Origin of the sequence: Eubacterium sp. AF19-12LB, from assembly GCF_003479125.1 — a bacterium.
GTDB lineage: Bacteria > Bacillota > Clostridia > Lachnospirales > Lachnospiraceae > Eubacterium_U > Eubacterium_U album.
On record NZ_QUGP01000013.1, the window covers coordinates 1 to 47,556 of the forward strand.

General features: G+C 32.5%; 43 protein-coding genes, 2 tRNA genes and 1 riboswitch. Of the genes, 42 read left to right on the plus strand and 3 right to left on the minus strand.

Features of this window, described 5'->3' with window-relative positions:
• The first annotated feature begins 96 nt into the window (after nucleotides 1-96).
• From DWX29_RS11145 to DWX29_RS11210, 17 genes are all read left to right on the plus strand, one after another.
• Complete coding sequence (locus DWX29_RS11145; protein WP_158574540.1) at nucleotides 97-546, plus strand: DUF3592 domain-containing protein; 450 nt, start codon at nucleotides 97-99, stop codon at nucleotides 544-546.
• Nucleotides 547-846: 300 nt separating this feature from the next.
• Entirely contained in the window at nucleotides 847-1,275 is a 429-nt protein-coding gene (gene rplM, locus DWX29_RS11150; protein ID WP_118565868.1) for a 50S ribosomal protein L13, read from the plus strand.
• Nucleotides 1,276-1,298: 23 nt separating this feature from the next.
• The gene (gene rpsI, locus DWX29_RS11155) at nucleotides 1,299-1,694 is read left to right on the plus strand and encodes a 30S ribosomal protein S9 (protein ID WP_022088247.1); all 396 of its coding nucleotides are present in this window, start codon (nucleotides 1,299-1,301) and stop codon (nucleotides 1,692-1,694) included.
• A 144-nt stretch (nucleotides 1,695-1,838) separates the two neighbouring features.
• A complete protein-coding gene (locus DWX29_RS12710; protein WP_158574541.1) occupies nucleotides 1,839-2,012 on the plus strand; it encodes a hypothetical protein in 174 nt (57 codons plus the stop codon).
• An 83-nt stretch (nucleotides 2,013-2,095) separates the two neighbouring features.
• Nucleotides 2,096-2,248 (plus strand): hypothetical protein, encoded by a 153-nt coding sequence (locus DWX29_RS12980; protein WP_243053262.1) that lies wholly within the window; start codon nucleotides 2,096-2,098, stop codon nucleotides 2,246-2,248.
• A gap of 30 nt (nucleotides 2,249-2,278) precedes the next feature.
• Nucleotides 2,279-3,538, plus strand: a complete 1,260-nt coding sequence (locus DWX29_RS11160) for an AAA family ATPase (protein ID WP_243053263.1) — start codon at nucleotides 2,279-2,281, stop codon at nucleotides 3,536-3,538.
• Between the two features lie 817 nt (nucleotides 3,539-4,355).
• The gene (locus tag DWX29_RS11165; RefSeq protein ID WP_243053264.1) at nucleotides 4,356-4,979 is read left to right on the plus strand and encodes a phage minor capsid protein; all 624 of its coding nucleotides are present in this window, start codon (nucleotides 4,356-4,358) and stop codon (nucleotides 4,977-4,979) included.
• Between the two features lie 12 nt (nucleotides 4,980-4,991).
• Nucleotides 4,992-5,477 (plus strand): hypothetical protein, encoded by a 486-nt coding sequence (locus DWX29_RS11170; protein ID WP_118565869.1) that lies wholly within the window; start codon nucleotides 4,992-4,994, stop codon nucleotides 5,475-5,477.
• Nucleotides 5,446-5,685 (plus strand): hypothetical protein, encoded by a 240-nt coding sequence (locus DWX29_RS11175; protein WP_118565870.1) that lies wholly within the window; start codon nucleotides 5,446-5,448, stop codon nucleotides 5,683-5,685. Before DWX29_RS11170 ends, DWX29_RS11175 begins: the two co-directional genes overlap by 32 nt.
• Nucleotides 5,686-5,911: 226 nt before the next feature.
• Entirely contained in the window at nucleotides 5,912-6,049 is a 138-nt protein-coding gene (locus DWX29_RS12715; protein WP_158574542.1) for a hypothetical protein, read from the plus strand.
• A 522-nt stretch (nucleotides 6,050-6,571) separates the two neighbouring features.
• Nucleotides 6,572-6,811, plus strand: coding sequence for a hypothetical protein (locus DWX29_RS11180; protein WP_117910399.1), 240 nt, complete (start codon nucleotides 6,572-6,574; stop codon nucleotides 6,809-6,811).
• 300 nt (nucleotides 6,812-7,111) lie between these two features.
• Nucleotides 7,112-7,630: a sigma-70 family RNA polymerase sigma factor gene (locus tag DWX29_RS11185; protein WP_117910398.1), complete on the plus strand. Its 519-nt coding sequence runs from the start codon at nucleotides 7,112-7,114 to the stop codon at nucleotides 7,628-7,630.
• Entirely contained in the window at nucleotides 7,627-8,178 is a 552-nt protein-coding gene (locus tag DWX29_RS11190) for a hypothetical protein (protein ID WP_118565871.1), read from the plus strand. Before DWX29_RS11185 ends, DWX29_RS11190 begins: the two co-directional genes overlap by 4 nt.
• Complete coding sequence (locus tag DWX29_RS11195) at nucleotides 8,159-8,776, plus strand: hypothetical protein (RefSeq protein ID WP_118565872.1); 618 nt, start codon at nucleotides 8,159-8,161, stop codon at nucleotides 8,774-8,776. The genes DWX29_RS11190 and DWX29_RS11195 overlap by 20 nt, the downstream gene beginning before the upstream one ends.
• A 13-nt stretch (nucleotides 8,777-8,789) precedes the next feature.
• Complete coding sequence (locus DWX29_RS11200; RefSeq protein ID WP_022088241.1) at nucleotides 8,790-9,089, plus strand: hypothetical protein; 300 nt, start codon at nucleotides 8,790-8,792, stop codon at nucleotides 9,087-9,089.
• Nucleotides 9,090-9,429: 340 nt separating this feature from the next.
• Nucleotides 9,430-10,419, plus strand: a complete 990-nt coding sequence (locus DWX29_RS11205) for a 2-hydroxyacid dehydrogenase (RefSeq protein ID WP_118565873.1) — start codon at nucleotides 9,430-9,432, stop codon at nucleotides 10,417-10,419.
• 154 nt (nucleotides 10,420-10,573) lie between these two features.
• Nucleotides 10,574-10,822, plus strand: coding sequence for a glycoside hydrolase family 30 beta sandwich domain-containing protein (locus DWX29_RS11210; protein WP_022088068.1), 249 nt, complete (start codon nucleotides 10,574-10,576; stop codon nucleotides 10,820-10,822).
• Between the two features lie 85 nt (nucleotides 10,823-10,907).
• Here the strand turns inward: DWX29_RS11210 and trxA are convergent, their stop codons facing one another.
• Nucleotides 10,908-11,213: a thioredoxin gene (trxA, locus tag DWX29_RS11215; protein ID WP_118565874.1), complete on the minus strand. Its 306-nt coding sequence runs from the start codon at nucleotides 11,211-11,213 to the stop codon at nucleotides 10,908-10,910.
• A 166-nt stretch (nucleotides 11,214-11,379) separates the two neighbouring features.
• On the minus strand, nucleotides 11,380-12,903 hold the full coding sequence (locus tag DWX29_RS11220; RefSeq protein WP_022088070.1) for a 4Fe-4S dicluster domain-containing protein: 1,524 nt from the start codon (nucleotides 12,901-12,903) through the stop codon (nucleotides 11,380-11,382).
• A gap of 379 nt (nucleotides 12,904-13,282) precedes the next feature.
• Here DWX29_RS11220 and DWX29_RS11225 point away from each other — a divergent pair, with 379 nt between their 5' ends.
• The 8 genes from DWX29_RS11225 (at nucleotide 13,283) to DWX29_RS11260 (ending at nucleotide 25,627) form a co-directional block, all read left to right on the plus strand.
• The gene (locus DWX29_RS11225; RefSeq protein WP_117910392.1) at nucleotides 13,283-14,647 is read left to right on the plus strand and encodes an MATE family efflux transporter; all 1,365 of its coding nucleotides are present in this window, start codon (nucleotides 13,283-13,285) and stop codon (nucleotides 14,645-14,647) included.
• 1 nt (nucleotide 14,648) lies between these two features.
• The gene (locus DWX29_RS11230) at nucleotides 14,649-14,957 is read left to right on the plus strand and encodes a GIY-YIG nuclease family protein (RefSeq protein ID WP_022088072.1); all 309 of its coding nucleotides are present in this window, start codon (nucleotides 14,649-14,651) and stop codon (nucleotides 14,955-14,957) included.
• 146 nt (nucleotides 14,958-15,103) lie between these two features.
• Nucleotides 15,104-15,574 carry a MarR family transcriptional regulator gene (locus DWX29_RS11235; RefSeq protein WP_118565875.1) on the plus strand — a complete coding sequence of 157 codons (471 nt, stop codon included), beginning with the start codon at nucleotides 15,104-15,106 and terminating at the stop codon, nucleotides 15,572-15,574.
• A gap of 1 nt (nucleotide 15,575) precedes the next feature.
• Nucleotides 15,576-17,840, plus strand: coding sequence for an ABC transporter ATP-binding protein (locus DWX29_RS11240; RefSeq protein WP_118565876.1), 2,265 nt, complete (start codon nucleotides 15,576-15,578; stop codon nucleotides 17,838-17,840).
• On the plus strand, nucleotides 17,833-19,698 hold the full coding sequence (locus tag DWX29_RS11245) for an ABC transporter ATP-binding protein (RefSeq protein ID WP_118565877.1): 1,866 nt from the start codon (nucleotides 17,833-17,835) through the stop codon (nucleotides 19,696-19,698). The genes DWX29_RS11240 and DWX29_RS11245 overlap by 8 nt, the downstream gene beginning before the upstream one ends.
• A gap of 244 nt (nucleotides 19,699-19,942) precedes the next feature.
• Nucleotides 19,943-22,846, plus strand: a complete 2,904-nt coding sequence (locus DWX29_RS11250) for a glycosyl hydrolase family 28-related protein (RefSeq protein WP_118565878.1) — start codon at nucleotides 19,943-19,945, stop codon at nucleotides 22,844-22,846.
• Nucleotides 22,839-24,704: a coagulation factor 5/8 type domain-containing protein gene (locus tag DWX29_RS11255; RefSeq protein WP_118565879.1), complete on the plus strand. Its 1,866-nt coding sequence runs from the start codon at nucleotides 22,839-22,841 to the stop codon at nucleotides 24,702-24,704. The genes DWX29_RS11250 and DWX29_RS11255 overlap by 8 nt, the downstream gene beginning before the upstream one ends.
• 119 nt (nucleotides 24,705-24,823) lie before the next feature.
• Entirely contained in the window at nucleotides 24,824-25,627 is an 804-nt protein-coding gene (locus DWX29_RS11260; RefSeq protein ID WP_022088078.1) for an aldo/keto reductase, read from the plus strand.
• A 362-nt stretch (nucleotides 25,628-25,989) separates the two neighbouring features.
• Here the strand turns inward: DWX29_RS11260 and DWX29_RS11265 are convergent, their stop codons facing one another.
• Nucleotides 25,990-26,718 carry an SDR family NAD(P)-dependent oxidoreductase gene (locus DWX29_RS11265; protein WP_117910387.1) on the minus strand — a complete coding sequence of 243 codons (729 nt, stop codon included), beginning with the start codon at nucleotides 26,716-26,718 and terminating at the stop codon, nucleotides 25,990-25,992.
• 515 nt (nucleotides 26,719-27,233) lie between these two features.
• On the opposite strand from DWX29_RS11265, the gene DWX29_RS11270 reads away from it, so the two are divergent.
• The 17 genes from DWX29_RS11270 to DWX29_RS11350 all read left to right on the plus strand — a co-directional run bounded on the left by DWX29_RS11270 (nucleotide 27,234) and on the right by DWX29_RS11350 (nucleotide 47,417).
• On the plus strand, nucleotides 27,234-28,619 hold the full coding sequence (locus tag DWX29_RS11270; protein WP_118565880.1) for an SH3 domain-containing C40 family peptidase: 1,386 nt from the start codon (nucleotides 27,234-27,236) through the stop codon (nucleotides 28,617-28,619).
• 645 nt (nucleotides 28,620-29,264) lie between these two features.
• Entirely contained in the window at nucleotides 29,265-29,801 is a 537-nt protein-coding gene (gene raiA, locus DWX29_RS11275; RefSeq protein ID WP_022089650.1) for a ribosome-associated translation inhibitor RaiA, read from the plus strand.
• Nucleotides 29,802-30,362: 561 nt separating this feature from the next.
• Nucleotides 30,363-34,274, plus strand: coding sequence for a glycosyl hydrolase family 18 protein (locus DWX29_RS11280; RefSeq protein ID WP_158574543.1), 3,912 nt, complete (start codon nucleotides 30,363-30,365; stop codon nucleotides 34,272-34,274).
• 144 nt (nucleotides 34,275-34,418) lie between these two features.
• A complete protein-coding gene (secA, locus tag DWX29_RS11285; protein WP_118565882.1) occupies nucleotides 34,419-36,989 on the plus strand; it encodes a preprotein translocase subunit SecA in 2,571 nt (856 codons plus the stop codon).
• Between the two features lie 193 nt (nucleotides 36,990-37,182).
• Nucleotides 37,183-38,295 carry a peptide chain release factor 2 gene (gene prfB / locus DWX29_RS11290; RefSeq protein WP_022089647.1) on the plus strand — a complete coding sequence of 371 codons (1,113 nt, stop codon included), beginning with the start codon at nucleotides 37,183-37,185 and terminating at the stop codon, nucleotides 38,293-38,295.
• 125 nt (nucleotides 38,296-38,420) lie between these two features.
• Nucleotides 38,421-39,626: a homoserine dehydrogenase gene (locus DWX29_RS11295; protein ID WP_022089646.1), complete on the plus strand. Its 1,206-nt coding sequence runs from the start codon at nucleotides 38,421-38,423 to the stop codon at nucleotides 39,624-39,626.
• A gap of 136 nt (nucleotides 39,627-39,762) precedes the next feature.
• Nucleotides 39,763-41,091, plus strand: coding sequence for an aspartate kinase (locus DWX29_RS11300; protein WP_118565883.1), 1,329 nt, complete (start codon nucleotides 39,763-39,765; stop codon nucleotides 41,089-41,091).
• A gap of 59 nt (nucleotides 41,092-41,150) precedes the next feature.
• Nucleotides 41,151-41,281, plus strand: a riboswitch (FMN riboswitch).
• 110 nt (nucleotides 41,282-41,391) lie between these two features.
• Nucleotides 41,392-41,988: an ECF transporter S component gene (locus DWX29_RS11305; RefSeq protein WP_022089644.1), complete on the plus strand. Its 597-nt coding sequence runs from the start codon at nucleotides 41,392-41,394 to the stop codon at nucleotides 41,986-41,988.
• Between the two features lie 198 nt (nucleotides 41,989-42,186).
• Entirely contained in the window at nucleotides 42,187-42,606 is a 420-nt protein-coding gene (tsaE, locus tag DWX29_RS11310) for a tRNA (adenosine(37)-N6)-threonylcarbamoyltransferase complex ATPase subunit type 1 TsaE (protein WP_117910382.1), read from the plus strand.
• A gap of 2 nt (nucleotides 42,607-42,608) precedes the next feature.
• Nucleotides 42,609-43,322: a tRNA (adenosine(37)-N6)-threonylcarbamoyltransferase complex dimerization subunit type 1 TsaB gene (tsaB, locus tag DWX29_RS11315; protein ID WP_118565884.1), complete on the plus strand. Its 714-nt coding sequence runs from the start codon at nucleotides 42,609-42,611 to the stop codon at nucleotides 43,320-43,322.
• Nucleotides 43,323-43,369: 47 nt separating this feature from the next.
• Nucleotides 43,370-43,807, plus strand: a complete 438-nt coding sequence (gene rimI, locus DWX29_RS11320; RefSeq protein WP_022089641.1) for a ribosomal protein S18-alanine N-acetyltransferase — start codon at nucleotides 43,370-43,372, stop codon at nucleotides 43,805-43,807.
• Between the two features lie 94 nt (nucleotides 43,808-43,901).
• Nucleotides 43,902-44,168 (plus strand): hypothetical protein, encoded by a 267-nt coding sequence (locus DWX29_RS11325; protein ID WP_022089640.1) that lies wholly within the window; start codon nucleotides 43,902-43,904, stop codon nucleotides 44,166-44,168.
• 112 nt (nucleotides 44,169-44,280) lie between these two features.
• Nucleotides 44,281-45,192: a ribonuclease Z gene (locus DWX29_RS11330; RefSeq protein WP_118565885.1), complete on the plus strand. Its 912-nt coding sequence runs from the start codon at nucleotides 44,281-44,283 to the stop codon at nucleotides 45,190-45,192.
• 12 nt (nucleotides 45,193-45,204) lie between these two features.
• Nucleotides 45,205-46,224 (plus strand): tRNA (adenosine(37)-N6)-threonylcarbamoyltransferase complex transferase subunit TsaD, encoded by a 1,020-nt coding sequence (gene tsaD, locus DWX29_RS11335; RefSeq protein ID WP_347497707.1) that lies wholly within the window; start codon nucleotides 45,205-45,207, stop codon nucleotides 46,222-46,224.
• Nucleotides 46,225-46,358: 134 nt separating this feature from the next.
• Nucleotides 46,359-47,045: a 2-C-methyl-D-erythritol 4-phosphate cytidylyltransferase gene (gene ispD / locus DWX29_RS11340; RefSeq protein WP_022089637.1), complete on the plus strand. Its 687-nt coding sequence runs from the start codon at nucleotides 46,359-46,361 to the stop codon at nucleotides 47,043-47,045.
• Between the two features lie 162 nt (nucleotides 47,046-47,207).
• Nucleotides 47,208-47,293, plus strand: a tRNA-Ser gene (locus DWX29_RS11345).
• A gap of 35 nt (nucleotides 47,294-47,328) precedes the next feature.
• Nucleotides 47,329-47,417: transfer RNA gene (locus tag DWX29_RS11350), tRNA-Ser, on the plus strand.
• The last annotated feature ends 139 nt before the right edge of the window (nucleotides 47,418-47,556 follow it).

Sequence of the window (47,556 nt, forward strand, 5' to 3'; positions counted from 1 at the left end):
TACCGGTTCGATTCCGGTCGCCGGCATAGACAAGCAACTTAGGTTGCTTGTTTTTTTATATAGAAAATTAAAGTAAAGAAATGTATGGGTGGTTATATGAATAATAAATGGTTAAGTATAATTCTCTTTTCCGGGATATTTAGTTTAATAGGTTTTATATTTTTTCTAATAGGGCTATTAATGTTTAGGCACATAAATAAAAAAGAAAAAAGATGTATTTTAAAAACATATGGTATTGTAAAGGACGTTGTTAAACATAAAAGTTATAATAGTGATAGTGTTAAAGGTTCAGGTTATTATCCTGTATTTGAATATCATGTAGGTGATGTTACAATTACAAAAGAATCAGCTTATGGTAGTGGTAAACCAAGATATAAAAAAGGGCAGAACGTGGAAATATATTATAATCCACAAAAATGTAGTGAATATTATATAAAAGATGATAAGTTACCCCATATTTTAGCAAAAGTGTTTACCATAGTCGGAGCATTTTTAATAGGTATTGCTTTAGTATCTGCAGTTTTAATATTTATACTTTACAAGTAAATTATTTAATGTGCCATAGAAAGATGATATAAAACATAAGGTTATATGAATTAAATTAAGATATTAAAAATTAGGTTGGCACGCAGATAAATTAGTAAAAATGATTCATAGAGTACGCAGATAAATAGCAGATAAATACATAGATAAATTAAAAAATGTGTTGACAGTAAAATATTGTTACGCTATACTATTTTAGTATGGCGTGTAATGCGTAGGTTTAATGCTCAGCCATTAGCCCCGGTGAAGCATTTAACATATATTTATTTAATAAGAATGAAGAATATTTCAGGAGGTAAACCAATGAAAACATATATGGCAAGTCCATCAACAATTGAAAGAAAATGGTATGTAGTTGATGCTACAGGATATACATTAGGTCGTTTATCATCAGAAATCGCTAAAGTATTAAGAGGTAAGAACAAACCACAGTTCACACCACACATTGATACTGGTGATTATGTAATAGTTATAAATGCAGAAAAGATTGCAGTAACAGGTAAGAAATTAGAACAGAAGATGTACTACCATCATTCAGATTATCTAGGAGGAATGAAGGAAGTTATTCTTAAGGAAAAATTAGAAAAGAAACCTGAAACAGTTATTGAACTCGCAGTTAAAGGCATGCTTCCAAAGGGACCTTTAGGAAGAGAAATGTACAAAAAACTTTATGTTTACGCTGGAAATGAGCATCCACATGCAGCTCAGAAGCCAGAAGTATTAACATTTTAGTGACTGAAAGGAGGAAATAAACAATGGCAGTAGAAAAGTATTATGGAACAGGTAGAAGAAAGAGCAGTGTTGCTAGAGTATATTTAATGCCTGGTAAAGGAAATATCACAATCAACAAGAGAAGTATCGATGAATACTTCGGTTTAGATACATTAAAAGTTATCGTACGTCAGCCATTAAACGCTATTGATGCTTTAGATAAGTTTGACGTAATCGTAAGTGTACACGGTGGTGGATACACAGGACAGGCTGGTGCCATCAGACACGGTATCTCAAGAGCTTTATTAGAAGTTGATTCAGATGCTTACAGACCAATTCTTAAGAAAGCTGGATTCTTAACAAGAGATCCAAGAATGAAAGAAAGAAAGAAACCAGGTCTCAAAGCAGCTCGTAGAGCACCACAGTTCTCAAAGAGATAGTCAATTTTACAATCAAGAACGCCTCAGGGCGTTTCAGAAAAGTATATTACACCTCAGGACTTTGTCCTGGGGTGTTTTTTATGATAACTGTGGTATTATATAAAATATAATGTTAAAAGAGATTATTTGATAGTAGTGATTTAAATGAAAGATTATGCAATGCTTACTAATTATGGAAAGTATACAATTTTTGAATTTAATAACCAAAGAATTTGTTTTATCACTTCTGACAAATTGGAAAGATATACGAAAGTAGTTGAGTGGGATAACGGATATCTGGTTGTGATGGCAAAGTACAGAGTATACCGGTATATATAACGATTAGAAAGAACTTTACCTGTGCATAATAAGAAAATGAAGAAATAGACTAAAATCTAATAGTTAAGAAAACGAAGGGGGATATGGGTAAAAAATGCGAGAAAATTAATGGGGATTTGACCATAATTTTGGTTTACATGAATGGGGATTTGCGTTATACTTGTGGTGGAAAGGTGGATTTATGCATGGATAAACCAGTTTTTAAAAGAAAAATATACGATGAAATATATGAGTAGAAAGAGAACAGAAGCGATAAATACGCACTCTTGATAAAGGGGGCAAGACGAGTCGGTAAATCAACTATTGCAGAGGAATTTGCAAAAAAAGAGTTTAAATCATATATTCTCATTGACTTTGCTCATACAAGTAAGGCAATTATTGATCTATTTGATGACACGTATGATCTGGATTTTTTCTTTTTGCAATTGCAGCAGTTAATGGGAATCAGGTTATATGAGAAAGAGTCGGTAATTATTTTTGATGAAGTTCAGTTATTTCCAAAGGCTAGGCAGGCAATTAAATATCTCGTTGCGGATGGAAGATATAAGTATATTGAAACAGGCTCTTTATTATCAATAAAAAAGAATACAAAGGATATTTTGATTCCAAGCGAAGAACATAAAATATCTATGTTTCCTATGGATTTTGAGGAGTTCTTATGGGCAATAGGAGATGAGGTATCAGCGGAAACAATAAGGCATCTTATAAAGAACAAAAAGCCTGCTGGGAATGCAATGCATAGAAATCTGATGCGGATATTCAGATTGTATATGCTTGTTGGTGGAATGCCACAGGCCATAGAAACGTATATAGAGAAAAATAATTTGCAATTGGTTGATGAAACTAAAAGAGAAATTGTAGACTTATATGAAGAAGATTTTGTAAAGATAGATGGAACCGGTCTTGCTGGAGATATTTATGATGCCATACCTGCTAATCTTAGTGGTAATGCATCAAGATATATTCTGTCAAGTGCAAGAGAGGGGGTTCGCTCTGAGAAGGTAAGAGAGCTGATTCCTGATATGCTCAGTTCGTACACTGTAAATATTGCATATCATGCTAATAATCCTGATGTGGGAATGGCATTGGAAAAGGATGCAGGACGATATAAATTGTTTAATTCTGATGTCGGTCTATTTATAACTTTGGCATTTAAGGATAAAAAATATACGGAGAATATTATTTATAATAAGTTACTTTCGGATAAACTGGATGTAAATTTAGGATATGTCTATGAAAATGTTGTGGCACAGATGTTAATAGCAAAAGGTAATAATTTATTTTATTACACGATGGAAAGTAAAACTTCAAATCATTTGTATGAGATTGATTTTTTAACTTCGGTTAAAGATAAGATATGTCCATTAGAGGTGAAATCCGGCAATTATAGAACACATAAATCACTTGATGTATTTTGCAACAAGTTTAGTAATCGTATATGCAACAAATATGTTGTCCATACAAAGGATTACAAATGGGAAAACGGAATTTATTATATCCCGGTGTATATGGTACCGTTTTTATAAAGAGTTTTATTTTTTGTAGAAACGTATTAATTTCTATTTGTCTTACTGAAACAATACAGAAAAAAGTATATACTCATCAAGTAGCAAATGGTTAAAGCCGTAGAGTAATAAGCAGTTCTGGAAATGTGTGTGTAGTGTTACGCATACAACAGATATATAACACTATCAGACACAAACTCCCAATTTACGGGCTTTTCGTGCTCTCAAAGAGATAATCAATTTTACAATCAAGAATGCCTCAAGGCGTTTCAGAAAAGTATATTACACCTCAGGACTTTTGTTCTGGGGTGTTTTTTATGGCTCGTTGTAAAGCTTTTTGGGTGATAAAAAAATTATAATTCTAATAAATAAAGAACGATTTTTATTCAATAGTGACATAATATTATAGCTTATTTATAGCATCAAGCATTTGTTCAATAACAATGTTAGTATATACCTATTCAGGAATATTTTCCTGCGTGTCCCAAAATCTTCTGTATAATACATTCAGTTGCTTCTACTCTAGTTTGAAGTAAAACATATGTGCGCCTAGTATCGTGTGGCTTATGTGTCATGGAAAGATTAGTGGTTAATGATTTTCAGTATGCATCATAATACTTTATGTACAGAAAGTGATTACCTTATGGAGTATTGAGAAGATATTAGTAATTATTTTTACTATGTCAATATTCAATGCATGACATTTGAAAATGAACTTATATATTCAATGATGCGTAACTTGCCATATCACAGAGCAGAAGAAACGAAGAATGGATTAAATTGGACTTTATGGTAGGCAGAACAACTTAAGGCATTACTTAATGAGATAAATGTCGGTATGCGACGTGCTGAAACAGCAATGCTTAGAATGGCAAATGACCAATACAGAAAAGTCATATTCAATTCGCAGGTTTATTATAACTCTGGAGCAGGTACATATGAAAAAGCAGTGGATATGGCTACAAAGGACTTTTTAAGCCGTGGCATTAATTGTATACAGTATAAAAATGGTGCCAGAGTAAATATTGCTTCGTATGCCGGAATGGCTTTAAGAACAGCGAATACCAGAGCATATTGTCAGGGCGAAGGCGCTAAACGTCAGGAATGGGGCATAACAACAGTTATAGTAAATAAACGTGGGTTACCTTGTCCTAAGTGTGGAAGATGGACCGGAAAGATACTCATAGATGATGTATGGAGTGGCGGCAAGGCAAGTGATGGCCCATATCCGTTAATGTCTCAGGCAATGGCAGGCGGTTTGTATCATCCAAACTGCAAGGATGGACATAGTACGTATTTCCCGGGTATCTCTGAAAAGCCTGAAAAGGTAACCAAAAAGGAAATGAAGCAGGCGGTTGTTGCAGAACAGCAGGAAAACAGAAGAAATTTAATTCAGAGAAATATTGATAAGTTTGATAGGCTATCTAATTATTCGTTGGATGAAGAAAATCAAAAAATATAGATTGATTATAGATTGAAATTCAACAAGTGGGACAATGTAGTTGTAGAAACAGAAGGAAATGATATAATAAGGTCAGTAGCAGTGAGTGGCGCCAGAAAACCAGATGGAAAAGTGACCAGAGAACATGCAAAAAAATATTATGATTTGGTTAGAAGTATGTCAGCTGATGTTTCTAAAATTGCGAATACAATTGGTTATTCAGAGGAGCAAATTCAAGAAATTAAGAATTTTATGTTTATGGATAAACATGATTTAGGTGGAACAGATTTAGAATATTTTGAACCAGATTATATGACGGAAGAATCATGGAAGCGATTGATACAAGGAAATCCGCAAAGTCATGATTTGACATTAATTAAATATGAAATTATGGAAAAAGAACTTATGAAGGAAGGGTATTCTCAAAGAGAGGCGCGTAATATAACTTCTAAAACATATAATTATAGTGATGAGGCTAGTAAATTTTATGATAAAATTAAGGAATATAAAAAAGAATAATAATGTGCTAGAGTGTGATATTTTTCCCGAAGATTGCAAAGAGAAAGGACACTTAATTATTGAAATTAACTCGGAGAAGGTAGTAACATGTGAATTACCTGAAGGATATGAATGGTGCACGAATCATATTGCTCATGCAAAATATAAACTTTTGGAAATGGCAAAAGATGGTTTTATTCCTAAAGAAAAATTAATAATGTGGTATTAAGTACTATATGATTGTTAGGAGAATGAAGCAAGAAATTTAGTAGATAGAAAATTGATGAATTAAATTATTTAGATAATATAAACAATGTTAAGTTGAAAGAAAAATTAAGTCAATATGCTTATGATGGATATATTAGAGGTAATTATTCAGAGGTAATAGCAGAGAGTTTTTCTTCAAACGAGTCAATATATAATGAAATTAGGTTGTTTTTTGAGGGTATATAACAATGATGAGATATAGAACAGAAAGAGAAGAAGAATTGTTTAAGAAAATGGAAAATGAAAATTTAACTCCAGAGGAAAAAGAGGTTATAAAAAAGGAGTTAAATGAAATTGATGAGAGAGAAAGAGGTATTTTTGCATAGATGCCACCCAGTCGAAAGATTAGGTGGTATTTTTTATAATTAAATTTAATTTAGATCATAATTATGGGGTTACCTCACATCTACAAGCAAGTAGGTGCTTTTTATATGCCCAAAACGTGATGGCTTAAAATTCTCGGAATATGCTGACGAGCTAAAATGGAAAGGATAAAGAAGATGAAGAAAACAACATTAATACCAATGAACATTCAGTTTTTTACAGAAAATGCAGTCCCAATATGTAATGGATTTAATAGTATTTAATATCAGATAGCATTGTAGAGAAAGAGATGTATTGCAGAATGTATATAAATTAAGTTAGTTGGAAATATCAGATGTAGCAACAAGGTTCAAGGCTAGGACAATAAAAGCAGGAAATTTATTTAGTGGAATTCAGTATGAGATAGGGAAAATACTGGAGAAATTGTTGCAAAATGGTAACTCCTTAGATTTGAAATAAATATAAAAAAGAGTTAAAATTGCTGCCAGCGTATTATTTCAAAATAGGATAAAGGAGATGTTAACGTGTTAAACAAATTAAATGAAATAATAAAGAGTGAGAATTATTTTACAAGAATTACAATTTACATATTAGGATTATTTATTATGACATTGGGAATTTCAATGTCTGTCAAATCGGATTTAGGTGTGTCACCGGTCAGTTCAATTCCGTATACAATTACATGTATAACAGGTTTGGAAATGGGGAAGGCTACAATTCTTTTTCATATTGGATTGGTTGTAATGCAGGCGTCAATTAATTGAACGATAATATTAATAACTTACAATTTAATATTTTTAATAGTATAAAGTTATTTATAAAAAGATGTCTGAGAACAAGGAAGTATATCATCATTACTAAGCAATCAGTTAAAATGGTATATATCAAATACCAGACATTTTTTGTTTGCAGATTTTAATATTTGTAAAATAATTTAACCCATTCAACTCAAAATAAAATTTCAACTAAAGTTTATTTAAATAAAAATAAAAAAATTGAATACTTTTGTTTTGCTAAATCGTTATATATTATAGAGGGGTAAATAAGGAAAGGAGTGCTAAATTTTGGAAGAGATATATCAAAATAGTTATTTTGAAGATTTATTAACTAAATATGAGAAATTGGTTTTTTCAATATGCTATCGAATGACGAATAATTATTTTGATGCTCAGGATTTAACACAGGAAACTTTTATTTCTGTTTACAAAGTTATGGAATCCTTTGATGAGAAAAATGAAAAAGCATACATTACAAGGGTAGCTACAAATAAGTGTCTGGACCATTTGAAAAGAGCTGAGAGAAGAACAATGCCAAGTGAGGATGAAGAACTTGAAAGAGGAAGCCCACCGGTTGATTCAGCAGAGAAGCAAGTTATGGAAATAGTTGTTATGGAACAATTAGAAAAATGCTGTAATAGACTTAAAGAACCATACAAAACCGTTGCCTATGAATATTTTTATAAAGGGAAAACGGCTAAGGAAATAGCAGAACATATAAATGCTAATGTACATACGGTGCAAACTCAGATAAGGAGAGTAAGAAAGGTTCTTAGAACACAATGGGATAAGGAGGAACTGCGATGAATCATTTAAAAGATGAAGAAATAATTTCATATTATAATCACAAATTAGAACAAAATGAAGAAATCAATTTGTTAAATCACGTGTCACAGTGCTTGGTATGTGCAGAAAAATTTGCAAATCTTTTTCCTGTTGAGGAGTTAATTTCACCAACTGATAATTTAAAATATGAAATAAAAGAAAAAATAAATGATGAAAAAAATCAGAAAATTATAAAAACAAACGGTGAAATACATAAGACAAAAGCAAATATTATTCCGTTAAACAAATATAAAAATAGGAAAACAGAACTTATTTTGTATAGCTCAAAGGTTGTTGCTGCTGCAGGGATTGCTGTACTTATGGTGTTTAATATGGATTCAATTAAGCCAAATTTAGTCGGAACTAAAATAGAAACAATGAAACAGTTAAATAACAAATTTTCGATATCGAGAATGTTACAGCAGTCTACGGAAAAGATAGGAGCCGGAATGAAAAATATATCCGGAGGAATAGCCGAAAATTTAGAATTTGATAAAGGAGTGTATAAAGATGAAAAAGCAAAGAAGTAAATTTTGGAATTTTTGCCTGGCATGTATACCTGGTGCAGGGCAGATGTATTTAGGATTTTTTAAACAGGGAATTAGTTTAATGTCCATATTTATGGGATGCTGTGCTATTATTTCTTTGATTGGAGTTGATGCAATTGCATTTGCACTTCCTGTTATATGGTTTTATGCTTTTTTTGATGCATTAAATAAAAATTCATTGTCAGCGGATGAGTTTTCAAAATTAGAGGATGATTGGTTAATAATCAAGAACACGGATGAACTTAAATTTAATGTTAAAAAAGTAAGAATTATAGCAGCAGTGATATTAATACTTATAGGAATAAATTCCTTGTATAATGGTGCGATTAGTTTTTGCTATCAGTTAGGAATAGATTTAGATAATACTGTATTTGGATTAATTAGATATGCGTTACCTAAATTAGTATTTTCAGTGTTAATAATTGGAGCTGGAATTTATTTAATTAAAGGAAAAAGAAAATCAATATACGAAGAAAATGTAAGTATAGATAATACAAAGTTAGATGGCGATTCAGAAATTATTGAAGATAATTTTATTGAAAATGAAAAAGAAGCAAATGATGAAATATTAAGCGATTAAGGGGGAATAAGAAATGAAGGAAAGAAGAGTAGGTACATTTACATTTGGAATAAGCCTGATACTTTTTGGTGTGTTATTTTTAATTAAAACAATATTTAAAAGTTTTAATTATGCATTTATTTTTCATATGTGGCCAATTATGCTGATTATGTTAGGAGGAGAAATTATATATTATACTTTAAGATTTAATGACAAACATTTCAAGTATGATATTGGTGGAATGTTTATGATATGTTTTCTTATCCTATTTGCGATGGGGATGGCAGGTGTGGAATTTTTGATGGACAATTATCCTCAATATATTCAGTTGTAATGTGTAATATTATTTGAGGCTAATAGGTTAAATATAAAGAAGTGTTTTAGTATAAGATATTTTAAATGTATTGTAAAAGGTAAATAAAAGTAAATTTTAAATATAACCGGTCGGGGATGCAAACGACCGGCTATATTTAGTTATTTTGCTAATAAGCAAATAATTAATTTTCAGATTAATTTACAAATTAATTGTCAGGTTTAATAGCTGGTAAAGTTTAAGTAAGTCTTTTGTTGTAGCATAAGTAATTTGGATGCTTGTCTTTTTAGTGTTGTATATTATGAAAAAAAATGAAAATACTAGATAATAAAATCAATTAAGAAGGAGACATGAGATAATTATGAGAATATTATTTTATGATACAAAAAAATATGATAGGGATTCATTTGAAAAAGTTACGGAAAAATATCCAGAAATAGAAATTGAATATACAGATACAGATATAAATTCAAAAACTGCAAATTTAGCAAAAGGGTACAAGGCAATCTGTGCATTTGTAAGTTCGGATGTAGGAAAAGAAACAATAGATTGTCTAAGTAAAAACGGCGTTGAACTTGTTTTATTAAGATGTGCGGGATTTAATAATGTAGATTTAGAAGAAGCAAAAAAGAAAAATATAACAGTTATGAGAGTCCCGGGATATTCACCTGAAGCAGTTGCGGAACATGCAATGGCTTTGGCTTTAGCTTCGAGCAGAAGAATTCATAAAAGTTATATAAAGGTTAGAGAAAATAATTTTAGTCTTACAGGACTTACAGGAACAAATTTGCATGGAAAGATAGCAGGAATAATAGGAACAGGAAAAATAGGAGCAACGATGTGCAGAATATGCAGAGGATTTGGAATGGAAGTTATTGCATATGATTTGTATAAAAATCCCGAATTAGATTTTGTAGAATATGTGGAATTAGATAAGTTATTAAATGACAGCGACTTAATTTCATTGCACTGTCCACTTACAGAAGAGTCTTATCATATGATAAATAAAAGTAGTATAGCAAAAATGAAGGATGGAGTTATTCTTGTAAACACATCAAGAGGAGCCTTAATTAAAACAGAAGATTTAATACATGGAATTAGAGACAAAAAGTTTTTCAGTGTAGGATTAGATGTATATGAAGAAGAAACAAATAATGTATTTGAAAACAGAGAAGATGATATTTTAGAAACTTCTATTACTGCAAGACTATTATCTTTTCCAAATGTTATAGTTACCTCGCATCAGGGATTTTTGACTAATGAAGCTTTAGAATCGATAAGTATTACTACATTTGAAAATGCAATGTCATATTTGAATGGCAATTTAATAGAAAATAATGTAGTTATGTAATTAATGTTATTTTTCTTTTTATCCAATATCGCATAATTTAATAGAAACGATATATTTATGTAAGTGACGTGGATTAGATGAACAGGGTGGTCCAAATCATGTCGGAAATTATTGTGATGCACCGTATTTATACGATACAAAAGATGACAAATTAATGGAAAGAAATACTCTTTCATATATTAATCATTTTAGTCATTACATAAAACCGGGAGCTAAAAGAGTAGCGTTTAGCAGATATTCAGACGATGTAGATGTTACATCATTTGAAAACCCTAATGGAGACATTGTAGTAGTCGTGTTAAATAAAACAAATGAAAGCAGACCTGCCGGTATTAGAGTTAATGACACGGTAGCACAATTAAATATGCCACCAATGTCAATTATGACAGGAGTAATTAATTAGAATATCCAATAAAGACCCTCGATAGTTAGAAAAAATCTAACAATTGAGGGTCAAATTAATTTTGTATTTTAGAAAATTTGTGTAATTAAGCCAGCAATGACAATAATTCTGCTTTTGAAACCAGACCAATGCTTTTATTTGTTATTTCACCATTTTTAAATACTATTACTGTTGGAATAGAAGCTATTTTGTATTTAACTCCTAAGCCGGGTTGCTCGTCAACATTTACCTTTCCAACAACTATATCATTTCGTTCTTCAGCAATCTGTTTAATTACAGGTGAGAGCGTCTTACATGGACCACACCAGTCAGCCCAAAAATCTACAAGTACAGTTTTGTCACTGTTTAATACTAATTCATCAAAGTTTTCAGTTGTAATTTCTAATTCCATATTAAAGCCTCCTTTATCTAAAGTTTGCATAATGATGATAGAAAGATAATTAGATGTGTTATCTGTTTTAGCCTTTCATCATATAATGATTATACACATTTTTGTTAAAATTATTAGTATATAAAATAAAAATTGTATTAAGATAATATATAAAATAACATGATAATTATTTATCAGCATCTTCTTCAGTAATTAATTTCAAATAATCAACATAATATGTTTCAGAAGAATTTTTTAATTGTGAGTTAGCCATTTCCTGCTTTAATTTTATTTCAGCTCTTTTAGCATCACTTAAAACTCCGGCACCGCCTACACAACCACCGGGACATGCCATTCCTTCTAATAAATATCCATTGTATTTTCCTGCTTTTGCTAAAGTAAGCATTTTTTTACACTCTGCAAGTCCTTGTGCACTGACAACATTGACTTCTTTATCAGGATCAATTTTCTTAATAACATTTTTTACAGCATTAGCAACACCGCCACTAGCAGCAAATCCTTTACCATCAGCAGAAGATGTCTGGAGTTCCTCTTCAACTTCTAATTCAGAAAATTCAATTGATTTAGCATCAAATATTCCCATAAGTTCTTCAAATGTAAGAACAAAATCAACATCACTTCTAACGCTTCGTCTGCTTGCTTCAAGTTTTTTAGCAGCACATGGCCCTATAAAAACAACCTTACAATCCGGATGGTCTTTTTTAATCATACGACCTGTTAAAACCATTGGTGTAAGTGCCATTGAAATACAATTTGCATATTCAGGGAAAGTCTTTTTCGCCATTACAGACCATGCCGGACAACAACTTGTTCCCATAAAAGGAATCTTTTCAGGTACTTCTTCAAGGAAATCTTCAGCTTCCTGAATTGCACATAAGTCTGCACCAACAGCAACTTCAATCATATCTTCAAATCCAACAGCTTTTAAAGCAGCGCGTACCTGTGCAGATGTAACAGCACCTCCAAACTGATTTACAAATGATGGGGCTATTGCTGCATATATTGGCGTGTCACTCTTAAGTGCAAGAACAGTCTGGAATATCTGGCTTTTATCGACAATTGCACTAAATGGGCAACTTACAAGACACATTCCACAAGATACACATTGTTCATAATCAATATCTGCACGTCCATATTCATCTGATTTGATAGCGTTCATTCCACATGCTTTTGCACAAGGACGTTCCTGTTTGATAATGGCATTATAAGGACATGCTGAAACACATTTACCACATTTAATACATTTATCCTGATCAATAATAGAACGACCGTTTTCCATATGAATAGCTTTTTTAGGACATACTTCAATACAAGGATGTTCTAAACAACCCTGACATCCGTTAGTTATTAAAATTCGTTTTTCAGGACATGCATGGCATGCAAATTTAATTATATTAATAAGTGGTGGATCATAGTATTTTTCATCAATAGCACTTTTATCAATACCTTCCGAAAGAGGAGCATGTTCAGATACTTTTCTTATAGGGAGTCCGATAGTAGCACGCAATCTTTCTCCTATAATTGCTCTCTCAAGAAAAATATTGTCATAGTAGTTACCGATTTCACCTGGCATAATCTTATATGGTAGTTCTTCCATACGTGAAAAATCTCCACCTTCATATGCCATTCGGGCAACTTCCGTAAATACTTTATGCCTAATCTCAGTTTTATTTGAGTATATACCTCTCATATTTTTATCCTTTCATAGTAATTTAATAAAATAATTCTAATTAAATCTGACAAACTCTACAGTTAAAAACTTTATCATTCATGCAATGATGTCTGATTTAAATTTGCTATGTATGTTGAACTTTAGTAAACAATAGCAATACATACTAAAATTATAACATAGTGTAATTATTTAAAACAAGTTAAATATAGGTAGAAAACGATTCCTTAATTCATTAAAAACATATATAAATTGAACAAATAATATTAATAAGTTGGTAAGGCATAGAAATATATATAATTTTATGGTGGAAAAGTTATTTGTATATGTGATAAAATTGTACGAATAGTTTTAAGACAAAAGAAAAAAATATAAGTAAATATAAAAGAGAGATAAAGAAATGGAAGAAAATAGTGAAATCAGAAATCCGTTAGGGATTGAACCGATAAGTAAGTTGTTGCGTAAATTTGCAATACCAAGCATAGTAGCTATGCTTGTCAGTTCTTTTTATAATATAGTGGATCAGTTTTTTATAGGAAGAACTGTTGGAACATTAGGAAATGCAGCTACGAATGTAGCATTTCCTGTAAGTACAATATGTGTAGCATTAGGTTTACTATTTGGAATTGGTGGTGCGGCAGCATTTAATATTGAAATGGGAAAAGGAAATAAAGAAAAAGCCCCCTTTTATATAGGTAATGTTGTTACAGGAATAATGATACTTGGAACTATAATAGCTATAGGAATATTATTGTTTTTAACACCTTTATTAAAATTTTTTGGATCACCTGACAATGTTTTAGGATATGCTAAAGATTACGTTGGTGTTACGGCAATTGGAATACCATTTCTTATAATGGGACTTGGGGGAGGACATATTATAAGGGCGGACGGAAGCCCTGATTTTTCTATGACATGCAATCTTGTAGGTGCAATAATTAATATAATTCTTGATTATTTGTTTGTTATGGTATTTGATTGGCAAATGAAAGGGGCAGCGTTAGCAACAATTATTGGACAATTTGTTTCGTTTGTCTTAGTGATAAATTATTTAAGGCACTATAAGACAGTAAAGTTAAAGAAAGAACATTTTATTCCTTCTTTAAAATGTATTGGTAGAATTGCATCATTAGGGGTTACACCATTTTCAAATCAGATAGCAATAATGATTGTTCAAATTACATTAAATAAATCTTTGACATACTATGGGGCGTTATCAAATTATGGGGATTCAATTCCGTTAGCGTGTGCAGGCATAATAATGAAAGTTAATCAAATTTATTTTGCTGTGATAATTGGACTATCGCAGGGAATACAGCCAATTGCAAGTTTTAATATAGGCGCAAAAAATTATAGCAGAGTGAAAGAAACATATAAACTAGCTGTTATAAGTGGTACAATAGTATCAGTGATAGCCTTTATAATGTTTCAGGTTTTCCCAAGAAATATCATTAGTATATTTGGAAATGGTACAAAAGAATATTATCAGTTTGCAACAAATTATTTTAGAATATTTTTGTTTATGACATTTGCAAATGCGATACAGCCAATAACTTCAACTTTTAGTACGGCAATTGGAAAACCAATGAAGGGAACTTTTCTTGCACTTACAAGACAGATTATTTTTCTGCTACCTTTAATAGTAGTTTTACCGATGATATTTGGAATAGATGGCATTATGTATGCGGCACCTATAGCAGATGGTGGGGCAGCAGTTATATCAATAATTGTTATACGAGGAATATTTAGAAAAATGGGAGAATAAAATGTACTATATTTATATGTTAAGATGTAAAGACGATTCGATTTACACAGGGATAACTACGGATTTAGATAGAAGAATGAAAGAACATTTTGGAGCAGGAGAAAAAAGTGCAAAATATACAAGAAGTCATGTGGCTTTAAAACTTGAAGCTGCTTGGCAGACAGAAAATAAAGCACTTGCATCTAAATTAGAATATTGGATTAAACAACTAAGCAAAGCACAAAAAGAGATTCTTATAAAAGATGATACGAGAATGGATTCTATTATGGGTGATAGGATTGATGTAAAAAAATATAGTAAGAAATGTTAACAATTAGTTAAATTTTAAATTAAGTTGTTGACAGATTAAAAAATAAGAGTAAAATAATAAACGCTGTTTACAGTTAACGTTGTTAAATATAAACAGTGTTTATTTTTTTGCTAAAGTCTAATTAAGCTTGGAGGTGACAGGATGAAATGAGCGAGTACAATAAGGAACTTGTAGAAAAGGTCATAAAAGGAATGATGAAATTCAGAAAGTTTCATCATCCAAAATTATCTGATGATATTTCAAGAATGGAAGGCAGTATAATATTTTGGCTTGTTAAATCAGAAAAAATGGAAAATAAATCAGTCAATGTATCAGAACTTGCAGAAGGATTGCATGTGTCAATGCAGTCTATTTCAAGAACACTAAAAAGTTTGGAAAATAAAGGATATATAGTAAGAGAAGTAGATTCTGATAATAGAAGGAATACATTAATAAAATTGTCAAAAAAAGGCAATGAACTTGTAGAAAAGAAAAAAAAGGATGTGGAAGGATATTTTGAAAGAGTATTTTCACATTTTACTGAAGAAGAATTACAGCAATATTTGAATTTTCAGGAAAAATTTTATGCAGCTATACTTGAAGAAGGCAAGACATTAAAAAATGAAAAGGAGAATTAAGATGAGATTTTTTAAAAATTTCAAGGGGCATATGCCAATGGTATTTACAATAATAGCATTTTTGTTTATACAGGCTATGTGCGACCTGTCTTTACCTGATTATACAGCATCATTAATTGATACAGGTATTAATAATTCAGGAATTGAATATGCAACACCGGAGAAAATTTCAGAAGAAAGTTATCAGGGAATTGCAATGTGGATGACTGATAAAGAAAAAAGTAAATGGGAGTCTGCATATAAGAAACAAAGTAATGGAAATTATAAGTTAAAAGATAAATCAAAAGAAAACATGGAAAAGTTAGATAAGACTTTTTCAGAACCAATTCTTGTATATTCAATGATTTCTCAGGCACAGGACAAGAAGAACAATAATGAAAATACTGGTCAGGATATGAGTGAGTACATGAAAGAAATTGATATGGATTCTCTTGATAATCAGGCTAAGATGGACTTAGCAGCAGTTCAAAATGGAACTATGACACAGGAACAGTTTATGGCAGCTCATTTCGATTTAATAAGAGATACAGTAAGAGATAAAATGGGGTCAGCAATTGATTCTATGGGAGATTCTCTTGTTCAGTCTTCAGCTATTTCATTTGTAAAAAAGGAATACAAAAAAATCGGAGTAGATGTTGAAACAAAGCAATTTAGTTATTTGTGGAGTACAGGAGCAAAAATGCTTGCAATGGCACTTTTAATGACTGTAAGTGCGATTATTGTTGGTTTCCTCGCATCTAAAGTATCAGCTTCAATCGGTAAAGAGTTAAGAGAAAAAGTATTTAATAAAGTATTGGAATTTTCTGATGCAGAAATTAATAAGTTCTCTACAGCATCATTAATTACAAGAAGCACAAATGATGTTCAACAGATTCAAATGGTATGTGTAATGCTTCTTAGAATGGTTGCTTATGCACCTATTCTTGCTGTGGGCGGCATAATAATGGTTATAAAAACACACTCAGGTATGGAGTGGATTATCGTAGTTGCTGTTGCTGCTCTTTTATGTTTGGTAGCAATATTGATGGCTTTAGCTATGCCTAAGTTTAAAATTATGCAGGATTTAGTTGACAGAGTAAACCTTGTTTCGAGAGAAATTTTAACAGGAATTCCTGTAATAAGAGCATTTAGCAGAGAAAAGAAAGAAGAAGAAAGATTTGATGTTGCAAATAAATCTTTGACAAAGGTAATGTTATTTACAAATAGAGTAATGACATTTATGATGCCACTTATGATGATGGTAATGTATGGAATTACAATATTGATTGAATGGGTTGCAAGCCACAGAATTGATCAGGGTGCTTTAGAAGTTGGGTCTATGACTGCATTTATTACCTATACAATGCAGATAGTTATGTCTTTCCTTATGATAACAATGGTATCAATTATGCTTCCTAGAGCAACAGTTGCAGCAGAAAGAATAGATGACGTTTTAGATACAGATGTTTCTATAAAAGATAAAAAAGAAGCTAAGATGTTAGATGCACCAAAGGGAATTGTAGAATTTAAAAATGTTGATTTTAAATATCCTGATGGAGATACAAATGTTTTAGAGGGAATAGATTTTATTGCTAAACCTGGTGAAACTACTGCTATTATAGGTAGTACAGGTAGTGGTAAGAGTACTGTAGCAAAGCTTATTCCTAGATTTTACGATGTAACAGAGGGACAGATTACAATTGATGGAATTGATGTAAAAGATTTATCACAGAAATCAATAAGGGATAATATTGGATATGTACCGCAAAAGGGAATTTTGTTCTCAGGAACAATTGCATCTAATATAAAATATGGAGCAGAGAATGCATCCGATGAACAAATGTTAGAGGCTGCAACAATTGCTCAGGCAACAGAATTTATTGATTGTAAAGAAGAAAAATATGATAGTCCTATTTCACAGGGTGGAACTAATGTTTCAGGAGGACAGAAACAGCGTTTATCAATTGCAAGAGCAATTGCAAAAAATCCTAGAATATATATTTTTGATGACAGTTTCTCAGCGTTAGACTTTAAGACTGATGCAGCATTAAGAAAAGCATTGAGTCCTAAGGTAAAAGAAAGTACAGTAATTATTGTAGCTCAAAGAATAAGCACTGTATTACAGGCAAAGCAGATTATTGTTTTAGATGATGGAAAGATGGTTGGAAAAGGAACACACAAGGAATTAATGAAGAATTGTGAGGTATATAAGCAGATAGCATCATCTCAGATGTCAGAAGCCGAATTGGCAGCAAGTTTAAATGAGGAGGTGGATAAAGATGAGTAATGAAAATAGAACAAATATAAATCCACCAAGAAGAATGAGAGGACCTATGGGCGGCGGCCGAATGGGGTCAGGTGAAAAGGCTAAAGATTTTAAAGGCACGATTGGAAAATTAATACGATATATTGGAAATTATAAATATGGCGTATTTGCAGTAATGGTTTGTGCAATGTTTAGTGTTGTATTTACTGTTGCAGGACCTAAGGTATTAGGTAAAGCGACAACAGCACTTTCAGAAGGAATTATGAACAAGATATCCGGAAAAGGTGGAATTGATTTTGGATATGTTGGAAAGATACTTATAATTGTTTTGTTATTATATGGAGTAAGTTGCATATTTAATCTTGTTCAGGGATTTGTAATGACGGGTATAACACAGAAAATCTGTTACCGTATGAGAAAAGAAATTTCAGAAAAAATAAATAGAATGCCACTCAAATATTTTGAAAGTAGAACATACGGTGAAGTTTTATCAAGAATTACAAATGATGTAGATACATTAGGAAATGGATTAAATCAAAGTATAACACAGTTAATTACATCTATAAGTACATTAATCGGTGTATTTATTATGATGATAACAATAAGTGTACCGATGACACTTATTACACTTATTACATTACCTGTGAGTATCTTATTAATTAGTTTTGTAATTAAACATTCACAGAAATACTTTAAGAGTCAGCAGGAATATTTAGGTCATATAAATGGTCAGGTAGAAGAAGTATATAGTGGTCATCATATTGTAAAGGCGTTTAATAAAGAAGAAACTGTAAAGAAAGAATTTCATGATACAAATGAAATCCTTTATAAATCAGCTTGGAAATCTCAGTTTTTCTCAGGATTAATGATGCCTATAATGCAGTTTGTTGGAAATTTAGGTTATGTTGGTGTTGCAATTTCGGGTGCTTATCTTGCTATAAATGGAAAAATTGAAATTGGTGATATTCAGGCGTTTATCCAATACGTAAAGAATTTTACACAGCCAATTCAGCAGGTGGCACAGGTTTCAAATATGATGCAGAGTATGGCAGCAGCAGCTGAGAGAGTATTTGAATTCTTAGACGAGGAAGAAGAAGACCAATTCGTAGCAAATCCTGTAGATATAAACACTGTTAAAGGAAATGTTACATTTAATCATGTAAACTTTGGATACAATGAAAATCAGACTATAATTAATGATTTTAGTGCTGATATTAAGGAAGGACAACAGATAGCAATAGTTGGTCCTACCGGAGCAGGAAAGACTACAATTGTTAAATTATTAATGAGATTCTATGATGTAAATAAGGGGCAGATTCTTATTGACGGACATAATGTCAAAGATTTTAACCGAGGCGAACTTAGACAGGAATTTGGAATGGTTCTTCAGGATACATGGTTATTTAAAGGAACAATTATGGAAAATATCCGTTATGGCAGATTAGACGCAACAGATGAAGAAGTAATTGCAGCAGCTAAGAAAGCTCACGCAGACCATTTCATCAGAACTCTTCCGGATGGATATAAAATGGAATTAAATGAAGAAGCAAGTAACATATCACAGGGACAAAAACAGCTTCTTACAATTGCAAGAGCTATACTCGCAGATAATCCGATTATGATATTAGATGAAGCAACATCTTCAGTAGATACGAGAACAGAACAAAGAATTCAGCGTGGTATGAATAATATGCTTAAAGGCAGAACAAGTTTTGTAATTGCCCACAGACTTTCAACTATAAAGAATGCCGATTTAATTCTTGTAATGAAAGATGGAGATATAATCGAGCAGGGAAATCATAACGAATTAATGGAAAAAGATGGATTCTATGCTAAACTATACAATTCACAATGGGCACAGCAGGAAGAAACAGCTTAGTTTTAGAAGATTGATAAAGAGAGAATAATTTTAATGAAAGAGCATCATAAAAAAGTGGTGCTCTTTTATTTATGCCTACAAAAATGTTAAAGAAAAATATGATAAAAATGCACAAAAATAATGCTTTGATTTAATCAATTAATGTTGATTTTAACAAAAATATCTGATAAAATTGTTTCAATAAAAAAGAATAAAGTATTTTAAAAAGAATACATATATTATTGAGAAATATGAGGTATTTGTTATGAAAACAAGTTTTTATACGGGGAAAATAGAGGATGAGTCTGCGATATATTTTGACGCAGACCATTTTAATATTAGTAATGATGGAATAGTGGATGTATCAGATGAACTGCAAAAAGCAGTTAATATGGTTGTAGAAGAATACGGTTATGGAATTGTATTTGTTCCTGAAGGAAAATATCTGTTAAGTAAGACAATTTATATTCCAAAGGCAGTAAGAATAATCGGATATGGAGAAAAAAGACCTGAATTTATATTAAAGGATAATGCATTAAATTTTAATATATCAAAGGAAGACGATAAAGGTCATTTTAGATATTTGTTCTGGTTTGTGGACAGAGTTGTAACGGAAGGGACAAATGTGAATGCAAATGATGCTAATCCGGGAACTTTCTATAGTGCAATGTCTAATGTTAATATTAACTTAGGTAGAGAAAATGATTATGCGGTAGCTTTTAGGACACATTATGCACAACATGCTTTTTTAGCTCACATTACAATTAACGTCAATTCAGGAATGGCAGGAATATATGATGTGGGAAATGAAATGGAGGATATAGAAATTGTCGGTGGAAATTACGGAATAATCACTACAAAGTGTTCTCCGGGATGGCCATTTGTAATGGTAGATACAAAATTTGAAAATCAGAAAAAAGCAGCTATTTTTACAAGAGAGGCAGGTCTTACAATAGTAAGAACTGATGTGAAAAATGTGCCACAGTTTGTAGAGGTACAGGATGAATTTTTTGAAAAATTATATATAGAAGATTCTATATTTAAAAATGTGGATAAATTATTGAATATTGCATTAGAAAATAATTCGTTAACAAGTATTTATGTAAAGAATTGCTATTTAGAAAAATGCAATGTTATCGTAAGTTATAAGGATACAGAAAATACAATAGATAATAAATATGATTGTACACATATAAATGAATATATACATGGAATAACAGCAAGTGATGAGCATCCTGAAAAACAAATTAAAGATATATTATATATAGGAGAAAAGCAAATTGACTATAATGTTTTGTATACAGATTTAAAGACTTTACCTGAAGTAAAACAGTGGATAAATGTTAAGAAAAATGGTCTTATTGGAGATGGAGTTACGGATGATACAAAGGTTCTTAAGGAGTTAATTGAAAAGTATACATATCTTTATTTCCCACAGGGAGAATATTTGCTTACAGATACTATCAAATTAAAAGATGATACAGTTATTATTGGACTTAATCCTGTTTCTACTAAATTTATACTTAAAGATAATGCAGAAAGATTTACCGGATATGGAAAAGGTATAGCATTTATTGAAAGTGGAAAAAGCAACATATTATTTGGTATAGGAATAGAAACAGGTGGAAAAAATCCAAGAGCAATAGGACTTAAGTGGAACGGCGATATTGATTCATATATTAATGATGTAAAAATGTTTGGTGGACATGGAAATCTTGTTAAAGGTACAGGAGCGTTTGAAATGCCTTATAACTCAACAAGAACTGCAGACAGTAATCCTGAGCGTATGTGGGATTATCAGTATCCATCAATAGTCGTTAATGGTGGCGGAGTAATTAAGGATGTGTGGTCTGCAAGTCCTTATGTAACAGCAGGAATAACTATCGAAAATACTGATACACCGGGAAAGATTTATTGTATGTCACTTGAGCATCATTGTAGACATGAATTGTTGATGAATAATGTTAAGAACTGGACAATCTATGGAATACAGACAGAAGAGGAAGTGGCAGAAGGCGAATTTGCAAGACCAATAGAACTACATAATTGTGAAGATATTACATTTGCAATGACATATCATTTTAGAACAATATTTGTAAATAAGCCTTATGATTATTGTGTAAAAACATTTGACTGCAAAAATATTTTATTTATAAATGCACATAATTTCTCACAAATGAAATACACAATCGATAATTATCTTTTGGATGTAAACTCAAATGTAGAAATAAGAACATGGCAGGCAACAAAGATTGATATAAAGGGAAATGTTGGCAGAAATATTAGAATAACTAAAACTAATGAACCACAAAAATTATATAGTGGATTCAGATTCCCTGACGGAGGGATTTGTAATCAAAAAGGTGATTTCTATTTTGTAGACAGTCTTGATAAGAAAATTTATTGTGTAGACGGAAAAGATTATAAACTTACTGAAATATTTGAATCACCTTATAAAATTAATTCTGTAGGATTTGATACAAATGACAGAATAATAATTGTTGGAGAATATGTGATTCCAAAGAATGCTACAGTAGATGGAAAAAAACAGGAAAATATGTTGCCTTCGGACTCATATGGTACTTCATATGGATTTTGGTACAACAGAGATGCTTATACAATAGTATTTACGTTAGATGATAATGGAGAAATGCAACCATTAGATATGGTGGAAATGGGCAAAATAGAACCTGATAGAGTTATATATCCGGGTAATAGATGGAGAGATGGTTCAGATTATAAAGAAGTTTTAGGATATAAGCCTGAAAAAGCTTGGATAGCAATGGACAAAAAGACAATAATACCAAATCACTATGACTTAATAAGAAGCAATAATTTATCAATTTCATCATGTGGAGAAAAAATGTATTCAATTGATGAGATGTATAAAAGAGTATTTGAGTGTACAGTTGATAAAAATGGTTATCTTAAAAATCCTGAAGTTATAATTGAAGAGGGAGATTATTGCGTTAGAAAAAATAAGAATAATATTTTAGTTGGTGATGACGACGTAAAAATATATAGAGATGGTAAATTTATAAAATCTATCCATGTAGAATCAAGACCGTCTACATTTGATATAGGTGGAGAAAATAAAGACGTTTTATTTATAACTGCAAGGGATGGAATTTATGTGGCAAAAATTGATTTGGAGGAGAATGATGAATAGAAAGGTTTATATTGCAGTAACAGCAGCACTTGCATCGATGTTATTGTGGGGATGTGGAGAAAGTGAAAACAAAACAGCTAAAAAGAATGCAACACAAAATGTTACTGAGGTACAGACAGAAGAGAAAATAGAAAATGCAATTGACTATGAAAGTGATGGTGAACCTGTAAAAGATGCTACAGTATTTGGAGAAAATACATATGTATTTTCTCCGGAAGATGATAAAAATGAAATTCAGTCTAAAGTAGATGAAATTTATAAAAAACAGGAAACAAATCAGTTCGGAAAAGAGAGATATGCAATTTTATTTAAACCGGGTGCATATGATACAGCATTATCTGTAAATGTTGGTTATTACACACAGGTATCAGGACTTGGAGTTTTACCTACAGATACAAATATTAACAAGTTGTGGGTCAACGCTGACTGGATGTATCATAATGCAACATGCAATTTCTGGAGAAGTGCAGAGAATTTTTCAGTAAATGAATATTGTATGTGGGCAAATTCACAGGCGGTTTCACTTAGAAGAATGAAGTTTAATGATGGAATGGTTCTCAGTGATGGAGAAGGGTGGTCAAGTGGTGGATTTATGGCTGACTGCTATTCAAATGGAACAGTTTCATCAGGGTCACAGCAGCAGTATCTTACAAGAAATGATTTTTGGAGATTGTGGGATGGCGGAGTTTGGAATATGGTTTTTGTTGGGATTGATACTGTAAGAACTCCGGCAGGAACATGGCCGTATTCGCCATATACAAAAGTGCAGACTACACCTGTTATTCAGGAAAAGCCATACCTTACATATGATGAAGAATATGGATACGGAGTTATTGTTCCTGAACTTAGGACAGATGCTGTTGGAGTATCATGGGAAAGTGGAACAAAGGGTAAATTTGTCAGCTTAAATAAATTCTACATCGCAAATCCAAATACGGATGATGCAGATACAATTAATGAGGCTTTAGCAGCAGGCAAAAATTTATTACTAACGCCTGGAATTTATGAAATAAATAAACCGTTAAATGTTAAAAATAGTGATACAATAGTATATGGAATGGGAATGGCAACAATTGTATCTGTCAATGGAAATAAAGCAATGAAAATAGCAGATGTTGACGGGGTGAAAATAGCAGGAGTGTTATTTGAAGCAGGTGAAAAAGAGTCAGATACATTGCTTGAAGTAGGTGCAAAAAAGAGTGATGTTTCTCATGGGGCAAATCCTACAACTTTAAGTGATGTATACTTTAGAGTTGGAGGCTCAAGCTACGAAGGAAAAGTTAAAAATTGTATTACAGTAAATAGTAATGACGTTATTGGCGACAATTTATGGGTATGGAGAGCAGATCATGGAGATAATGTGGCATGGGACAAAAATACAGCAAAAAATGGTGCTGTAATTCATGGTGATAATGTAATTATGTACGGATTGTTTGTAGAACATTTTCAGGAATACCAGACAATATGGGATGGAAATGGTGGAAGATTATACTTCTATCAAAGTGAGATACCTTATGATGTTCCAAATCAAAGTGAATTTATGAGCAATAATGGTAAAGTAAATGGATTTGCGTCATTAAAAGTGGGAGATAATGTATTAACATTTGAAAGTTATGGCGTAGGTGTATATAGTTACAATAGAGATGCTACTATTACAATAGATAGAGCAGTAGAGGTCCCTGATATTGAAGGAGTAAAATTACATAACACGGTAACCGTTATGTTAAATGGACATCCGGGAATAGAACATGTAATCAATAACAGTGGATACGGAGTAAAATCATCCGGCGCAACAGCAAGAATAGTGGAATATGAAAATGGAGAACAGAATAATATGGTCTCTCGGAATCTTGAGTAATCATACCAGCAAAATGATGGAATTAAAGTGGAGGCTTTAATAAAAAGGGAATCGGGAAGTCTTGATTTTACTGGCTTAGAGACTCCGAGAGATTATTAATAAATAAAGGAGGAAAAGAAATGATACTTGATGAATGTTATGTACTGCAAAATGGAGTAAAGATTCCTAAATTAGGATTAGGTACATGGCAGATACCAAATGGAAAAGACACATACGATGCTGTTTCATATGCTTTAGAAACAGGATATAGACATATTGATACCGCAGCAGCATATGGCAATGAAGAAAGTGTTGGCAAAGCAGTAAGAAATTCAGGAATACCAAGAGAAGAAATATTTATAACTACAAAACTTCCTGCCGAATGTAAAGGCTATGATATTGCTAAAGAATGCTTTAACAAATCAATGGAAACACTTAATTTAGGATATATTGATTTGTATCTAATACATGCACCTTGGCCGTGGGATGAGTGGGGAAAAGACTGTACAGAAGGAAACATAGCAAGCTGGCAGGCTATGGAAGAAATTTATGAAGCAAACGAAGCTAAGAGTATCGGAGTATCAAATTTTGCAAAACAGCATTTAGAGCCGGTGTTAGAAATTGCTAAGATAGTACCAATGGTAAATCAAATCTGCTTCCATATAGGTAACAGACAGGAAGAGACTATTGAATTTTGCAATAAATATAATATGCAGATAATGTCATATTCTCCGCTTGCAACAGGAAATATTGTAAATGACAAATATATAGAAGTAATTGCAAGAAAATATGGTGTTACAATACCACAGGTGTGTATAAGATATTCGTTACAAAAAGGCAATGTTGTAATTCCTAAATCTACAAAGAAAGAACGTATAATAGAAAATTCAAAAGTAGATTTTGAATTAACAAAAGAAGATATGGAATATTTAGACAAAAAATAAATATAGAAATAACACAAAATCATAGAAAAATCCTATGATACACTTAAGGTTAATTAACTGAACCTAAAAGAGTTAGAACTAAAATTGGGTAATCGAAGTTTTTGATGGTTTGTCAATCTATTTGATGGTCTTACGTGAGGGTTTGTGATATTAACTAAAGGCATTTGTCACCGCCGGTTCAAATTGACAGCGGATTTTGCTTAGAACCAAAGGTTCTAACAGCAAAATATAGCTGGAGATTTAGAACTGCTGCGAGTGACAAGCAGCGCGAGCGTTATTAAGTTGATATCACAAACCCTCACAATTAAGAAATCTAAAAATTAGAAAATCAACGTAACTTTAAAGTGCATCATAGGAGTTTTTTATATCCATCCACCATCAACAGTGATAATCTGACCGGTTAAATAATCACTGCCATTTACTAAAGAGAGTGCAGTCAATGCAATGTCTTTAGGAGTTCCAATACGTCCGGCAGGAATATCGGTTACAATTTCATTGATATCATCTGAAGAAAGGTGGCTGTTCATATCAGTATCAATAATTCCACATGAAATGGCATTAACCTGAATATTTGAAGGCGCGAGTTCTTTAGCTAAAGCTTTTGTAAAAGAATTAATTGCACCTTTAGTTGCTGAGTATGCGACTTCACATGAAGCACCGACATTTCCCCATACAGAAGAAATGTTAATTATTTTACCTGAATGGTTATGCAAAAAATGAGGAACCAGTTCTTTTGACAAAAATATAGGCGCTGTTACATTTGTATTCCAAATATAATTCCAATCGTCAATTGATAAATCCTGAATTAATCCAACAACAGATATTCCTGCATTGTTAATAAGAACGTCAACTGAAATATTATTATTCTTTAAAAATTTAATTAAATCAGATATAGTTGACTGCTTTGATAAATCACCCTGAAACAGGAAAATATTAACATTATATTTTGAAAGCTCATTTTTTAAAGAACTTAGGGTGTCAATATTATTGTGACAGGTTGCTACGATATTAAAACCATTTTGAGCAAAGATAATTGCAATTTGTTTGCCGATTCCACGGGAGGCTCCCGTTATTAAAACTGTTTTATTCATAATTAATATAATATCAGTAATGAAAAATTAGTTATATTAAAACTTCAATGTATTGAAAAATATAAACGTATAAAAAGTTTTTACACAGAAGTATAAAAAGTTTGTATTTATAAAATTTTTTATGTTAAAGTATTTCAAAACATTAAAACTTTTCCATAGTTGATAAAATCCTTCCTAAAAACTATTATCAACACAATAATAACACATATTTAATATAAATTAATATAGATATAGTAAATTTAGAATAATATAAATTAATATTTAGATATTAAAATACAATGAAGTAATTTGCCACAAAATTGATTTAATTTGTTCACAAAAAGCAAATAGATAACTGGTAATATATAAAATTGTTGTAGGAAGCATTATGAAAATGACACTTATTTAATGCACTATTGATAGTGTAATAGTGGCATGAATTGTCAAAGTATCTTTGTTGACAATAATAGACAGTGTTGTTATAATGTACAACGTAATAATTTTGTAATAAATAGTGAAAGTACACGGAGGTTTACATGAAGCACTATAGAAATATGACAGCGTTAGCGTTTGGAGTATTAGCAGGAACAGTAATTTTTGCAGGTGGAAAAACGGTAGCGGCTGACACATTAGACACTGAGATTGCAGGTGCTGGAATTGCAGTTGCGTTGAATGATTACACAGCAGGTGTTGCAACAGAAGCAGAAACACAGGCTACAGATATTTCAACTTTAATTCCACAGCAGTCGGCAGAAGAAGCACAGCAACAGGCAGCTCAGGCAAGTAAAGATAAGGAAAACAAATATTTTGAGGATATTGCAATTACATCTGTAACAGGTGATGATTACGTAAACGTAAGAAAGAAACCTAGTACTGAAAGTAAAGTTGTTGGTAAAGTATACAGCAATTGTGGCGCAGTTATTCTTGAAACAACAGAAGACGGATGGTACAAAGTCAGATCCGGAAACGTAACAGGTTACATAAAAGCTGATTATTTTGTAACAGGTTCAGAAGCAGAAGATTATGCATTGGATGCAGGTTATGTTATTGCTAATATGAATGACACAGGTATTCGTGTTAGAACAAAGCCTACTACAGAATCAGAAGTTGTGACTAACGTTTACCAGAATGAACATTATGTTATTAAGAAATTTAGTAAAGATGGATCATGGGTTAAGATTAAGATGAAGAAACCTGATGGCGAAGGAAGTATGAGTGGTTGGGTTTCAGCAGATTTCGTTGATGTTACAATAGATATGGATACTGCAATTACACTAAAAGAAGAAAAGGCTATGCAGGAAGCAATTTTAGCTGAACAGCAAAGAGAAGCAGAAGCAGCTCAGGCAGCTATAGATGCACAGCAACAGGAACAACAGAATCAGAGTAATACATCAGTTAATTATAATTCAAGTAGTTCAAGTTCAAGTAGTAGCAGTTCATCAAGTAGCAGTAGTTCATCAAGTAACTCAAGTTACAGTAAACCTGCAACAAGTAATAGCTCAAGCTCAAGCAGTTCATCAAGTAGCAGTAGTTCATCAAGCAGCTCGAGTAGCTCAAGCTCATCAGGTAGTGCTGCTGCAGTTGTAGCATATGCTAAACAGTTCTTGGGCAACCCATATGTTTATGGTGGCTCAAGTTTAACAAATGGAACAGACTGCTCAGGATTTACAATGTCAGTATATAAGCATTTTGGATATAGCTTGAATAGATCATCATATACACAGGTATACAATGGTGCAAGTGTATCAACAGGAAACTTACAGGCAGGTGACTTGGTATTCTATAAATATGGTGGCAATTCAATTAGCCATGTTGCTATTTACATAGGTGGTGGACAGATTATTCATGCATCTACAGAAGAAACTGGTATTATTATCAGTGGTGTAGGTTCACCTTGTGCAGCAAGAAGAATTATGAACTAAGAATAACATATAAAATAAGACCGAATTTTTCGGTCTTATTTTTTTGGCTCTTTGTCAAGCGTGGGGGTAATCCGAGTTTATACCAGGCTGTTAATAACATTCACAGCCCATGTTTCTTTTTAGTTAAATATGTTGGTAATTAGGGAGTAAAAAAGTAAATTGTTTTAGAATTTCGAAATTAATTCTTAAAGTATTAATCCGCACTGAGAAAATGGTTCATAATATTGGAAAAAAGTCAATAAAAAAATAGTGAAAATTACCAAAGAAAATCATTTTTATTACTAATACACAAAACAGACGTTCTTTTACGCCATAAAACAAAATACGACATGAATCAACAAAAAATAATGTTAATAGTGTTAATAACTAGATTGATAACTTGTTTTAAAGGGAAAAATGCCAAAAGAATATGTTAATAACTCAAATAATGGAGGAAAATGAATGTTAATAAGTTAAGGTGTCAAATTGTGCAATTTATACAAAAACATATGTCGAAAAAGATGTATGGAAAAATAGTGTAAATTTGTTAATAAAATAACACAAAATAAATGTGAAAAACTTGTAAATAAAGTTTGCTTTTCGCTTGTTAAATCTTATGATTATATGGTATAATTAATCCATCAGAAACGGAAAGGAAGTGGTACCATGAAAATTAAAATCATAGGTAGAGGCATTGAGATTACAGACGGATTAAGACAGGCAGTAGAGGACAAACTTAGCAAGCTTGAGAAGTATTTTGTACCAGATACAGAGATTATTGCCAGACTCAGTGTTGAAAAGGACAGTCAGAAGATTGAGGTAACAATTCCAGTAAAGGGAACTATTATTAGAGCAGAGGAGGAAAGCAGCGACATGTACGCTACAATCGATTTAGTATTAGAAACGATTGAGCGCCAGCTTGTTAAACATAAAAATAAACTTGTTGACAAGAAGAAATCATATAAAGAGTTATTTACATCAGAATTTATAGATGCAGATTACGAAGATGAAGAAGAAACAATAAAGATTGTTAAGAGTAAGAAATTTGGAATTAAACCAATGGATCCTGAAGAAGCTTGTGTTCAGATGGATATGCTTGGACATAATTTCTTTGTTTTCCTTAACTCAGAAACGGATGAAGTAAACGTTGTTTACAAGAGAAAAGGAAATACATACGGATTAATTGAACCGGAATTTGATTAAGATAGTTAAATAAATATTTAGATAATTATAAAAAGGAACTGCAAATGGTAAATGCCATTTGCGGTTCCTTTTTTGGCTCTTTGTAAAGAATGGAGTAAACCAAGTTTATAACCGGGATGCTAATAACATTCACAACCTCGAACTTTTCTTTTGCATACAGAAAACTAAGATTACAAATTATAAACATTGGATGCATTAAATGTTTATTAAGTAATATGGTGCAAGAGATTAATTAAAGAATAGAATCAAAAGCAATAGAACTGTAATATAAATATAAAAATATTTTTATGAACATATAATAAATATTTAGATGTTAAAAACGATTCAAAACAAAACTGACTAGACAATTTGCATAAAAAATATGGCTGCCAAATATCGAAATATACAAAAATTACGTTTACGAATAAAAGCAGTTTTATTTTATAGAAAAAAAGTGGGGTAAATTTTATAATATAAACAGTGCAGTAAAACGTAAAACGTTAGGGGTTTTGCTATATGAGGTTTAGATTGCACGCTACGATTGGGCGCACATATGTGCAATATATTGAGGAGGTTTTGATTATGCGAAATGTAAAAAGAATTGGCAAGAAATTGCTTGCTTCTTTTTTGTGTGTAACAATGACAGCAGGATTACTTACGGGTCTATATACATACAAGAACAATAAAGAAGTAAAAGCAGCAACAACAGGTTTTACCAGCAATGATTTCTTAAAATGTGATGGTACATCAATTAAGAATAATTATGGTAAAGGAAACATGGTGTACTTAAGAGGTACAAATACGGGAGGATGGCTTGTACAGGAAAGTTGGATGTGTTCTACAAATGTACGAGACCAGAAAACACTTATGTCAAATCTTGAAAACAGATTTGGAAAAAATACTATGTATGAATTACTTGATTTGTATGAAAACAACTATTGGTCAGAATCAGATTTTGACAATTGTAAGGAAATGGGAATGAGTGCAATAAGGGTTCCGTTTACTTACATGAATCTATACAAATATGACAATTCTAAGTCAGATTGGGTTCTTAGGGATGATGCTTTTAAAAAACTTGATTGGTTTGTTGAAGAATGTAGTAAGAGAGGAATTTATGTAATTTTAGACTTACACGGAGCATTTGGTTCACAAAACGGACAGGATCATTCAGGGGAAGTAATTGACAACGTATCTGACGTAACGTTTTTCTCGAATAACTATTATAAAAATAAAACATTAGAATTATGGAAGACAGTAGCGGCTCATTATGCAGGAAATCCGGCAGTGGCAGCTTATGATACCTTAAACGAACCGGGAGAAAAAGCCGGAACTACATCTTCTAAGCATTGGGCATTTTATGATCAGATGTATAAAACAATAAGATCAGTTGACCCTGACCATATTATCATTATGGAATCATGTTGGGGAACTGCAAATCTTCCAAAACCATCAGATTATGGATGGAGCAATGTAATGTATGAATATCATCACTATACATGGAATTATATTAGTGATTTACAGGGACAGAAAGATTCATGTAAAAATCTTATTAACAGCATAAATAATGCTAATTATGGAGTTCCTACATATATAGGTGAATATACATGTTTTGGATTGGAAGATGCATGGACATATGTTATGGATGAATTTAACAAGGCAGGATGGAATTACACATCATGGGCATATAAAACAAATAATTCGGGTTCATGGGGAATTTATCAGGAAAAGACAACGCAGAAGGTAAATCCTACATCGGATTCTTTAGCAGATATTAAGGCTAAATGGAGCAAGGATTCAATTGGCACAGGTTCAAAGAGTAGTAATGGAATTGTGTATAATACAATGAAAAAAGCTATGCCGGGAACAATTGTTTTTGCTGATAAGGCATTAACAGATGCGGATTATTTCTCAATTAAGGCAACTATAAATAACAAATATGTTTGTGCGGATAATTATGGACAGTCTAATTTAGTAGCTAACAGAGATTCTGCCGGTGCATGGGAACAATTTAGAGTTATTTATAATTCAGATGGAACAGTATCTTTCCAGTCTAGAGCAAATAATAAATATTTATGTGCTGTTTTTGATGATACAGATAAAGAAAACCCGGTAATTCCAAGAAGTAATGCAATTGGAACATGGGAAAAATTTTATGTTGAAAAACAGAGTGATGGAACATATGCGATTAAAACATATTTAAATAATTATTATGTTCAGACAGATATAAATGATACAACATCAGGAATATTACATGCCTGTGGAACTTCAGTTGGAACATGGGAAAAGTTTGCACTGGAAGCATCTAATGCATCTGCAATTCCTGGAAATAGCCAACCTGAAGAAACAACTACACAGTCAATAGCTGAAACAACAACTACACAGCCTGTAACAGAAACAACAACTGAAGCTGTGACAAAACCACAGACTGAAGGAAAATTAATTTCAAAGAACAAAACAGTAACAGTTTCAGGAAACGAAAATGATACATTTACAGGAAAAAATATAGTTGATGGTGATGATGGAACAAGATGGTCATCAGACTTTGCAGATAATGCGTGGGCATGTATTGATTTGGGTAAGACATATGAAATTAATAATATGGTGCTTAAATGGGAAGCAGCTTATGCAACAGAATACAGAATAGAAATTTCAAATGATGGCGCTTCCTGGACAACTGCAAAGACATTAAATAATCAGACAGGAGGAACTACAACAGTATCTCTTAACGGAGTAAAGGCCAGATATGTAAAGATGCAGGGTGTTAAGAGAGCGCTCCCTTATGGATATTCTATATGGGAAGTTGAAGTTTATGGAAATGAAACTCAGGATGATTCAGAGCCTGAAGTAAATGTAGATATACCTGACACACAGGGCAAATATGGAAACAATTTTAAAGCAGTAGCGTACTATCCAAACTGGTATGGAGATATTACATCAAGCATTCAGTGGGATAAATTAACTACAGTAATATATTCATTTGCGTTGCCAAATGCATCAGGTGTACTTGATTCTGTAGACGGTTCTGCAAATGTAATTAACAGTTTGATTGAGGCAGCTCATAATAGTGGAACAAAAGTAGAAATGGCAGTTGGAGGCTGGTCATATTCAGATGGAAGTTTGTGCCAGTATGCATTTGAAAAAGCAACAAATACTGACGCAAAATGCAGAAGCCTTGCAAATAGTATTTTATCAGTAGTTGATAAGTATGGATTCGATGGTGTTGATATTGACTGGGAATATCCAACAGCAAGTTCAGCAAATCAATTTACGTCATTCATGAGATATTTGAGAGAAGGATTAACAAAGAGAGGATTGACATTATCGTCAGCAGTTGCTGCTACCAGTGGAACATATCAGACTGATGAAGTTCTTAACATGGTTGACTGGATTAATGTTATGGCATATGACGGAGATAGTGGGGCAGGACATTCACCATATAGCTTACTTACAAATTCATTTAACTATTGGAACTCAACAAGAAAAGTAGACGCGTCTAAAATTGTACTAGGTGTACCTTTCTATGAAAGACCTAACTGGGCGTCATATGCAGATGTAGTTGCTAATAATTCAGCAAATGCATATAAAGACTCAGCAGTTATTAACGGAACAACAGTTTACTATAATGGTTTAGATACAATGGCTAAGAAAGCTACATTTGCAGCACAGAATGCTGGTGGTATCATGATTTGGGAAATTAGCCAGGATAGTAAAAATGCTACATATAGTTTGTTGAACCAAATTTACAAATCAGCTACGGCTATTGTTGGTACAGGTGGAAAAGCTACAGTAACGCAGGTACCGGGAACTGTAAAAGTAGATTCGTTTGGTGGAAAGACAAGTTCAATTACAATGAATACATTTGATAATACAACATATGCAGGAAATTTAACAAATGGATCATATTTAGACTATTATATTAAAGTCCCTTCAAAGGGTAATTATACAGTTGATTTGAAATTAGCTGCCGGAGATAGCAAATATAATGCAGATAACATAATTGTGAAGTTAAATGATAATAATGCGGCAACAATGGCAATTACAGCAAGCAATTCATGGACAAACTTTATTAGTCATAAAGTTACAATTAATTTTGCAGCAAAAGGAACATATAAATTAACTTTAGTTGTAAATGGAGGAGCATGTAACATAGCTGATTTTACAGTTGAAAAAGAAACACAGACTATTCCGGAAGAAACAACAACTACAACAAAGGAACAGGAAACAACTACAAAAGCACCTGAAACAACAAAGGCACCTGAAACAACTACAACAAAGGCATCAGAGACAACAACTACAACAAAAGCGCCTGAGGTTACAACAAAGACACCTGAAACAACAGAAAATGTAAGCCGGTATCCAACATGGGATAGTAATACTGTATATACAAATGGAAACAGAGTTTACTATAACGGCAAAGTATATCAGGCTAAATGGTGGACAGTTGGTGAGAATCCTGAAACTTGTGGACAGTGGGGAGTATGGAAACAAGTGTGATGTTAACAAATATTTTACAAAATAGTAACAGTATGCAGGGGATAATATGTTGAATAAAAAACTCTTAAGTGATACAATATGCTAGTGTGATTATAAGGTTATTGAAACGTTATTATCATAGAAATACATAATTGGGAGTATATAATGAGCGCATTTAGTAAAGTATTTGGCACTTATAGTGACAGAGAGATTAAAAGAAATCAGCATACGCTAGATAAGATTGAAAGCTACAGACCGGCTATGATGGAATTGTCGGATGAACAGCTTAAAGATAAAACGACAGAATTCAAGGATAGATTATCAAAAGGAGAGACTTTGGATGATTTACTTCCGGAAGCATTTGCGGTAGTAAGGGAAGCTGCGAGAAGAGTTCTTAATACAGAACACTATAGAGTTCAGCTTTTAGGTGGTATTATTCTTCATCAGGGTAGAATTGCAGAAATGAAAACAGGTGAAGGTAAGACACAGACATGTTTACTTCCGGCATATTTGAATGCTTTGGAAGGAAAAGGAGTTCATATTGTTACAGTAAATGAATATCTTGCAAACCGTGATGCTGAATGGATGGGACAGGTTCACAGATTCTTAGGTTTAACTGTTGCATGTGTTACTGCTGATATGGATCATGATGCTAAGAAGGCAGCATATGATTGTGATATTACATATATAACAAATAATGAATTAGGATTTGATTACTTAAGAGATAACATGGTCGTTTACAAGGAACAGCTTGTACAGAGAGGATTACATTATTGTATCATCGATGAAGTTGACTCTGTTTTAATTGATGAAGCAAGAACACCTTTGATTATTTCAGGTCAGAGCGGTAAGTCTACTAAGTTGTACGAAGCTTGTGATATTCTTGCCAGACAGATGGAAAGAGGTACAGCAAGCCCTGAATTAAGTAAGATGGACGCTATTATGGGTGTTGACATTGAAGAAGATGGAGACTTCCTTGTAAACGAAAAGGACAAGATTGTAACATTAACTGCTCAGGGTATTGAGAAGGTTGAAAAATTCTTCCATATTGACAATTATGCTGATGCAGAGAATCTTGAATTGCAGCACAATATGATTTTAGCATTAAGAGCGCATAATCTTATGTTTAAAGATCAGGATTATGTTGTAAAAGATGATGAAATTCTCATTGTAGATGAATTTACAGGACGTATTATGCCGGGCCGTCGTTATTCAGACGGATTGCATCAGGCGATTGAAGCTAAGGAGCATGTAAAAGTTAAGAGAGAAAGTAAGACACTTGCAACTATTACATTCCAGAATTTCTTCAACAAATATGATAAGAAAGCCGGTATGACAGGTACAGCCCTTACAGAAGAAAAAGAATTTAGAGATATTTACAGCATGGATGTTGTAGCAATACCTACAAACAGACCTGTAGCAAGAATTGATCATGATGATGCTGTATTTAAAACAAAGAAAGAAAAATTACATGCAGTTATAGAAGAAATAAAGAAATCCTATGCTAAGGGACAGCCTGTATTGGTTGGTACAATTAACATAGATGCATCTGAAGAAATAAGTGCATTATTAAAGAAGGAGGGAATTCCTCATAAAGTTTTAAATGCTAAGTATCATGAATTAGAAGCTGAAATCGTAGCAGAAGCAGGACGTCACGGTGCGGTTACCATTGCTACAAATATGGCAGGTAGAGGTACAGATATTAAACTTGATGATGAAGCAAGAGCAGCAGGTGGATTAAAGGTACTTGGAACAGAAAGACATGAATCAAGACGTATTGATAACCAGTTAAGAGGTCGTTCAGGACGTCAGGGAGATCCGGGTGAATCTAAATTCTACATCTCATTGGAAGATGATATAATGAGATTGTTCGGTTCAGAAAGACTTATGTCTGTGTTTAATGCATTAGGAGTTCCTGAGAATGAAGAAATTCAGCATAAGTCATTAAGCAAAACAATCGAAAGAGCTCAGAAGAAGATTGAAGGAAATAACTTTGGTATTAGAAAGAACTTATTAGAATTTGATAAAGTAAATAATGAACAGCGAGAAATTATTTACTCAGAAAGAGAAAAAGTTCTTAACGGCGATAATATGAGAGATGCCATTGTTAAGATGATTACAGATGTAGTTGAAAATGAAGTTGATACTTACATTGGAGATAATCAGCCATCATCTGAATGGGATCTTACTGGATTGAATCAGAGTATTCTTGAAATTATGCCAATAAAGCTTTCATTGACAAAGGATGAAATCCTTAATTTATCAAAGGCTGAATTTAAGCAGACACTTAAGGCGGCAGCAGTTAAATTATATGAAGATAAAGAAGCAGAATTCCCTGAACCCGAACAGATAAGAGAAATTGAAAGAATTGTTCTTCTAAAGGTTATTGATAGAAAATGGATGGATCATATCGATGATATGGATCAGTTAAAACAGGGAATAGGCCTTATGGCTTATGGACAGAAAGATCCTGTTGTAGAATATAAGATGCAGGGTTACGAAATGTTTGAAAATATGATTCTTAATATCAGATTTGAAACAATAAAAATGTTAATGCATCTTCAGGTAGAACAAAAAGTTGAGCGAGAAGAAGTTGCTCAGGTTACCGGAACAAATAAGGATGATGAAGGAGTTAAAAAGCCAAAGCACAGAGATGTTGCTAAGGTATATCCAAATGATCCTTGTCCATGTGGATCTGGTAAGAAATATAAACATTGCTGTGGAAGAACACATTAAGAGGAAGAGGACAGGACAACACCTGTCCTTTCCTAGTGTTAACAGAAAGTAAAGCAATAAATTGAAACAGTAAATTATATCTGTTAAAAATATAGGAGAAAAAAATGAACGAAGTTCATTTTTTCCTATAAATGTTTCCGACGAATAGCCACTGACCGAAGGGAGGGGGCAATACATATTATAGGAGAGAGTGATGATAGAATTAGATGAAATAAAATATCGATTGACTCCATATGAAAAAGAATTAGACGAAATAAAAGATGCTTTGGATTTGCAAAATAAAGAAGAAAGAATCATTGAGCTAGAAAGAACAATGGAAGCTCCGGGCTTTTGGGATGATATGGACAAAGCACAAAAATATATGAAAGAGCTCAAAAATTTAAAGGATTCAATAGAAACATATAATAATTTAAAGAGTTTGTATGATGACATTTTAGTCTTAATAGAAATGGGAGAAGAGAGTGAAGATGCAGAAATTGCTGAAGAGGCGAAAAGTTCAATGGATGAATTTGCTTCTAAAGTGGATGAAGTAAAGATAAAAACTCTTTTGTCAGGTGAATATGATAAATATAATGCAATATTAAAGTTAAATGCAGGGGCAGGTGGAACAGAATCCTGTGATTGGACAAGTATGTTGTATAGAATGTATACGCGTTGGGCTGAAAGTAAAGGATTTACAACTCAGGTTTTAGATTTTCTAGAGGGTGAAGAAGCGGGAATAAAATCCATAACTGTGCAGATTAATGGAGAAAATGCATATGGGTATTTAAAATCAGAGAGAGGTGTTCATAGACTTGTAAGAATATCTCCTTTTAATGCAGCAGGAAAAAGACAGACTTCATTTGCTTCATGTGATGTAATGCCTGATATAGAAGAAGACTTAGATGTTGAAATTAATGATGATGATATCAGAATAGATACATATCGTTCAAGTGGAGCAGGTGGACAGCACATTAACAAAACCTCATCGGCAATAAGAATTACTCATTTACCAACAGGCATAGTAGTTCAATGTCAGAATGAACGTTCACAGTTGCAAAATAAAGATAAAGCAATGAAAATGCTCAAAGCTAAATTGTATCTTTTAAAACAGCAGGAAGAACAGGAAAAGAAATCAGGAATCAGAGGAGAAATAAAAGAAATAGGCTGGGGAAGTCAAATAAGATCATATGTAATGCAACCGTATACTATGGTAAAAGACCATAGGACAAATGAAGAAACAGGGAATGTAAGTAGTGTTTTAGATGGCAATATAGACCAGTTTATAAATGCATATTTAAAGCAAAATAGTATACAGGGAAAATAAATTAGTATGCAAAGTAACGAAAAATAAGTTGCAGTATAAAATTAACTATGTTAAAATTTTGAAAGTGTATACATAAATTTGTTATGCAAATAAGCAATGATAATGAAACAAGCGAGGAAGAGATAATGATTAATGTAGCAATTTTAGGATACGGAACAGTAGGCTCCGGAGTGTTTGAAATTTTAGATACAAACAAAAAATTGATTGGGGAAAAAGCAGGACAGGAGATAAACGTAAAATATGTTTTAGACCTTAGAGATTTTCCTGGTGACCCATGTGAATCAGTATTGGTTCATGATTTTAATACTATTTTGGAAGATGATGAAGTTGAAATTGTTATTGAAGTTATGGGCGGATTAAAACCAGCTTACGATTTTGTGAAAAAATCACTTTTAGCAGGCAAGAGTGTTTGTACATCAAATAAAGAATTAGTAGCTAAATATGGCGCAGAGTTAATTCAGATTGCAAAAGACCACAACAGAAACTTCTTGTTTGAAGCAAGTGTTGGAGGTGGAATACCGATTATAAGACCGTTAAATCAGCATATTACAGCAGATGAAATTTGTGAGATTGCAGGTATCTTAAATGGAACTACAAATTATATCCTTACAAAAATGGATAAAGAAGGTGCAGATTTCCAGACAGTATTAGCACAGGCACAGGAATTAGGATATGCAGAACGTAATCCGTCAGCAGATATAGAAGGATTTGACGCAGTTAGAAAGATAGCAATATTAGCATCACTTGCTTATGGCAAATCAGTTGATTTTGAAGATGTATATACAGAAGGAATAACAAATATTACAGATATAGATTTTAAATATGCGGCAGCTATGGGAAAATCTATAAAGTTATTAGGAAAATGTAAAAAAGAGGCAAACGGAATAGTTGCATCTGTAACACCAAGATTATTATCACCAAGTCATCCATTGTTTAACGTTGAAGGCGTTGTAAATGGAATCTTAGTAAGAGGAAACATGGTTGGTGATTTAGTATTTATCGGTAGTGGCGCAGGAAAACTTCCAACAGCAAGTGCAGTTGTATCAGACGTTGTAGATGCTGTAAGACATTTGAATATTCCTGTGACAGTTATATGGGATAAAGAAAAGTTAGAATTATTAGAATTTGGCAAATCAAGAAAGTCTTTCTTTGTTCGTGTTGAAGGTGATGAAAAAGATAAGATTGAAGAAGCGTTTGAAAATGTAACATACATAGATGCAGGAATTGAAAATGAAATTGGTTTTGTTACAAGACCGATGTCAGAAGATGAATTTAAGGCTGCATCAGAAAAATTAGAGAATATTATTACAAGAATAAGAATTGAAGAATAATATTAAGGGATATTAAATTAAGTTAAATTTGCATTAACAGATTAATGTTTATGTAAATAATAATTGATAGCAATTTATAATAAAAAAACATATATAATATAAAGGCCGTAATTCGGTGTGAGAGGATTGAAAGAAAATGGAAGAAACAAAGGTTGTTAAATTTGGTGGAAGTTCACTTGCTGATGCAAAACAGTTTAAAAAGGTTGCAGACATAATATTGTCTGATCCGGAAAGAAGATTTGTAGTTGCATCTGCACCTGGAAAAAGATTTATTGAAGATGTTAAAGTTACAGATATGTTATATAAGTGCTATGAATTAGCATCTGAAAGCGAAAATTTTGACGAATATTTTCAGATGATTAAAGACAGATATAACAATATTATTGCAGACTTAGGATTAAAAGATTTTAGCCTTGATGAAGATTTTGAGATAATTAAAGGCGCATTTGCTCATATGGCAGGCCGTGATTACGCTGCAAGCCGTGGAGAATATCTCAACAGTAAAGTATTAGCAAAATATTTAGGATTTGATTTTATCGATGCAGGAAAATATATCTTCTTTGATGATCAGGGTAATTTTGACTGGACTAAGACAGAAGCAAAATTGGCACCAAAGCTTGCTAAGACAAACAAGGCAGTAATACCTGGATTTTATGGTTCTATGCCAAATGGAACAATAAAGACATTTTCAAGAGGTGGTTCTGATGTAACAGGATCAATAGTTGCTAGAGCAGCTAAAGCTAAATTATACGAAAACTGGACAGATGTTAGCGGATGTCTTATTTGTGATCCTAGAATAGTTAACAATCCGGAACCTATCAAGACTATCACATATAGAGAATTACGTGAATTAGCATATATGGGAGCAACAGTATTGCATGAAGATGCTATATTCCCTGTTAGAGCAGCAGGTATTCCTGTAAACATCAAAAATACAAATCAGCCGGAAGATAGAGGAACAATGATTGTTTCTGAGTCAGCTGAACATTGCGATCATATTATTACGGGTATTGCAGGTAAGAAAGGCATGTCTGTAATTAATATAGAAAAAGATAAGATGAATAGCGAAATCGGATTTGGTAAAAACGTATTACGTGCATTAGAAAAGAGTAATGTAAGTTTTGAACATATGCCATCAGGTGTAGATACAATGAGCGTTGTAATTGCAACTGAAGCATTAGCAGGCAAGGAAACAGCTATTATTGACGAGATTAAGAGCAGAGTACATCCTGATCAGATTTATATCGAAAGCAATCTTGCGCTTATAGCAGTAGTTGGTAGAGGAATGAAGAGTGCAAGAGGAACTGCAGCAATTTTATTCTCAGCATTAGCTGATGCAAGAGTAAATATTAAGATGATTGACCAGGGTTCTTCAGAACTTAACATTATCGTTGGTGTTGAAGAAGAAGATTTTGAAGTAGCAATAAAGGCAATTTACAAGAGATTCATTGGCATTAACCAGTAAATAGAGTATATGATGCGGAATAAAACCGTGTTAATAATATTTTTAACCGTATATTAAATATAATTCTTCAGGGCAGGGTGAAATTCCCTACCGGCTGTATTTATGCAATGCATATAAGCCAGCGAGCCGAAAGGCATGATATGGTGTGATTCCATAGCCGACAGTAAAGTCTGGATGAGAGAAGTAATAAGATTAATAATTATGATATTAATAATCTCATGAAAAGCACCTGAACCAGGTGCTTTTTTTCTTTGCTCTGTATAAATAATATATTAATTTTCAGAAAGGAAGTAAAATTAAATGAAAAAATTATTTACAACAAAAAATTTAGCGTTGATGGCTATTTTCGCGGCTATTGCTGCAATACTCATGGTCCTTATAGAAATTCCGGTAGTGTTTATAGCGCCGTCTTTTTATAAGCTTGATTTTAGTGAGATACCTATTTTGATAGGAACATTTATTATGGGACCTGTATCAGGAATAATTATGGAAGCTATAAAGATTGTGCTTAAAATATTACTTAAAGGGACAACAACAGGTTATGTTGGAGAATTGGCAAATTTTTGCATAGGATGTTGCCTTGTTGTTCCGGCGGGAATAATATATAAATTTAAGAAATCTAAAAAGGGAGCATTCATAGGGATAGTAGTTGGTATTGTGTTAATGGCAGTTGCAGGCGCAATTCTTAATTATTATGTAATGCTACCGTTTTATGAAAAGTTTATGCCGTTAGAAGCAATTATAGAAGAAGGAGCAAAAGTAAATCCGATAATTAAAGATAAATGGAGCTTTGTTTGGGTTGCAGTAGCACCATTTAATGTATTTAAAGGAATAATAGTTGGAATTGTAACAGGAATATTATATAAGAGAATAAGCACATTTATAAAAAAACTCTAGAAATAAATAAATTGAAATGTAAAAAGATATTGTTTATAATTATGTGGTGATTATAAACAATATCTTTTTGTTTTGACAAATATTTGCTGTTTGTTATGCAAATGTTTTTGTTGTGTAGGAAAAGCTCATATGGGCTTAGACCTTTTGACTCTGGCATTACAATATGTTTTGCCATAAAAGAAAAGAGGAATAAAATTTATGATATATGAAACAAATTCGCCTGATGAAACTTTTGAGATTGGGAGAAAGTTAGGACAATCTGCGAAAGCAGGACAAATAATTTGCCTAAATGGTGATTTAGGTGTTGGAAAGACTGTTTTTACACAGGGATTTGCAAGCGGACTTGGCATAAAAGAATGCGTAAATAGTCCAACTTTTACAATTGTACAAATATATGAAGAAGGCAGGATTCCGTTGTATCATTTTGATGTATATAGAATTGGTGACCCTGAGGAAATGTATGAATTAGGATATGAGGATTATTTCTTTGGAGAAGGAGTATGTCTGATAGAATGGTCGAAACTCATAAGTGAACTGATTCCTGACAATGCATCAACAGTTTTGATAGAAAAGAATTTAGAAAAAGGATTAGATTATAGAAAGATAACGGTGGAATAAAGATGAGAATATTAGCAATAGACAGTTCTTCGTTAGTGGCATCAGTTGCAGTGGTAACAGATGATATATTAACGGCAGAATATACAATAAATTTTAAAAAGACACATTCGCAGACATTGTTGCCAATGATAGATGAAATTAGCAAAATGATAGAATTGGACATGGAAACTATAGACGCTATAGCAATAACAGGAGGACCGGGTTCATTTACCGGACTACGTATAGGAAGCGCTACAGCAAAAGGATTTGGATTAGCACTTAATAAGCCGATAATAAATGTACCGACAATCGATGCTATGGCATATAATTTTTATTCCAGCAATTATATTATTTGTCCGATTATGGATGCAAGACGTCAACAGGTATACACTGGAATATATTACTTTGAACAGACGCATATGAAAATATTAAAAGAACAGTGCACAATTTCTGTAGAAGATTTGATTGATGAGTTAGATAAGAGAGGAAAAACAGTAATGTTCTTGGGAGATGGAGTGCCTGCATATAGAGAAATTATAGATGAAAAAATGAAAACTGAGCATTTATATGCCCCATGCCATATGAACAGACAAAGAGCATCGTCACTTGCAGCTTTGGCACAAATATATTATAAAAATGGAAAAATAGAGGAGGCTAGTGAACATAGACCTGATTATTTGAGACTTTCACAGGCTGAAAGGGAAATGCTTGAAAAGCAAAAGAAGGAAGAAAAATAAAACAGTTTTCATAATTTGGTTTTATACAGATAAAGGATAAGGGTAATATGGTAAAAATAGAAAAGATGAGCGAAAAGCATATAGCCCAGGTAGCGGAGATTGAAGAGAGCATATTTTCTGTTCCGTGGTCACAAAAAGCATTTAAAGATTCGCTAGAATTAGATAATACTGCATTTTATGTCGCTATAGAGGAAGAAGGGGTTATAGGATATTGTGGCGTTTATAAGGTTATGAATTCCGCTGATATTACGAATGTAGCTGTAAAAAAAGATAAGAGAAAAAAAGGTGTGGCTAAGCAGTTGCTAAAAGAGGCTATTAAAGATGCTAAAAGTGAACAAATTAAGGAAATAATGCTTGAAGTTAGAGAAAGTAATGAAGCCGCAATATTTTTATATGAAAAAATTGGATTTCAAAGTATTACAAAACGAAAAAAATACTATAAACATCCGGTAGAAGATGCAATTATAATGCTATTAAAAATATAAATATACTTCTAGATAGTGGAATGCCAAAGGTTTCCACTATTTTTTTGTCGAAAAAAATAATATGATGATTGCATCAAAAGAAAGGATTAAAAATATGAAAAAGATGAATAGCAAAGGTAAATATGAAATTTTTTGTCATAAATGTGGAAAGAAAATGCAGATGACAAATGGAATAGTTACGGAAGGAATAATTAGATTACAGGGAAAATGGGGTTATTTTTCTAATAAGGATTTACAGATGCATACAATGGATTTATGTGAAGAATGTTATGATTCGATAGCTACGTTATTTAAATATCCGGTTGACGTTACAGAATATATTTCAGTAGAGGATGATTATTATATGTTAGAACAGGTATAAAAAATTACATCCTTTTCATAAAAAAGTCTTTGTGCTATTATACAACATAGAGTTAACAAGAGCATTAAAAGAATTATTAATAAAAATTTTTTTATAGAAAGTGGAGAAATTTATGCTGGATGTATGTTTGTTAGGCACAGGAGGAATGATGCCGCTTCCAAGAAGATGGCTTACAGCTTTAATGTGCAGATATAATGGAAGTAATATATTGATAGACTGTGGGGAAGGCACACAGGTAGCTATTAAGCAAAAAGGCTGGTCGTTTAAACCTATAGATGTTATTTGCATAACACATTTTCACGCAGATCATATAAGTGGATTGCCGGGATTGCTGCTGACTATGGGAAATGCAGAAAGAACAGAACCATTAACTATGATAGGACCAAGAGGTCTTGAAAAAGTTGTTAAGGCTTTGAGAATGATAGCTCAAGAATTGCCATTTGAAATTAATTTTATCGAATTAAGCGGCGACAGACAAATAATTGATATTGGAGAATACAAAATCAACGCGTTTAAGGTAAAGCATAATGTAACATGTTTTGGATATTCAATTGAAATAGACAGAAAAGGAAGATTTAATCCGGAAAAAGCAAAAGAACTTAATTTACCCGTTAAATGTTGGGGATTGCTCCAAAAAGGAGAAACAATAATTTATGAAGATAAAAAATATACTCCGGATATGGTTATGGGTGAAAGAAGAAAGGGTCTTAAGGTTACTTATACAACTGATACAAGACCTGTTCAAGCGATTGTTGAAGCAGCAACAGGAGCTGATTTGTTTATTTGCGAAGGCATGTATGGAGAACCTGATAAAGAAGCAAAAGCTAGAGAATATAAGCATATGACTTTTAAGGAAGCAGCTACTATTGCAAAAGAAGCAAATCCGAATGAAATGTGGCTTACTCACTATAGTCCGTCACTTGTAAAACCACAGCTTTACATGGATACAGTCACAAAAATATTCCCGAATGCTAAAGCAGGCAAGGATGGAATGTCAGTCGATTTGAAATTTGAAGAAGAATAACGAGGTATAAAAGTGAAAGAAGTAAAGATATTAGCTATAGAAAGTTCTTGTGATGAAACAGCGGCAGCAGTTGTTGTGAATGGAAGAGAAGCATTGTCAAATGTAATTTCATCTCAAATAGATCTTCATACACTATATGGTGGAGTTGTGCCTGAAATTGCCTCCAGAAAACATATTGAGAATATTAATTATGTTATTGAGGAGGCTTTAGAAAAGGCAGGAAGCACATTAGATGATATTGATGCTATAGGTGTAACATATGGCCCCGGATTAGTTGGAGCACTGTTAGTTGGAGTGGCTGAAGCAAAAGCTATTAGTTTTGCAAAAAAAATCCCACTTATTGGAGTACATCATATAGAAGGACATATTTGTGCAAATTACGTAGAAAATAAAGAGTTAGAACCACCATTTATTTGTCTGGTTGTTTCAGGAGGACATACACACCTTGTAAAAGTAGAAGATTATGGTAAATATACAATTTTAGGGAAAACCAGAGACGATGCAGCAGGAGAAGCTTTTGATAAAGTGGCAAGAGCAATCGGTTTAGGATATCCGGGTGGACCTAAAATTGATAAAATATCAAAAGAGGGAAATCCTCATGCTTATGAGTTTCCAAGGGCAAAAATAATAGATAACGCTTATGATTTTAGCTTTAGTGGCTTAAAATCATCAGTATTAAATCAGATTAATATGGCGGAAATGAAGAAAGAAAAAATAGTACCGGCAGACATAGCAGCATCGTTTCAAAATGCAGTAGTAGATACATTATTGACACATGCAATGATGGCTGTTAAAGAAAGTGGCATGAATAAATTGGCTATCGCAGGTGGAGTGGCATCAAATACAGCTATTAGAGCAGCTTTTGAGCAAAAATGTAAAGAAGAAAATATAGAATTTTATCATCCGTCACCAATTTTGTGCACTGATAATGCGGTTATGATTGGATCAGCTGCATACTACGAATACATAAATGGAAAAAGAGATGGATGGGATTTAAATGCAATACCTAACTTGAAATTAGGTGAAAGATAGTTTGATTTTGAAAAAATAAAATTAATTGTGTAACAAGACTATATATAACAGTAATAGTTATAACCATATTTGTATTTAGTGTGCACAGTTAATTATAGTAGAAAAATTAAAACCATTGATATTAGGAGAAAAATATGAAAGTAAACGCTATTGTTCTTGCTGCAGGTAGTGGAAGTAGAATGAAAAGCAAAACAAAAAAACAGTTTATGACAATAAAAGGCAAACCAGTGATATGGTTTGCTTTAAATGCTTTTCAGAAGAGTATGGTAGATGAAATAATATTGGTAACATCTAAAGAGGATGTAGATTATTGCAAAAATATAATAAAAAAATACAATTTAACAAAAGTATCAAGTATAATTGAAGGGGGAAAAGAAAGGTACAATTCTGTATATAATGGATTAAAAGAAACAAAATGCGATTATGTTCTGATTCATGATGGCGCAAGACCTTTAATAAATCAGCAAATAATTGATAATTGTATTAATGGAGCGATAAAATACAAAGCATGCGTAGCTGGAGTACCGGTAAAAGATACTATCAAAATAGTTGATGAAAAAGGAATTGTAATAGATACTCCACCTAGGAATCAAATTTGGATAACACAAACACCACAGGCGTTCGAAGATAAATTAATAAGAGAGGCTTATGAGAATATAGAAAGAAGTGACAATGCATTAATTACAGACGATGCAATGGTAGTAGAAAAATATGGGAATGCTAAAGTTCATTTTGTAGAAGGTGCATATGATAATATAAAAATAACAACACCGGAAGATATAATACTATGCGAGTGCCTAATGCAAAATAAGCATGTATAAATGATTAGAAATTGTTAAAAATAAATAAGATGAAGTGAAAATAAATTTTTCACTTCACGAAAAATAAAAAAATAAAAAAAGTTGAAAAATATTGTTGACATATGTAAACAACAATGATATTATAATTGAGCGCGTTACGGAAACGGAACGAAGCAAACAACTGGAGAGGTGTCCGAGTGGTTTAAGGAGCCGGTCTTGAAAACCGGTGATTCCGAAAGGGACCGTGGGTTCGAATCCCACCTTCTCCGTTTTTAAATAATGAATCACCTGTAAGCTGTTGCTTGGAGAAGTACCCAAGTGGCTGAAGGGGCTCCCCTGGAAAGGGAGTAGGTCGTTAATAGCGGCGCGAGGGTTCAAATCCCTCCTTCTCCGTTTGAAACTTCTCAGATAAAAAAGACATTGACAAACAAAAGAAAGTGTGATTGATTATTTAAGTCGACAAAACAAGTTGACAACAAGCAAAACAAGAACATTGATAATTGAACAGCAACCATCCCTGAAAATGAATAAA

What these genes read in the sequence shown, in the direction of transcription:
- DWX29_RS11195 (WP_118565872.1), top strand. Translation starts at nt 8,159, where the DNA reads ATGAAAAAGCAAAGAAGTAAATTTTGGAATTTTTGCCTGGCATGTATA.
- DWX29_RS11225 (WP_117910392.1), top strand. Translation starts at nt 13,283, where the DNA reads ATGGAAGAAAATAGTGAAATCAGAAATCCGTTAGGGATTGAACCGATA.
- DWX29_RS11280 (WP_158574543.1), top strand. Translation starts at nt 30,363, where the DNA reads ATGCGAAATGTAAAAAGAATTGGCAAGAAATTGCTTGCTTCTTTTTTG.
- raiA (WP_022089650.1), top strand. Translation starts at nt 29,265, where the DNA reads ATGAAAATTAAAATCATAGGTAGAGGCATTGAGATTACAGACGGATTA.
- DWX29_RS11145 (WP_158574540.1), top strand. Translation starts at nt 97, where the DNA reads ATGAATAATAAATGGTTAAGTATAATTCTCTTTTCCGGGATATTTAGT.
- DWX29_RS11255 (WP_118565879.1), top strand. Translation starts at nt 22,839, where the DNA reads ATGAATAGAAAGGTTTATATTGCAGTAACAGCAGCACTTGCATCGATG.
- ispD (WP_022089637.1), top strand. Translation starts at nt 46,359, where the DNA reads ATGAAAGTAAACGCTATTGTTCTTGCTGCAGGTAGTGGAAGTAGAATG.
- DWX29_RS11230 (WP_022088072.1), top strand. Translation starts at nt 14,649, where the DNA reads ATGTACTATATTTATATGTTAAGATGTAAAGACGATTCGATTTACACA.
- DWX29_RS11165 (WP_243053264.1), top strand. Translation starts at nt 4,356, where the DNA reads ATGCGACGTGCTGAAACAGCAATGCTTAGAATGGCAAATGACCAATAC.
- tsaE (WP_117910382.1), top strand. Translation starts at nt 42,187, where the DNA reads ATGATATATGAAACAAATTCGCCTGATGAAACTTTTGAGATTGGGAGA.
- DWX29_RS11175 (WP_118565870.1), top strand. Translation starts at nt 5,446, where the DNA reads ATGATAAAATTAAGGAATATAAAAAAGAATAATAATGTGCTAGAGTGT.
- DWX29_RS11190 (WP_118565871.1), top strand. Translation starts at nt 7,627, where the DNA reads ATGAATCATTTAAAAGATGAAGAAATAATTTCATATTATAATCACAAA.
- DWX29_RS11245 (WP_118565877.1), top strand. Translation starts at nt 17,833, where the DNA reads ATGAGTAATGAAAATAGAACAAATATAAATCCACCAAGAAGAATGAGA.
- DWX29_RS12710 (WP_158574541.1), top strand. Translation starts at nt 1,839, where the DNA reads ATGAAAGATTATGCAATGCTTACTAATTATGGAAAGTATACAATTTTT.
- DWX29_RS11330 (WP_118565885.1), top strand. Translation starts at nt 44,281, where the DNA reads ATGCTGGATGTATGTTTGTTAGGCACAGGAGGAATGATGCCGCTTCCA.
- DWX29_RS11240 (WP_118565876.1), top strand. Translation starts at nt 15,576, where the DNA reads ATGAGATTTTTTAAAAATTTCAAGGGGCATATGCCAATGGTATTTACA.
- DWX29_RS11270 (WP_118565880.1), top strand. Translation starts at nt 27,234, where the DNA reads ATGAAGCACTATAGAAATATGACAGCGTTAGCGTTTGGAGTATTAGCA.
- DWX29_RS11235 (WP_118565875.1), top strand. Translation starts at nt 15,104, where the DNA reads ATGAGCGAGTACAATAAGGAACTTGTAGAAAAGGTCATAAAAGGAATG.
- DWX29_RS11295 (WP_022089646.1), top strand. Translation starts at nt 38,421, where the DNA reads ATGATTAATGTAGCAATTTTAGGATACGGAACAGTAGGCTCCGGAGTG.
- rplM (WP_118565868.1), top strand. Translation starts at nt 847, where the DNA reads ATGAAAACATATATGGCAAGTCCATCAACAATTGAAAGAAAATGGTAT.
- DWX29_RS11325 (WP_022089640.1), top strand. Translation starts at nt 43,902, where the DNA reads ATGAAAAAGATGAATAGCAAAGGTAAATATGAAATTTTTTGTCATAAA.
- DWX29_RS11205 (WP_118565873.1), top strand. Translation starts at nt 9,430, where the DNA reads ATGAGAATATTATTTTATGATACAAAAAAATATGATAGGGATTCATTT.
- DWX29_RS11220 (WP_022088070.1), bottom strand. Translation starts at nt 12,903, where the DNA reads ATGAGAGGTATATACTCAAATAAAACTGAGATTAGGCATAAAGTATTT.
- secA (WP_118565882.1), top strand. Translation starts at nt 34,419, where the DNA reads ATGAGCGCATTTAGTAAAGTATTTGGCACTTATAGTGACAGAGAGATT.
- DWX29_RS11210 (WP_022088068.1), top strand. Translation starts at nt 10,574, where the DNA reads ATGGAAAGAAATACTCTTTCATATATTAATCATTTTAGTCATTACATA.
- rpsI (WP_022088247.1), top strand. Translation starts at nt 1,299, where the DNA reads ATGGCAGTAGAAAAGTATTATGGAACAGGTAGAAGAAAGAGCAGTGTT.
- DWX29_RS12715 (WP_158574542.1), top strand. Translation starts at nt 5,912, where the DNA reads ATGATGAGATATAGAACAGAAAGAGAAGAAGAATTGTTTAAGAAAATG.
- DWX29_RS11260 (WP_022088078.1), top strand. Translation starts at nt 24,824, where the DNA reads ATGATACTTGATGAATGTTATGTACTGCAAAATGGAGTAAAGATTCCT.
- tsaB (WP_118565884.1), top strand. Translation starts at nt 42,609, where the DNA reads ATGAGAATATTAGCAATAGACAGTTCTTCGTTAGTGGCATCAGTTGCA.
- prfB (WP_022089647.1), top strand. Translation starts at nt 37,183, where the DNA reads ATGATAGAATTAGATGAAATAAAATATCGATTGACTCCATATGAAAAA.
- DWX29_RS11200 (WP_022088241.1), top strand. Translation starts at nt 8,790, where the DNA reads ATGAAGGAAAGAAGAGTAGGTACATTTACATTTGGAATAAGCCTGATA.
- rimI (WP_022089641.1), top strand. Translation starts at nt 43,370, where the DNA reads ATGGTAAAAATAGAAAAGATGAGCGAAAAGCATATAGCCCAGGTAGCG.
- DWX29_RS12980 (WP_243053262.1), top strand. Translation starts at nt 2,096, where the DNA reads ATGGGTAAAAAATGCGAGAAAATTAATGGGGATTTGACCATAATTTTG.
- DWX29_RS11300 (WP_118565883.1), top strand. Translation starts at nt 39,763, where the DNA reads ATGGAAGAAACAAAGGTTGTTAAATTTGGTGGAAGTTCACTTGCTGAT.
- trxA (WP_118565874.1), bottom strand. Translation starts at nt 11,213, where the DNA reads ATGGAATTAGAAATTACAACTGAAAACTTTGATGAATTAGTATTAAAC.
- DWX29_RS11250 (WP_118565878.1), top strand. Translation starts at nt 19,943, where the DNA reads ATGAAAACAAGTTTTTATACGGGGAAAATAGAGGATGAGTCTGCGATA.
- DWX29_RS11265 (WP_117910387.1), bottom strand. Translation starts at nt 26,718, where the DNA reads ATGAATAAAACAGTTTTAATAACGGGAGCCTCCCGTGGAATCGGCAAA.
- DWX29_RS11305 (WP_022089644.1), top strand. Translation starts at nt 41,392, where the DNA reads ATGAAAAAATTATTTACAACAAAAAATTTAGCGTTGATGGCTATTTTC.